The organism is Novosphingobium sp. 1529 (genome assembly GCF_040544855.1).
Classification (GTDB): domain Bacteria; phylum Pseudomonadota; class Alphaproteobacteria; order Sphingomonadales; family Sphingomonadaceae; genus Novosphingobium; species Novosphingobium capsulatum.
In genome coordinates this window covers 454,772-512,212 of the sequence record NZ_JBEPKW010000001.1, presented here as the reverse complement: position 1 = coordinate 512,212, position 57,441 = coordinate 454,772, and the positions used below count along the sequence as shown (strand labels likewise).

Sequence of the window (57,441 nt, the reverse complement as noted above, 5' to 3'; positions counted from 1 at the left end):
CGCGATGACCAGGCCCGGATTGGTGCAGAACTGCCCGGCAAACAGGCTGAGCGAGCCGACATAGGCCTTGCCCAGGTCTTCGGCGCGGGCGGCCAGCGCGGCGGGGAACAGCAGGACCGGATTGATCGACGACATTTCGGCATAGACCGGGATCGGCTCGGGCCGCGCGGCCGCCACGGCCATCAGCGCCAGGCCACCCCGGCGCGAACCGGTAAAGCCCACCGCCTTGATGGCCGGATCGGCCACCAACGCGGTGCCGATGTCGTTGCCCGGCCCCTGGACCAGGCTGAACACACCGCCGGGCAGGCCGCACTGGGCCACGGCCTCGGCAATGGCTTCGCCGGCCAGACGCGAGGTGCCGGGGTGGGCCGGGTGTGCCTTGACCACCACCGGGCAGCCGGCGGCGAGGGCAGAGGCGGTGTCGCCACCGGCAACGCTGAACGCCAGCGGGAAGTTGGATGCGCCGAACACCGCCACGGGGCCAAGCGCAATGGCGCGCGAGGCCAGCGCCGGGCGGGGAAGGGGCTGGCGATCGGGCAGGGCCGGCTCGATCATCGCGCCAGCCCAGGTGCCTTCGCGCACGACCGTGGCAAACAGCCGCAGCTGGCCGGTGGTGCGGCCCAGTTCGCCGGCCAGGCGGCCCTGCGGCAGGCCGGATTCCAGCATGGCGCGGGCGATGATTGCCTCGGCGCGGGCCTCCAGCGCGGTGGCAATCGCTTCCAGGAATACAGCGCGCGCGGCTGGCGTGGTTTCGCGATAGGTATCGAATGCCGCGCCCGCCAGCGCACAGGCCTGCGCGATATCGGCCAGCGGCGTCACGGCAAAATCGCCGTCCAGCGACTGGCCGGTGGCGGCGGCCATGCCGGTGAAGGTTTCGCTGCTGGTGCGGTCTTCGCCGCCGATCAGATAGGCACCGTTCATGGGCGCAAGTTCCTTTGCCGTTGTGCGCAGCACGCCGCGCGGTCTGGCCAAGGCAAATAGGGTGTTCAGTTTGGTTGCGCTACCATCAATATTGCCCGTGGGTGAGAAAGGCCGTGATCCGTGCTTCCTCGTCGGCGATATCCAGGCCGCGCTGTGCCAGCCAGGTATCGTTGAAGCAGGTGGAGGCATAGCGTTCACCGGAATCGCACAGCAGCGTGACGATCGAGCCATGCTGGCCGGCACGGGCCATGTCGCTCGCCAGCCGCGCGCAGGCGATCAGGTTGGTGCCGGTCGATCCACCCACGCGGCGGCCAAGATGGCGCGACAGCGCACGCGCCGCCGCGATCGAGGCGGCGTCTTCGACCACTTCCATCCGGTCGATCACATTGGGCACGAACGAGGGTTCCACGCGCGGGCGACCAATCCCCTCGATCACGCTGCAGGCGCCATCCTTGCGCACGATCGCGCGATCGTGCCAGTGGCGGTGAAATACCGAATGGGCAGGATCGGCCACGCAGATGCGCGTAGCGTGGCGGTGATAGCGCACGAAGCGACCCAACGTGGCCGAGGTGCCGCCCGTGCCGGCACCACACACGATCCAGGTGGGGATCGGCGCCGGCTCGCGGGCCATCTGGGCAAAGATGCTTTCGGCGATGTTGTTGTTGCCGCGCCAGTCCGTCGCGCGTTCGGCAAAGGTGAACTGGTCCATGTAATGGCCACAGCGCTCATCGGCCAGGCGCTGCGCCTCGCCATAGACGGCGGTGGGGTCGGCCACCTTGTGGCACTGGCCGCCCAGTGCCTCGATCGCGGCGATCTTCTCGGCGGCGGTGGTGGCGGGGATCACTGCAACGAACGGCAGGCCCAGCATGCGCGCGAAATAGGCTTCCGATACGGCGGTGGAGCCGGAGGACGCCTCGACTACGGTCGTGCCTTCGCCGATCCAGCCGCTGCACAGGGCATGCAGGAATAGCGAGCGGGCCAGCCGGTGTTTGAGGCTGCCGGTCGGGTGGCTGCTTTCATCCTTGAGGTAAATGGCAACGCCGGGCAGCGCGGGCAGATCGAGCGGGATCAGGTGGGTATCGGCGCTGCGGGCATAGTCCGCCTCGATCCTGGCGATCGCCCAATCGGCCCAGCGGCGCGGCGCCTTGTCCATTCCGACCGTTGCCATCTGCCGTGCGTGCATTGCAAAAACCCCCTGCTCTATATCCGGGCGCAGCATAGCAGCGGGGACAGGGCAGGGGGTTGCAAAGATTGCGGCGCATTGGCGTGCGTGTGCAATCCAGATGCACGATCGTGAAATTTGGCGTACCTCCCTTGCAAGGGAGGTGCTGCCCGATCATTTCGGTTCGACGTGGCCGCCAAAGCCATAGCGCATGGCCGACAAGACCTTGTCGCCAAATGTGGTTTCCATGCGGCTGCGATAGCGGGCAAACAGTGCGGCCGAGAGCACGTAGGCCGGCACCGCTTCTTCCATCGCGGCTTCGACCGTCCAGCGGCCTTCGCCCGAATCCGCCACGTTGCCCGAAAACTGGTCGAGCGCATGGTCGCGCGCGAGGGCGTCTGCCGTCAGATCAAGCAGCCAGGAGGCGACCACGCTGCCGCGCCGCCAGGTTTCGGCGATATCGGGAAGGTTCAGGTCAAAGCGTTCGTCTTCGGGCAGCTTGTCCGAAGCCTTGGCCTTGAGGATGTCGAACCCTTCGGCAAAGGCGGCCATCATGCCGTATTCGATGCCGTTATGGACCATCTTGACGAAATGGCCCGCGCCAGCTGGCCCGGCGTGGAGATACCCCTTTTCCGGGCGCGGATCGGCATCGTCGCCACGGCCTGCCGTGCGCTCGATCGTACCCATGCCCGGGGCCAGCGATTCCAGGATCGGGTCGATCGCGGCGACGGCCTCGGCCGGGCCACCGACCATCATGCTGAAGCCGCGGTCAAAGCCCCAGACCCCGCCAGACGTGCCGACGTCGACATAGGCGATGTCCTTTTCCGCCAACACCTTGGCGCGGCGGATATCGTCCTTGTAGAACGAATTGCCGCCGTCGATCAGGATGTCGCCAGGGGCGGCAAGATCGGCCAGCTGGGCGATGGTGGTTTCGGTGATCTCGCCAGCGGGCAGCATGACCCAGAACACCTTCTGGCCCTCGAACTTGGTGGCGGCATCCTCCAACGAGGTAGCGGCAATCGCGCCGTGCTCGGCCAAGGCCGCGACAGCCTCCTTGGCCACGTCGAACGCAACGATTTCATGGCCGGCGCGCATCAGGCGGCGGGCAATCCCGGCGCCCATGCGGCCCAGGCCGATGATGGCAACACGCATGCAAGCAATCTCCTGTCGAACTTTTCAATCCGGCCGCGAGCCAGCGCCGGTTCCTGGACGGCTCAGCGGCTTTTCGCGATGGCCTCGTGCGCCAGCTTGACGACGTTGTCACGCGTGAAGCCGAACTTTTCCTGAAGTTTGGCGAGCGGGGCCGAGGCGCCGAAGGTGGACATGGTGACCATCGCACCGTCCATGCCGACATAGCGATCCCACCCCAGCGAGCCGGCTTGTTCCACCACCACGCGGGCGCGCACCGCACGCGGAAGCACGCTTTCGCGCCAGGCGGCATCCTGTTTTTCAAAGCGATACCAGCTGGGCATGGAGACCACACGGGCGCGCACGCCCTCATCGCACAGGCTGCGCCAGGCCTCTACCGCCAGCGGCAGTTCGGAACCCGTGCCGATCAGGATGACCTCGGGATCGGCATCGCCGGCGCCGGGGCAATCAGCGAGGACATAGGCGCCGCGCGCCACGCCCTCTGCGCTGGTCAGTTCTTCCCGATCGAGCGTGGGGATCGCTTGGCGCGAGAGAATCAGCGCAGTGGGGGTGTGCGTGCTTTCCAGCGCCAGGCGCCAGGCCACGGCCACTTCGTTGGCATCGCCCGGGCGAATGGTATCGAGGCCGGGAATGGCGCGCAGCGTGGCCAGGTGCTCGATCGGCTGGTGCGTGGGGCCATCCTCGCCCACGCCGATGGAATCGTGCGTGAAGACAAACACCGTGGGCACTTCCATGATCGCGGCAAGGCGAATGGGCGCGCGCATATAGTCGGCAAAGACCAGGAACGTGGCGGTGTAGGGCCGCAGGTATGACAGCGCCATGCCGTTGGCGATCGCGCCCATGGCATGTTCGCGCACGCCGAAATGCAGGTTGCGGCCAGCGCGATCTTCGGGAGAGAACGAGGGCGCGCCCGTGATCTCGGTCTTGGTGGAGGGTGACAGATCCGCCGCGCCGCCGATCAGCGCGGGCACATGCGGCGCCAGGGCATTGAGCACTTTGCCACCCGCCTCGCGCGAGGCCATGCCCTTGGCATCTGCGGGGAAGCTGGGCAGCGCATCCTGCCAGCCTTCGGGCAGGCGTCCGCCGCGTAGCAGGTCCAGCTCCTTGGCCAGGGCGGGATAGACCGCGCGATAGCGTTCGACCATCCCCTCCCACGCCTCGCGCAAGGGTCGGCCACGCGCGTCGATCGCGCCGGAAAACGCTTCCTTCACGCCATCGGGCACGTAGAACGCCTTGTCCTGAGGCCAGCCATAAGCGGCCTTGGTGGCGCGCACGCCGTCTTCGCCCAGCGGTTCGCCATGGGCCTTGGCGCTGCCGGCGCGGGGGCTGCCCCAACCGATCACCGAGCGGACGATGATCAGCGTCGGGCGGTCGGTGGTTTCGCGAAAACGTGCGAACGCCGCGTGCAGGGCGGGCAGATCGTTGGCATCATCGACATGCAGCACCTGCCACCCGTAGGCGGCAAAGCGGGCGCCGACATCCTCGGTAAAGGCGATCTGGGTCGACCCTTCGATCGAGATGGTGTTGCTGTCATAGATCCAGCACAGGTTTGAGAGGCGCAGATGCCCGGCGAGCGATGCCGCTTCGCCCGAAACCCCCTCCATCATGTCGCCATCGCCGCACAGGGCATAGACGTTGTGATCGAACAGCGGGAATTCATCGCGGTTGAAATGCGCGGCCAGGCTCTGTTCGGCCATCGCCATGCCAACAGAATTGGCCACGCCCTGGCCCAGCGGGCCGGTGGTGGTCTCCACCCCGGTGGTCATGCGGTATTCGGGGTGGCCAGGGGTCTTGCTGTCCAACTGGCGGAACTGCTCGATATCGGCCAGGCTGACGGCGGGCTTGCCGGTCTTGGCGCCATCGGCGTCGATCTCTTCCACGCCGGCCAGATGCAGTACGGCATAGAGCAGCATCGAGGCGTGGCCAACCGACAGCACGAAGCGATCGCGGTTGGGCCAATCGGGGCAGGCCGGATCGGTGCGCAGCACATCGCGCCACAGGGCATAGGCCACCGGCGCTAGCGCCATCGGCGTGCCGGGATGGCCCGAATTGGCCTTTTGCACGGCGTCCATCGCCAGGGTGCGGATCGTGTCGATCGCCAGGCGATCGTCGTGCGACTGCATGTCGGCCGCCGGGGGGTGAAAGGTTGGGGCGCTGTCTGTCATCAAAGGATGTCCCGATAGGGCGGCCTGCGGCGCGCGGGGTATGAGGCAAGCAACGACCAAGGGCGTGCCCGGTTTCGCGGGCGTGGTGGGCCAACTGTGTTTTTTGCCTTTTTGTGCAGGAGCCTGTGCCGCGCTGCGGCGTTTGTTGCGGCATGGCGCTTGCCGACAAGAAGGATGCCGTGATGCCCCCTGCCGATCGACCCAACGACAGCCTGAGCGATGAAGATGCCTTGCGCGCGCGGGTTGATGCGGCGGTGCTGCCGCCGCCGATCGTTGGGTTCTGGCAGCGTGCGCATGTCCAGCTAAAACCCGATGCCACGCGCACCGTGCTGCGGCCGTTTGATCTGGCCTATCCCGAAGGCTTTGGCAAAGAGCCGGGTGACCGCGTGCGCGCCATCGTTGATCGCATTGCCGGGCTTGACGATGACGCGGTGACCCAGGCGCTGGCCTATATGAAGGAGCTGCTTGACGCCCGGCATCGCGACGTGCTGGCAACGCTGGAGCGGCGGGTGAGCGAGATCACCGCCATCGCCCCGCAGACCGCGCAACTGGGCATCGGTCAGCGCCTGCTGGTGGGCGGCATGTTCCTCCAGGAATATGCGTTCGAGGCGGCGGCCCTGTTCAACCCCACGATCGTGCCGGCCCCCGATCAGAGCGACGCGCCGCCCGGCGGCATGCGCTTTATCTGCGCGCTGCGTGGCATTGGGGAGGGGCACGTATCCTCGATCACCTTCCGCACCGGCTGCTGGGATGGCACTGCCGGGGTGACGATCGATCCGCCAGCGCCACTGGCCGCCTCGCCACGCATTGATGCGCAGGACGAAGACGGCACCGCACTGCGCCTGCATTTCGATAGCGCGCAAGACGTGTCGGAAGCCGTGCTCTTTCCGATGACGGCGGCGCAGGCGCGCGGGCTGGAAGACCTGCGCCTGGTGCAGTTCAGGCAGGACGATGGCACGGCCTGCTATCACGGTACGTTCACCGCGTTTGACGGGGTGACCGGGCGCACGCAGATGCTCTCGACCAGCGATTTTCGCCGGTTCGACATCCGCACCCTGACCGGACGCGTGGCGTTGAACAAGGGCATGGCGCTGTTCCCCCGCCAGGTGGGCGGGCGCTATGCCATGATCGGGCGGCAGGACAACGAAAACATCTGGCTGATGCGATCAGACAGCCTGTGGCACTGGGACGAGGCGGAGCGGATCGTCTGCCCGCGCCATGTCTGGGAATTCGTGCAGATGGGCAATTGCGGCCCGCCGATCGAGATCGACGAGGGCTGGCTGCTGATGACTCATGGTGTGGGGCCGGTACGCAACTACACCATCGGCGCGGTGCTGCTCGATCGTGATGACCCATCGCGCGTGCTGGGCCGGGCGCGGCTGCCGCTGCTGCGCCCTGGCCCGGAACAGCGCGACGGCTATGTGCCCAACGTGGTCTATAGCTGCGGCAGCCTGGTGCTCGGCCGCCGCCTGCTGGTGCCCTATGGCATTGCCGACAACTTCGCGAGCTTTGTCAGTTGCGATCTCGATCCACTGCTGGTGGAGATGGATTGACCTATATCGTATTGCGATATAAATGCCGGCGCCGAGGAGAACGCCATGGCAGATCACACATCATCCCGCGAATGGGCCGCGCCGGGCTGGCGCAAGGCCGATCACAGCGCCGATATGCGCATGGTGGTGCTGGCGGCGATGGCCATGGTCGTGGGCACCGGCGGCGCGCTGGGTGCCTGGGCGCTGATGCGGTTGATCGCCATCGCCACCAACCTGTTCTGGTTTGGCCGGCTGTCCACGGCGCCGGTCGTTCCCGGTGACGCCCATCTGGGCGTGTTGATCGTGGCAGTGCCGGTGGTGGGCAGCCTGATCGTCGGCGTGATGGCGCGCTATGGCTCTGACAAGATCAGGGGCCACGGCATTCCCGAGGCGATCGAGACGATCCTCTATGGCGAAAGCCGGCTCTCGCTCAAAGTCGCGTTGCTCAAGCCATTATCGTCCGCCATCTCGATCGGCAGCGGTGGCCCGTTTGGCGCGGAGGGGCCGATCATCATGACCGGCGGCGCGATCGGTTCGCTGTTTGCGCAGTGCTTTCATCTCAGCGCGGCCGAGCGCAAGACACTGCTGGTGGCGGGCGCTGCGGCCGGGATGACCGCGATTTTTGCCACTCCGCTCGCTGCCGTGCTGCTGGCGGTGGAAGTGCTGCTGTTCGAATGGAAGCCGCGCAGCTTCGTGCCGGTGGTGATGGCCGCGCTGGTGGCCCATGCCTGGCGGCCGCTGCTGCTGGGCGCGGGGCCGATGTTTGCCCTGGCGGCTGGCGTGGCCCCGGTACCGGGCGTGGTGGGCCTGGCCGGTGCCCTGGCGCTGGGCGTGGTTGTCGGGCTGGAAGCGGCGGCGCTGTCGTGGCTGCTTTATCGCGTGGAAGACCTGTTCCACCGCCTGCCGCTGCACTGGATGTGGTGGCCGGCGCTTGGCGCGGTGGCCGTGGGCCTGGGTGGCCTCGCTGATGCGCGCGTGCTGGGTGCGGGCTATGGTACGATCCAGGCGCTGCTGGATGGCGCCTTGCCGGTGCGGGTGGTGATGACGCTGTTGTTGCTGAAAGCCACGGTGTGGCTGGTGGCGCTGGGATCGGGCACATCGGGCGGTGTGCTGGCGCCGCTGCTGATCCTGGGCGGCGCGGCCGGCTTTTTGGCGGGCCAGGTGCTGCCCGGTGGGGCGGCGGCCTGGGCGCTGCTGGGCATGGCCGCGATCATGAGCGGCGCGATGCGCGCGCCCTTGACCGGCGCCCTGTTTGCCGCAGAACTGACCGGGCGGTTCGACCTGCTGCCCGCCGCTTTGCTGGCCGCAGGGGCCGCCTATGGCGCCAGCGTGTTGATCATGCGGCGCTCCATCCTGACGGAAAAGATCGCGCGCCGTGGCCGGCATATCCTGCAGGAATACACCGTCGATCCGCTCGATCTGGTTCAGGCCGGGCAGATCATGGCCCAAGGCGTCGATACCCTGCCCGGCACGATGACGATCGCGCAGGCGACGCAATTCCTGTCGGGCCCGGCGCGCTATCGCAGCTATCCGGTGGTCGATGCTGGCGGGGTGCTGCTCGGCATGGTGTCGCGCGCCGATGCGCTGCGCTGGCAGGGCGACCTGGCCCTGGCCGAGGTGCGCCTGGCCGATGCCGTGTCTGACGCCGGGCAGGTGGTGGTGCATGCCGATACGCCGGCGGGCGCGGTGGCCGATCTGATCCTGGAAAGCGGCGAGGGCCGCCTGCCGGTGGTGGAACCGGGCAGCGGCCGCGTAATCGGGCTTGTCACGCGGCACGATCTGCTCAAGGCACGCGGCCGCGCGCAGCAGGCCGAAACCGGCCGCAGCCGCTTTGCCGCCATGCCTGCCTGAAGAGACACGCCGCCAATGACCGAGCCTGATCCTATGCCAGCGCCCTTGGGCGACGAAGACTATGCGGCGCTGGCCGATTTTCGCTTTGCGCTGCGCCAGTTTCACGCCTTTAGCGAGGCGCACGCCCAGGCCGCCGGCCTCACCCCGCAACAGCACCAGGCGTTGCTGGCCATTCGCGCCGGGCAGGCCGGCACGGTAACCGTGGGCCATGTGGCCGAGCGGCTGATCCTCAAGCCCCACAGCGTCACGGGCCTGATCGATCGCCTGGTCGCGCTGGGCCTGGTAGAGCGGCGGCCGGCTCCAAACGATCGCCGCCAGGCGCTGCTGGCGTTGACGCCGCAGGCCGATGCGGCGCTGGCGGCGCTTTCGGCGGTGCACCGTGAAGAGATCAGGCGCTTGCGGCCCATGCTGACGGCGCTGTTGGCGCGCGTTGACCGCATCGGCGGCGCGGCGCAGGAGGGATAAGGGACAATGCACGGGGGAGACTACGGGGCGTGAGCACAAGCGCGCGTTGGCATGGTGCCTTTGGCTGGGCGGGGGTGCAGCCGCGCCCGGCGGCCTGGCGGCTGGTTCATGCCTTTATCGGTGCCGTGTTCGGCATTTTCATCACGGGCTTTGTCATGCATCGCTGGGCCGCCGGGCAGGCGGTATCGGTGCCGCTGCTGGTGGCGCCGATGGGCGCTTCGGCCGTGCTGCTGTTCGGCGTGCCGGCCAGCCCGCTGGCGCAGCCCTGGGCGATCATCGGCGGCAACACGGTTTCGGCGCTGTGCGGCATCTTCTGGGCGCGATCTTTAGGCGATCCGACGCTGGCAGCCGGCCTGGCGGTGGCGAGCGCCATTGTGATGATGAGCCTGCTGCGCTGCCTGCATCCGCCCGGCGGCGCCGTGGCGCTGACGGCGGTGATCGGTGGCCCGGTGATCGCGGCGGCAGGCTGGCATTTCGCGCTGATGCCAGTGGCCATCAACTGCCTGCTGCTGGTGGCGGCTGGCTGGCTTTATAATCTCGCCACCAGGGGCAATTATCCCCACCATGTTCGCGCCGTGGCAGACCCTGCTACTGCGCCGGCCGCCGGCTACACCATGGCGGACGTGGAAGCGGTGCTGGCGCAATACGATGAACTGCTCGACGTCAGCAGCGAAGACCTCGACGCGCTGTTTCGCCAGGTGGAGGGGCGCGCCTATCGCCGCCTGCACGGGGTTATCCGCTGCGAACAGATCATGCGGGCTGACGCCACCACGATCGCCCCCGACGCGCTGTTGGATGTGGCGGCGCGCACGCTGGCTGCCCATGGCGAAAGCCTGCCGGTGGTGCGGGCCGACGGCCATGTTGCCGGCCTGTTGCGCGCCGACCAACTGGCTGTGGCCGCCGCCAGCGCTGGGCAGGATGCAACGGTTGCGTCTGTGATGGACGCAGCCCCGTGCCTGGCTAGCCCGGATCGCGCGATCGATGAACTGCTGCCGATCCTGTCGGGCGGCTTGCACCGCGAAGCCGTGGTGGTGGACGGGCAAGGCCGCTTCCTCGGCCTGATTGCCCAAACCGACCTGCTTGCCGCCCTGTGGCGCGGGCACATTGCCGAGGAAATCGCGCGGCATGCGGGATAGGGCGTTGCAGCGATGATCCAAAGGTTCAAGCGGGACCCCGGATCAAGTCCGGGGTGACGGTAAGTTCATAGATTACCTATATTTCCTCGTCACCCCGGACTTGATCCGGGGGCCAGCTGTTTTGTCGGCGCATCCCGTCAGGCGAACCCCTACCGCGCGGCGGCCTGGCGCAGCCACGCGTTGACTCGCGCCACGTCGGCGGGAAGGGGGCGGGACAGCGGCTCTACCAGATGGTATCCACGCGGGCTTGATAGCGGTCGCTCGGTCAGGCGCACCAGGTTGCCGGCGCGCACCAGATCGTCGATCAGCGGGGACCAGCCCAGCGCCACGCCCTGGCCGAGCATCACGGCCTGCAACACGATCTGATAGTTGTTGAACGCCAGTTCCTGCTTGGTGGCGGGCGGTGGCACGCCCATGCCGGCAAACCAGTCTGCCCAGTCGAACCAGCGGGTTGGCCCCGCGCCGCGCAGATGCAGCAGGCGCATGCCGGCCAGTTCTGCCGGGGGCAGCGGGGCTGTGCGCGTGCCGAGATAGCTCGGCGCGCAGACCGGAAAGACCTCTTCGGCAAACAGGCGATGGGCGCGGCAACCGGGCCATTGGCCATTGCCGAACAGCACGGCAAGGTCGAACTCGGTGCCCAGCGCGTCGCTTGTGCCCTGCCAGGTGATCAGGCGGATTTCCACTTCGGGCATCAGGTCGCTCAACTCGCCGATGCGCGGCATCAGCCACCATGCGGCAAAGCCGAAATCGGTGAGGATCGTGACAGTGCGGGTGCCCTTGTGCCGCCGCGCGCTGGCCACGCCGCTGGCCAGGGACTGCAGCCCTTCTTCCACGCGCGGCAGCAGCCGCTCTCCCGCCTGCGTCAGTTCCACGCCGCGATGGTGGCGGGCAAACAGGGTCACGCCCAGTTCTGCCTCAAGATGGCCGATATGCTGGCTGATCGCGGCCTGGGTCATCGCCAGTTCGCGTGCCGCGCCCGAAAAGGTGCCGCGCCGGGCCGCGGCCTCGAACACCAAAAGGCCGCGCAGAGGCAGGCGTGCATAGGTTCCAGGCGCAAGCTCCACTTATGCCCCCTTAAGCAGACAACGGCTTCACCGCTGCTCTGCCTTGGTTCTAGCTTATGCCTTGCGATTTGCCAGAAGGGATTGATGGGGATGACCGAGGCGCCGAATTTTCTGTTCCTCATGGCCGACCAGATGATGGCCGATGCCTTGCCGTTCATGGGGCAATGGCCGGTCCATGCGCCAAGGCTGGCGGCGCTGGCAGAACGTGGCGTGGTCTTTGCCAATGCCTATTGCCCCAGCCCGCTGTGCGCGCCCTCGCGCTTTTCGCTGATGGCCAGCCAGTTGCCCTCGCGCATCGGTGCCTATGACAATGCCGCCGAATTTGCCGCCGATACGCCCACGATGGCGCATTATCTGCGCGCCGGCGGGTGGCACACGATCCTGGCGGGCAAGATGCATTTCGTTGGCCCCGACCAGTTGCACGGGTTTGAAGAACGGCTGACCACCGACATCTATCCCGCCGATTTCGGCTGGACGCCCGACTGGTCGCGCCCCGATCATCGGCCAACCTGGTATCACTCGATGGATTCGGTCGTCACTGCCGGGCCGACGGTGCGCACCAACCAGATCGATTTCGACGAGGAAGTGGTTTTCACCACGCGGCGCAAGCTGTTCGACATTGCGCGCGATCCGGTGAAGCGGCCGTTTTTCCTGGTCGCCTCGCTCACCCATCCGCACGATCCCTTTGCCATCCAGCGCCGCTATTGGGACCTCTATGACGGCGTCGAAATCCCCATGCCGCGCATCGGGCGCGATGACGTGGTTGATGATCCCCATGCGCAGCGGCTGCGCCATGTGTGCGGCACCGACCTGATGCCGGTGACCGAGGAACAGGTGCGGGCCGCGCGGCGCGCCTATTTTGGCGCGATCAGCTTTGTCGACGAACAGTTCGGCCTGATCCTCGATACGCTGGAAGAAACCGGCCTGGCTGAAAACACCGTGGTGGTGGTGAGCGGCGACCATGGCGAGATGCTGGGCGAGCGCGGGCTGTGGTACAAGATGAACTTCTTCGAAAACGCCGCGCGGGTGCCGCTGCTGGTCCATGCCCCGGCCCGCTTTGCCGCGCGGCGGGTCGAGGCGGCGGTATCCACGCTCGATATCCTGCCCACGCTGCTCGATCTGGCAGGATTGCCGCCCGCCGATGCGGCCCCGATCGACGGGCACAGCCTGGTGCCGCACCTGCGCGATGAAGACGGCCACGACCTGGCGCTGGGCGAATACCTGGGCGAAGGGGCGATCGCGCCAGTGGTGATGATCCGGCGCGGAGACTGGAAGTTCGTGCACTGCCCGACCGATCCTGACCAGCTTTACAACCTGGCCGACGATCCTGACGAGACCTGCAACCTTGCCGCTGAGCCGGCCCAGGCCGATCGCGTGGCGGCCTTGCGCGCGGAAGTGGCCGAGCGCTGGAACCTGCCGCTGATCGAAACGCAGGTGCTGGCCAGCCAGAAACGCCGCCATCTGGTGGCGCGGGCCAATGCGGCCGGGGCCTTGACCCATTGGGACCACCAGGTGCCGCGCGATGCCTCGCGCGAGTATATCCGCGCGCATATGGATCTGGAATTGCTGGAAGCGGTTGCGCGCTTCCCGCGCGTGCGCTTCGATTGATCGCCTGGCAGGCCAGCGCATCGCGCACATACGGGGGGAGGCGGCAATGGGGGTAGCGATGGCAGGATCGGCCGATGCGGCCCCTGGCACTGTGGCGGCGGGATCTGGGGGCCCGCGCCCGGCGCTCTCGCTCGCGGCGATCGGTGCGGGCACGGCCGCGGCGCATATCGGCAACAATTTCACCACCTTCCTGGTGGGCGGGTTGATCGATGCCTATGGCTTTACCGCCGGGGCGATGGGCCTGTTCGCGATGCTGGAAACGCTGGCCTATGGCGCGGCGATGCTGGGCGTGGCGCGTTGGGGCAACCGGCTGGCGCCGCGTTGGTTGGCGCTGGGCAGCACGGTGCTGGTGGTGGCGGCCCAGGCGCTTTCCGGGCTGGCCGGATTGCTGCCGCTGCTGCTGGCCGGGCGGCTGGCCACCGGCTTTGGCTTTGGCGTGATGAACGGGGCGGTCAACCTTGCCGCCGGGCGCACCGCGCATCCGGCGCGGGCCATTTCGGTGGGGATCGCCTGCCAGACCGTGCTGTTTGCCCTGGTCAACATTGCCTTGCCGCAAGTGGCGGCGCGCCATGGCCTGATGGCGATGTTTGGCGCGCTGGCTGGTCTGTCCTTGCTGCTCGGCCTGGGCACGCTGGCGCTGCCGGCCACGGCCCTGCCCAAGCCTGCCGGCGCGAGGGCGCAGCGGCCGATCAGCCCGGCGGGATGGCGCCTGTTGCTGGCCATGGGCCTGTTTGCCGGGGGCAGCCTGTCGATCTGGCCGTTCATGGAACGCGCCGCCCACGCCATTGGCCTGCCCGCCACCACGTTTGGCTGGTTTCAATCGCTCGCCACGATCACCAGCGCCCTGGGCAATGCAGCGCTGGCCGTGGCGATCACCCGCCTGCCGCGCCGCGCGCTATTGGGCGGTGGGCTGATTGCCTGTGCGCTGTCGTGCGCGCTGTTGACCACGGCGGGCATTGCCTGGGTCTTTGCCGTGGCGCTGGTGGTGTTCAATGCCAGCTGGTTCATCGCCTATCCGATGTTGCTGGGCCTGGCCTATGACCAGGAACCCGATGGCCGGCTGGCGGTGATGATGACGGCCACCTGGCTGCTGGCGCAATCGGTCGGCGCGCTGGGGGCGGGCCTGCTGGCCGATGCCACGGGATCGTTTGCCGGGGTTGGGCTGGTGGGGTTTGCCGGTTGCGCGCTGGCGCTGGGCCTGGCCATGCCGCTGGCGCGCGCCCGGCCGCACTGTCCCTGAGATGGTCTGCGCCCTTGACAGTGTGGCTGGGGCGCTCTCTGTGCTGGGGGAATGACCGCCGCTGCCGATCCTTCGCCGCCCGCCCTGCCGATGCACGAGCGCATCCGCCAGGAAATCGAGGGCCGCATCCTGGCCGGTGACCTGCGCCCGGGCGAACGCATCCCCTCGGAACTGGAACTGATGGCGCACTATGGCTGCGCGCGGATGACGGTGAACAAGGCGCTGTCACGTCTGGCGGAAAGCGGGTTGCTCGATCGGCGCAAGCGTGCCGGCACATTCGTGGCGCGGCCGCGCACGGTTTCCATGGTGCTGGATATTCCCGATCTGGCGCAGGAAGTGCAGGGGCGCGGGCAGGCCTATGGCTTTCGCCTGCTGTCGCGCAGCCTGGGCGATACCGCCAGCGATGCGGAAGCGGCGGCCGAACTCGGCCCGGTCGGCCCGATCCTGCGGCTGTCGGGCCTGCACCTGGCCGATGGCGCGCCGCTGGCATTGGAAGAGCGCGTGATCAACCTGGCGCTGGTTCCCGGCATGGCCGAGGTGGATTTCACCACCGATCCCCCTGGCGGCTGGCTGTTGCGGCACATTCCCTGGACCGAGGCGGAAAACCGCATCGGCGCGGTGTCGGCCAGCCGCGACCAGGCGCGCGCCCTGGGCGTTGCTGCGGGTGCCGCCTGCCTGGTGGTGGCGCGGCACACCTGGCGCGGGGCCGATAGCGTCACGTTCGTGCGTCAGACATTCGTGGCCGGCGCCTATGAACTCGTGGCGCGGTTCGGCCCGACCCGATAAGCCGTGATCTTGCGCTGATCCTGCAGATGCTGCACGATCAGCGCATGGATAGGATCGATCACCGCATTCTTGCGCATCTTCAGGCCGATGCCTCGGCCAGCCATGCCGATCTGGCAGAGGCGGTGCACCTTTCGCCCTCGCAATGTTCGCGCCGCATCGCCCGCCTCCGCGAAACCGGGATAATCCGGGGGCAGGTAGCCCTGCTCGACGAAGCGGCGCTGGGCCTGGGGGTCGAGGCCTATGTCACCGTGACCATGGCGTCCTATGCGCGCGAGGTGGTGGGCGGCTTTCACGAGCGAATTGCCGGCCTGCCCGCCGTGGTCGATTGCTGCGCCCTGACCGGGGACGCGGACTATCTGCTGCGCATCGTGGCGCACGATTTGGCCGCCTTCACGACCCTGCTCAACGAAGAGATCCTGGGCCATGGCGATGTGGCTAACTTGCGCTCGTCCATCGTGCTCGACCGGATCAAGCGGACCACCGCGCTGCCATTGCCTGCGCCGCATGGTTGACGCGTTCAAGGGCTCCGTTATGCGCTGATCACGCAGGCATAGGCGGTTTTACGTCCAACTTCGCGCGGACCGTGCATCGCCTTTGGGCTAGAATGTCTCCAAACACGGTGGCTGCCGCGCCGGCACGCCCCTGCTGGTGGAGAGACACGCGCCATGGCCGCATCGACCGATCTGTTTGAAAACCCCCTGGGCCTCGACGGGTTCGAATTCATCGAATTTGCCAGCGCCGATCGCGGCAGCCTGGGCCCGGTGTTCACCGCCATGGGCTTTACCCACATCGCTAACCACCGCAGCAAGGATGTGGAACTGTGGCGGCAGGGCGGGATCAACCTGATCGCCAACTATGAAAAGCGCAGCCCGGCTGCCTATTTTGCGGCCGAGCATGGCCCCTCGGCCTGCGGCATGGGCTGGCGTGTGCGCGATGCGGCCAAGGCCTATGCCGCCGCGCTGGAACGCGGGGCAGAGCCGGTCGACGTGAAGACCGGCCCGATGGAACTGCGCATTCCCGCCATTCGCGGCATCGGCGGATCGATCATCTACCTGGTCGATCGCTATCACGGCGGGCAGTTCGGTGACCTGTCGATCTATGACATCGATTTCGTCTATCTGCCGGGGGTGGATCGCCAGCCGGTGGGCGCGGGTTTCCACACGATCGATCACCTCACGCACAATGTCTATGGCGGGCGCATGGCGCACTGGGCCAGCTTCTACGAGCGCGTGTTCGGTTTCCGCGAGATCCGCTATTTCGATATCAAGGGCGAATACACCGGCCTCACCAGCCGGGCGATGACCGCGCCCGATGGCAAGATCCGCATCCCCCTCAACGAGGAATCGCAAAAGGGTGGCGGCCAGATCGAAGAGTTCCTGCGCGCCTACAATGGCGAAGGCATCCAGCACATCGCCTTTGCCTGCGACGACCTGATCGCCGGCTGGGACACGCTCAAGGCCAGCGGCACCCCTTTCATGACGCCGCCCCCCGCCACCTATTACGAGATGCTGGAAGAGCGCCTGCCCGGCCATGGTGAGCCGGTGGCCGAACTGCAGAAGCGTGGCATCCTGCTCGATGGTTCGACCGTGCAGGGCGATCCGCGCCTGCTGCTGCAGATCTTTTCGGAAACGCAGATCGGCCCGGTGTTCTTTGAATTCATCCAGCGCAAGAAGGACGAGGGCTTTGGTGAGGGCAATTTCACCGCCCTGTTCGAAAGCATGGAGCGCGACCAGCTGCGCCGAGGTGTGCTCAAGGTGGGGGAGGATGCGTGATGGACGCGATGTCAACCGCTGCGCCTGACAGCACGGCGCTGAACACGCAGCCCCCACTGCTCGGCGGGGTGCATCACGTTGCGTATCGTTGCCGCGATGCCAAGGAAACAGTGGAGTGGTACGGCCGCGTGCTGGGCATGGCCTATACCACGGCCTTTGCCGAGGATCATGTGCCGTCGACCGGCGCGTTCGATCCCTACATGCACGTGTTCCTCGATGCCGGCGCGGGCAATGTGCTGGCTTTCTTCGAACTGCCCAACCAGCCCGAGATGGGCCGCGATCCGGCAACGCCGGCCTGGGTGCAGCATCTGGCGTTCAAGGTGGCTGATGAAGCCACGCTGCTGCGCGCCAAGGCCCATATCGAGGCGCAGGGCATCGACGTGCTTGGCCCCACCTGGCACGGCCTGTTCAAGTCGATCTATTTCTTCGACCCCAATGGCCATCGCCTGGAACTGGCCTGCGATATCGGCACGGCCGAACAGGTGGAGATGGCCCGCGCCGTGGCGCCGGCCATGCTGGAGGAATGGGCGCAGACCCGCCGCGCCCCGCGCCACGCCGCCTGGCTGCACGCGCAGCCGGACGAGGGCAACCAGGCATGATCGACCACACCCACGATCCCCGCGCACAAAGCTGGGTGGACGGCGCCGCCGGCCATCCCGATTTCCCGGTGCAGAACCTGCCGCTGGGCGTGTTCTCGCACAAGAATGGCGACACGGCCCCGCGCATCGCCACCGCGATCGGTGATCATGTCGTCGATCTGGCGGGCCTTGCCGCCGATGGCGCGCTGCCGGCAGGCCTGGCCACGGCGCTGGCGCAACCCACGCTCAACGCCCTGTTCCGTCTGGCCGAGGCAGACCGCGTGGCGCTGCGTCATGCGCTGTTCGCGCTGCTGTCGAGCGAGCGTTGCCGCCTGAAAGTGACGCCGCATCTCTATCCGGCGGCCGATGTCGTGCTGCATCTGCCGTTCGCGATTGGCGATTACACCGATTTCTATGTCGGCATCCATCACGCCACGGCCATCGGCAAGCTGTTCCGCCCCGACAATCCCTTGCTGCCCAACTACAAGCATGTGCCGATCGGCTATCACGGCCGGGCGTCTTCGGTGCGGGTTTCGGGCACGCAGGTGGTGCGGCCATGGGGCCAGCTCAAGGCGCCCGATGCCGATGCGCCCGTCCATGCCCCGTGTCGGCGCCTGGACCACGAGCTGGAACTGGGCCTGTGGATCGCGGGCGACAATGATCTGGGCGCGCCGGTGCCGATCGGCACAGCGTGGGAGCGGATCGGCGGCGTCTGCCTGCTCAACGATTGGTCGGCGCGCGATATCCAGGCCTGGGAATACCAGCCGCTGGGGCCGTTTTTGGCCAAGAACTTTGCCACCACGGTCTCGCCCTGGGTGATCACTGCCCAGGCACTGGCCCCGTTCCGCACCACGCCACAGCCGCGGCCGGCAGGCGATCCGCAGCCCATGCCCTATCTGCGCGAGGAGGGCGAAGGCGCCCTGGCGATCACCCTGGAAACCACGCTGCACACCGCCGCCATGCGCGCGGCCGGGCTGCCGCCGCACCGGCTCAGCCACGGCAACAGCCACGCGGCGATGTATTGGACGCCGGCGCAGATCGTGGCGCACCATGCCTCGAACGGTTGCGATCTGCATGCCGGCGATCTGCTCGGCACGGGCACGCTGTCTGGCCCCACGCCCGAAAGCGCGGGCAGCTTGATGGAACTGAGCCAGGGCGGCAAGGCGCCGCTGCCCCTGCCGGGCGGGGAAAGTCGCACTTTCCTGGAAGACGGCGACGAACTGGCGCTCCATGCCCGGGCAGAGCGGGATGGTTTTGCCACGATCGGGTTTGGCCCTTGCGTGGGGCAGATCATGCCGGCGCGCCAGCCGTGGGCCTGACGCTTCACGGCTATTGGCGTTCCGGCGCGGCCTGGCGGGTACGCCTTGCGCTGGCGCTCAAGGGGCTGGAGCATGCCACCTGCGCGCACGACTTGCGCACCGGTGCGCAGCGGGCCGATGGCTATCGGCAGCTCAATCCGCAGGGCCTGGTGCCCGCGCTCGATTGTGGCGAGGCCGGCGTAGCGCCGCTGACGCAGTCGCTGGCGATCATCGAATGGCTGGAGGAAACCCACCCGGCGCCCGCGCTGTTACCGGCCGATGCGCTGGGCCGCGCGCGGGTGCGGGCGATGGCCCAGATCATTGCCTGCGACGTGCACCCGCTGGGCAACTTGCGCGTGTTGCAGGCTCTCAAGGGTGATATCGGCGCCAGCGAAGACCAGGTGCAGGCCTGGCTGGCGCGCTGGATGGGCAATGGCTTCGCCGCGCTGGAGGCCATGGTCACGCGCTGGGGCGCCGGCTTTGCCTATGGCGATGCGCCGGGTCTGGTCGAATGTTGCCTGGTGCCGCAGCTTTACGCCGCGCGCCGCTTTGGCGTGTCGCTCGATGCCTTTCCCCGCCTGGTGGCGATCGATGCGCGCTGTGCCGCGCTGCCCGCCTTTGCCGCGGCGCATCCTTGCGTACAGGAAGACGCCGATCAGGCGTGATCGGCGGGTGATGCGCCCGGTGCCTCGGCCACGACCGGCGGAAACGGAAAGCGCCCGTCCTGCACCACCTGTTCCAGCGCGCTGGCGTTGAGGATCAGGCCGCTATCGGTAACGATGCGGAAGCTTTTGCGCGTGTCGATGTTCCAGCGCAGCATCAGGCGGACGATCTTGGCCAGCGGTTCGGGCCGCACACTTTCCACTTTAATGAAGGGCTTGGGCTCGGCCTCACTGTGTGTGGCAGACCATTCAAGCCAGGCACGCTGCGTCCAGTCGATGGTCATGACCGCCCCCCATTATTGCGGTGCAAATGAAACTAAATGCACAGCAAAAGTTGTGGTCCCGTGTCAAACCTTAGACATTTCGGCAGATATTGCAATCGGCCGTCCCGCAAACCCGGCTTGGATTGTAATATTGCGCTGCGCTGCAACAATAATAGCGGCGGTGCGCAAGGGCTTGAACACCTGGTCTTTCCGTGAAAAGAACAAGTTCGATGCCCTAACGATTGTGATGATCACGACGCAGGCGGGAGAGGACGATGATGGTCAAGCAGAGCAAGCGCCGCCGCGTGGTGCAGGCAGCCATTCCCGGAGCAGTGCTGGTTGGCTTGCTCGCCGTGCCCGGCCTGGCGCAGGCGCGCGGGGCAACATCGGTTCCACCGGCATCTGGGTCGGGCCTGGCGCAGCGTTGCCCGCTGATGGCGGGTATGCGCTTTGCTCCGGCCGATGGCGGGCGCCCGGTGCAGATCATGGCCGCGCAGGTCGTGCCGCCAAGCGCGGCAGGGCAGGGTGCACAGGGAGAGGCGCAGCCGGCGTTGCCTGCCTATTGCAAGGTAAGCGGGGTCATCGATCCGCGCAAAGGGGCCGATGGCCGCGCCTATGGCATCCGCTTTGAAGTGAACCTGCCGCTGGCGTGGAACGGCCGCTTTCTGTTGCAGGGCGGCGGTGGCCTCAATGGCTCGGTCCGCCCGGCGGTGGGGGGCGCTGCGGCAGGCGCGGTTCCGGCCCTGGCGCGGGGCTTTGCCGTTGCCAGCCACGATAGCGGGCACCAGGGCGCGGTGTTCGACGCCTCGTTTCGCACCGACCAGCGCGCGACGCTCGATTTTGCCCAGGCGGCGGTTCCGGCGGTGGCGCAATTGGGCAAGGCGATTGCCACGCGGTTCTATGGCCGCGCGCCGGCGCACAGCTATATGGCGGGCTGCTCCACCGGCGGGCGCGAGACGATGTTGGCGATGGAGCGCTATCCCGCGCTGTTCGATGGGCTGGTGATCGGCGCGCCGGCAATGCGCACCGGCTTTTCCAACCTGGGCACCACCTACGCCAAGGTCATGTTCAACCAGGCCGCGCCGCGCGATGGGCAGGGGCTGCCGCTGCCGGACAAGGCCTTTTCCGCCGCCGACCGCCAGACCATCCGCGCCGGTCTGCTGGCACAGTGCGATGGCCTGGATGGTCGGGTGGATGGCATGATCATGGCCGTGGCGCAGTGCCATTTTCGCCCGGCCGCGTTGCAGTGCCACGCCGACAAGCAGGATGGCTGCCTCAGCGCGCCGCAGGTGGAGGCGCTGGACCGCGCCTTTGCCGGCCCGCGCGATGCGGCCGGCCGCGCGCTCTATGCGCCGGTGCCCTTTGACACCGGCGTGGTCGATACGTCAGCGCCGGTATCGGGCTATATCGCCGATGGCCGCACCGACATCCTCGGCCCGCCCAACCGCGATCTCACGGTAGATCTGGATGCGCGCGCCGCCGCGATCCGCGCCGATTGGATGCAGGCACTGACCGACACCGACGGCTGGACCGATCTCGGCTCGTTCCTGGGCCACCAGGGCAAAGTGCTGTTCTATCATGGGGTCAGCGATCCGTGGTTTTCGGCGCTCGACACGCTGGATTACTGGAAGCGCGCGGGCAAGACCAACGGCGCGGCCTGGGCGCAGTCCAGCCGGTTCTACATGGTGCCGGGCATGGCCCATTGCCAAGGCGGCGATGCGTTTGACCGCTTCGACCTGCTTGGCGCGGTGGTCGATTGGGTGGAGCGCGGCGAGGCGCCCGCAGCCGTCGTCGCCACGCGCAGCCAGGGCATCGCGGCACGGCCGCTATGCCCTTGGCCGGGGTATGCCCGCTACAACGGCGGCGATCCCGATCGCGCCGAAAGCTATTCCTGCGCCGAAGCGCCCGTGGCAGGAGCAGCGGCGGCAGCGGGAGGCTGATCGCTCCACCGCCCGCCCACGGCCTGGGCCAGGGCGATGGCGGCAGTCTGGCGATCGATCACCGACTGGATTTCGGTCTGTCGCGCCGACAGCGCTGCGGTTTGCGCGGTGATGACCGAGGTGTAATCGACGATGCCGTTGCGATACTGGTTGTTGGCAATGGTTTCGGCCTGGCTCGCCGAAACGGTCGCCTCTGCCCGGCGCTGCGCCACTTGCGCCAGCACGCGTGTTCCGGCCAGGTTGTCTTCCACCTGCTGGAACGCGGCCAGCACCGTCTGGCGATAGGTTGCCACAGTCTGATCATACTGCGCGCGGGCCTGGACCACGGCGCCATGCCGCGCCCCGAAATCGAGCAGCGTCATTGCCCCGCTCAAGCCCAGCGACCACAGGCTGGTGGCGGCGCGGAACAGCTGGCTGATCACGCTGCTGTTGGTGCCCACGCTGCTGGACAGCGTGACTTGCGGGAAATAGGCCGCCTTCTGGATGCCGACATTGGCATTGGCGGCCGCCACGCGGCGTTCGGCGGCGGCAATGTCGGGGCGGCGCTGCAGCAGGGCGGCCGGCACCTGGGCCGGGATTTCCGGCACGACCGGCTGCCAGTCGACTGCCGGAAGGGCAAAGGTCGACGGGTTTTCGCCCACCAGCACGGCAATCGCGTGTTCGAGCACGGCGCGCTGGCGATCGAGATCGGCGCGGGTGGCCTGCGCGTTGCTCAGCGTGGTCTGCGCCTCGAACACGTCGGCGTGGGACACTGTGCCGGCCTTGTACTTGTTGGTGGTGATGGCCAGGGCGCGGGTATAATCGGCCACGGTGCGATCGAGCAGCACGCGCTGCGCATCGATGCCACGCAACTGGACATAGTTGGTGGCGAGTTCCCCTTGCGCAGACAGCGTGGCATTGGCCAGATCGCCTTCGCTTGCCTGGGCGCTGGCCTTGGCCTGGTTCACCGTGTTGCCCAGCCGCCCCCACAGATCAGGCTCCCAACTCGCACCGATCGAGAGGGAATAGCGCGAGACGGTGGCGCCGGTGGTGGTGGTCGAAACCCCAGTGCCACCGGTCACGTTCTGGCCGGCGAAATCCTGCGAGCGGGTGCCGCTGGCAGACGCGGTAAGCGAGGGGAACAGCGCCGAACGCTGCACCTGCACCAGCGCCCGTGCTGCCTGGTAGGCAGCGCGATAGCTGGCCACGTTCTGGTTGGTGACCGCTACCTTCTGTTCCAGGCTATCGAGCACGGGATCGCGGAACAGATCCCACCACGCCCCGCGCGCCACCGCATCCGAGGGCGTAGCCACGGCCCAGCCGGGCTCTTCCTTGAACTGTGGCGGGATCGCCACCGTGGCGGGCGGGCGATAGGCTGGCGCCATCGAGCAGCCGGCCAGGACCAGCGGCAGCGCCATGCCGGGAATGACGAGCGCGGAAAAGCGGGAGAGGGGCGCGCGCATCAGGCGGGTACTCCTTGGATCGGGGCCGGCGGGGCCGCGCGGCGTGGACGGCGGCGGCGGAAGCGGTCGAGCGCGAGATAGACCACCGGCGTGGTCATCAAGGTCAGCACCTGGCTGGCGACCAGGCCGCCGAAAATGGCGATGCCGAGCGGGCGGCGCAGTTCGGCGCCATCACCAAAGCCGATGGCCAGCGGCAACGCGCCCAGCGCGGCGGCCATCGTGGTCATCAGGATCGGGCGGAAGCGCTTGAGGCAGGCCTCGCGCACGGCCTCTACCGGGGAAAGACCTTCGTTCCGCTCTGCCTCCAGCGCGAAATCGATGATCATGATCGCGTTCTTCTTCACGATACCGATCAGCAGGATGATGCCGATCAGGGCAATGATGTCGAACTGGCCGCCGCTGGCGATCAGGGCGATCATCGCGCCAACCCCGGCCGAGGGGATGGTGGACAGCGCGGTGAGCGGGTGGATCGCGCTTTCATAGAGGATGCCGAGCACGATGTAGATCGCCACCAGCGCCGCCAGGATCAGCAGCGGCATGCTGGCGGTGGACTGGGCAAAGACCTTGGCCGTGCCACCGAATTCGCCGTGGACCGTGGCGGGCAAGGCCAGGCTCGCCTGCACCTGCGCGATCAGTTGCGAGGCCTGGCCCAGCGACACGCCCTGTGGCAGGTTGAACGAGATCGTCGCCGAAGGCTCGCCATCAGAGTGGCTGACCTGCGCGTCGGTCGATCCCGTGCTCCACCGTGCGATCGCCGAAAGCGGCGTCATCGTGCGGGCCGTGGTGCTGACCGCGCTGCCGCTGGCAACCAATGCGCCGCCGGCCGCCGCGCCGCCCGATCCGGTGAGATTGGCCGCGGAACTGGCCGAACTGATCGCGCCGGCCACCGGCAGGTAGATGTTGTTGAGCGCCTCGGGCGAGCCGTTGAACTGGCGATCGGCCTCCATCACCACGTGATACTGGTTGAGGCCGGAATAGATGTTGGCAACCTGGCGCTGGCCAAAGGCATCGTAGAGCGTGGCATCGACCGTCTGCATCGGGATGCCCAGCCGCGCGGCGGCATCGCGGTCCACCTCGACAAAGGCGTCGGCGCCGGCATCCTGCTGGTCGATATCGACGTCGGTGATGAGGTCCGGATGCGTCTTGAGCGCATCGACCAGCTTTTGCCCGGCGGCCTGCAACACGGCGGCGTGATCGGCCTTGAGCACGTATTGATAGGTGCTGTTGGTCTGCCGCCCACCGGCCTGGAGGTCCTGCACCGGATTGAGGAACAGGCTGACCCCGCGCACGCGCGCCAGCTTGGGCCGCAGACGCCCGATCACCTCGTTGACCGGCGGGCGTTGCGAGCGGTCTTTGAGCGTGGCGAACAGGAAGCCACCACCCGCGCGCGAACCGCCGGCAAACGAGACCACGGTATCGACCGCGGGATCGGATTTGACGATCCGGGTAATGCGCGTGAGCTTGTCCTGCAGGTCTGAGAACGAGATCGACTGGTCGGCGCGTACGCCGCCCATCAGGCCGCCGGTATCCTGCTGCGGGAAGAAGCCCTTGGGCGCGATGGCGATCAGCCAGACATTGAGCGCCACGGTCAGCACCAGGACCAGCATGACCAGCCCACGATGCGCCAGCGCCCAATCGAGGTTGCGGGCATAGCGCGCTTCGGACCATTCAACCCAGCGCTTGGCCGTGCGCATCACCCGGCTGTCGCTTTCGCGGCCATCGAGCAGGCGCGCGGCAAGCATCGGCGTGGTGGTGAGCGACACGACCAGGCTGATCGCCACGGCAACCGACATGGTCAGGGCAAATTCGCGGAACAGGCGGCCGACCAGGCCACCCATGAAAATCAGCGGCACGAACACCGCCACCAGGCTGACCGAGATGGACAGCACGGTAAAGCCCACCTCGCGCGCACCCTTGAGCGCGGCGGATAGCGGCGACATGCCATGTTCCACATGGCGGCTGATGTTCTCCACCACCACGATGGCATCGTCGACCACGAAGCCTGTCGCCACGGTCAAGGCCATGAGCGAGAGATTGTCGAGCGAGAAGCCCGCCAGGTACATGACGCCCAGCGTGCCGAGCAGCGAGGCAATCACCGCCGCGGCCGGGATCAGCGTGGCGCGCCACGATTGCAGGAACAGGCCCACCACCAGCACCACCAGCAGCGTGGCGATCAGCAGCGTCACTTCCACCTCGTGCAGGGAGGCGCGGATCGTGCGGGTGCGGTCCGATCCGATCGACAGGTGGATATCGGGCGGCAGGGCGGCCTGCAGCGCCGGCAGTTGCGCCTTGAGCGCATCGACCGTTTCCACGATGTTGGCGCCGGGCTGGCGGCTGATCAGGATCGGCACGGCGCGCTTGCCGTTGAACAGGCCGATCGTCCGAATGTCTTCCGGGCCATCGGTGACAGTGGCGATGTCAGACAGGCGCACGGCGGCGCCATTGCGCCAGGCGATCACGGTATCGCGGTAATCGGCGGCGTGGCGGCCGGCCTGGTTGGAATAGACCTGGAAACTGCCGTTGCCGGTATCGAGCACGCCACGCGGACGGTTGGCGCTTTCCGACTGGAGCGCGGTGCGCACGTCTTCGAGCGCGATACCGGCCCGCGACAGGGCCAGCGGGTTTACCTCGATCCGCACCGAGGGCAGCGCCGCGCCGCCCAGCTCGACATTGCCCACGCCCTGCACTTGGAGCAGCTTTTGCTGCACCACGTTGGACACCGCATCATAGATTTCGGACGGGCTGCGGGTATCGGAAGTGAGCGCGAGGATCAGCACCGGCGCTTCGGCCGGGTTGGCCTTGCGATAGCTGGGATTGCTTTTGAGCGTGGCCGGCAGATCGGCGCGCGAGGCGTTGATCGCGGCCTGCACATCGCGCGCGGCGCCGTCGATATTGCGCGACAGATCAAACTGCAGGGTGATCTGGGTTGACCCCACGCCCGATCGCGAGGTCATTTCGCTGACCCCGGCAATGGTCCCCAGATGCCGCTCCAACGGGGCGGCGACGCTTGCCGCCATCGTCGAAGGGCTGGCGCCAGGCAGGTTGGCCTGGACCATGATCGTGGGGAAATCGACCGCCGGCAGCGGCGCCACCGGCAGGTTGAAGAACGCCGCCACGCCCGCCAGCATCAACCCGATGGTGAGCAGGAGGGTGCCGACCGGGCGCCGGATGAAAGGCGCGGAAACGTTCATGCGCGGCCCGGTTCCTGGGTGCTCGGTTCCTGGGACGGCGTTGCGGCCCCGCGCGCGGTTTCGCGCCGCTCGCGCCAGCGTTCAAGGCCCAGGAAAATCACCGGCGTGGTGAACAGCGTCAGCACCTGGCTGAAGATCAGGCCGCCGGCGATGGCGATGCCCAGCGGCTGGCGCAATTCGTGCCCCATGCCGCCGCCAAAGATCAGCGGCAATGCGGCAAACAGCGCGGCGAACGTGGTCATCATGATCGGGCGGAAGCGCAGCAGCGCGGCCTGGCGGATGGCGTGCGACGGATCGGCGCCTTCCTCGCGCATCGCCTCGAGCGCGAAGTCGATCATCATGATCGCGTTCTTCTTGACGATGCCGATCAGCAGCACGATGCCGATGATGCCGATCACGCCCAGCCCCGATCCAGTCAGCCACAGGCCGAGCAGCGCGCCGATCCCGGCCGATGGCAGCGTCGAAAGGATCGTGATCGGGTGGACGAAGCTTTCATAGAGCACGCCCAGCACGATGTAGACCACCACGATCGCGGCCAGGATCAGCCACAACTCGTTCGAGAGCGACGATTTGAAGGCCGAGGCAGCGCCGGCAAAATTGGTCGATACCGCGGCGGGCATGCCAATGGTCTGCTCGGCATGTTCGATCACCGAGACCGCCTTGCCCAGCGACACGCCCGGCGCCAGATCGAACCCGATCGTGGCCGAGGGGAACTGCGCCTCGCGCGAGACGACGAGCGCGGTGGGCCCGGTCGTGATCGTGGCGATGGTCGAAAGCGGCACGGTGGTGCCGCCCGGCAGCGGAATGCGCAGGTCACCCAGCGCCTGCGGGCTGGTGACCGAGCCAGGCTGCGCTTCCAGGATCACGCGGTTCTGGCTCGACTGGGTGTAGATGGTCGAAACGATGCGCTGGCCAAAGGCATCGTAGAGCGCGTTGTCGATCGTCAGCACCGAGAGGCCCAGACGCCCGGCGATATCGCGGTTGATATTCACCGTCACTGCCTGGCCGCCGCCCATCACGTTGGACGTGACGTTTTGCAGATGCGCGTCGTCCTTGAGCGCCGCCGCCAGCTTTTCGCCCCACTGGTTGACCACTGCTTCGTCCGCGCCTTGCAGCGAGAAGCGATAGGCATTGACCCCGGTGGAGGTGTCGATGGTGAGATCCTGCACCGGGCGGAAGTAGGTCTTGATCCCCACGATCCCACTGGTCGCCTGGGTCAGGCTGTCGATCACATGGGCAAGATTGCCGCGATCGCCCTCGCTCTTGAGGTTGACGACCATGCGCCCCTGCGAAAGCGTGGGGTTCTGCCCATCGACCCCGACCGAGGAACTGAGGCTGTCGACCGCCGGATCGGCCAGCAGCGCCTGCGCCACCTGGCTTTGCAGCTGGGTCATGCGGGTATAGCCGATGTCCTGCCCGGCCACGGTCGTCACTGCGATCTGGCCGGTATCCTGTTCGGGAAAGAGGTCCTTGGGGATGATCCAGAACAGCAGCGCCGTCACCGCAAGCGTGCCGGCAAACACCGCCATGGTCAGCCCGCTGCGCGCCATGACCCAATCGAGCGCGGTCATGTAGCGGGCGGCGAGGCGGTCGAACCAGTTGCGGGTGGCCTGCGTCACGCGATACTGGCGCTCTTCATGCTCGGGCTTGAGCCAGCGCGCCGACAGCATTGGCACGAGCGTGAGCGCGACGAGTGCCGAGATCAGGATCGTCACCGCCAGGGTCACGGCAAATTCGCGGAACAGGCGGCCAACCACGTCGCCCATGAACAGCAGCGGGATCAATACGGCGATCAGTGAGACGGTCAGCGAGATGATCGTAAAGCCGATCTCGCTTGCCCCTTTGAGCGCAGCCTCGAATGGGCGCATCCCGTCTTCGATATGGCGCGCGATGTTTTCCAGCACGACGATGGCATCGTCAACCACGAACCCCGAGGCGATGGTCAGCGACATCAGCGTGAGGTTGTTGATCGAGAAATCGAGGAAATACATCGCTGCAAACGAGCCGACCAGCGAGAGCGGCACAGCAATGCTAGCCACCACCGTGGCGCGCAGCGACCCCAGGAACAGGAAGATCACCAGCGTGACGAGCACCACGGCCAGGACAAGTTCCGTGCGCACATCGGACACCGAGGCGCGGATGCCAGCGGTGCGGTCGGTCAGCACGGTCACGTGCACGTCGGCCGGCAACTGCGCCTCAAGCTCGGGCAGGGATGCCTTGATCGCGTCGACCGTGCCGATCACGTTGGCACCGGGCTGGCGCTGCACATCGAGCACGACCGCCGGCTGGCCATTCATCCACGAGGCGATGCGCGTGTTTTCCGTGGCCTGGACCACTTGCGCCACATCCGACAGCCGCACCGGCGCGCCATTGGCAAAGGCGACGACCAGGTTGCGATAGCTGGCGGCATCGCCCAACTGGTCGTTGGCGTCGATCGTCCAGCTTTTGGTCGGGCCGTCAAAGCTGCCCTTGGCGGCGTTGGCATTGGCATTGGCAATCGCGCTGCGGATCGATTCCAGCGACAGGCCGCGCGCGGCCAGCGCGGGCACATTGGCCTGGATGCGCACGGCGGGGCGCTGCCCGCCCGACATGGACACCAGGCCCACGCCCGAAACCTGGGCGATCTTGTTGCTGAACTGGCGTTCGACAATGCCTTGCACTTCGCCCAGCGGCCGGCTTTTCGAGGTGATGCCCAGCGTCAGGATCGGCGCATCGGCCGGGTTGACCTTGGCATAGATCGGCGGCGCGGGAAGATCGGTGGGCAGCAGCGTATTGGCTGCGTTGATGGCCGCCTGTACTTCCTGCTCGGCGATATCGAGCGACAGATCGAGGCGGAACTGCATGGTGATCACCGATGCCCCGGCCGAAGAGGCCGAGGTCATCCGTGTCAGCCCGGGCATCTGCCCGAACTGGCGCTCCAGCGGTGACGTGACGGTCAGCGCCATCACATCGGGGCTGGCGCCGGGATAGAGCGTGGTGACCTGGATCGTCGGATAGTCGACCTCGGGCAGGGCCGAGAGCGGCAGCATGCGATAGGCCACCAGGCCCGCCAGCAGGATCGCCACCATCAACAGCGTGGTCGCCACCGGGCGCAGGATGAACAGCCGGGATGGCCCGCCGGGTTGGGCAGGGGCCTGCTCAGGCAGATCGGACGTGCTCATCCCGCGTTTCCGGCATTGGCGCCGCGGCGGTGATGGCCATTGCCACCTTGGCCGCCTGCGCCGCCATTACCTTGGCCACCGCCGCGCTTGCCACCCTTGTTGATGCTGGCGCCGTCTTCCAGGCCATCAGCGCCTTCGATCACCACCTGGGTGCCGGCCGTCAGGCCCGAAAGGATCGCCAGCTTGTCACCAGAAGAGGGACCGGTCTTGACCACGGTGAGCTTGACCGTGTTGTCGGGCTTTACCACGAAGACGAAATCGCCCTGGCTGCCGTGGCGCACCGCGCTGACCGGTACGGTCACCACGTCATGCAGCGTCTGAACCAGCATCGACACGTTGACGAAGGCGCCGGGGAACAAAACATTGCCGGCATTGGCAAAGCGGGCCTTGGCCTTGACCGTGCCGGTGGTGGCATCGACCTGGTTGTCGAACGTCAGGAAGCGGCCGGTGGCCAGGCGATTGCCGTTATTCTGATCGTTGGCGTCAACCGGCAGGCCACTGCCTGCGCCGGCGGTCTGCCCGATGGCGGAAAGTTGCGCCTGGGGCAGGGCAAAGCTCACGTCGATCGGATCGACCTGGGTGATGATCACCACACCGTTGGTGTCCGATGGCGTCAGGTAGTTGCCGATATCGACCTGGCGAATGCCGACGCGGCCCGAAATCGGCGCCTTGATCGCGGTGTAGTCCAGGTTGAGCGCGGCCGTGCCGATGGCGGCGCGATCGGCTGCCACGGTGCCGACCAGTTGCCCCACCGTGGCGCGCTGGGTATCGACCTGCTGGCTGGCGATCGAGTCCTGCTTGAGCAGGGTCTGATAGCGATTGAGATCGAGCCGTGCCGACGTCAGCTGTGCCTCGTCACGCGCCAGATTGGCGCGGGCCTGTTCCAGCGCCAGGCGATAGGGGCGGGGATCGATCTGGGCGAGCACCTGGCCCTGGCGGACCATCTGCCCTTCCTGGAACATGATCTTGAACAGCACGCCTGACAGCTGCGTGCGCACCGTGGCGGTAACCAGCGGCTGCACCGTTCCCAGCGCGGCCACCGTCACCGGCATGTCGGCCTTGGTCGCCGGCGCGATGTTCACCGCTGCCGGCGGACGCCCGCCGCGCTTGTCTCCGCCGCTCTTGGCCACCCATCGAGCACCCAGGGCAACCACCACGAACACGGCAATGATCGCCAGGGCGATCAGAAGCGTGCGCTTGCGGCTGCTGCGGGGGGGATGTTCGGACGTTACGTGATCCGGAGAAACAGGTGTACTCGCTTCGTCAGCGTTCATCTAGCAAACCCTTGCATGCCCTGCGACTCGATAGTCCCGGATCGAGTTCTCGCGTTCTTCCGCCATGGCCCCGCGCGGTGCAAGCTGTCTTGTTTCCCAAGTTGTATCAGATTGCCCCGGCGATCTTACTTTCGGTTCTGGGCGGAACGCGCGGCGATTTCGCAGCCAAGTCGGGATCGCCCGCAAAGGTTCCCGGCGCAAAGCGATTCATGTGCAAATAACGCGGAGAAAAGCCGGAGAGCTGGGCCAGCCGATCCGGATCGGGCAGGGTGATATGGCGCCCGTGCCAATGCAGCAGGCCGCGCCCGCGCAGATCCTGCACCACGCGGTTGACGTGAACCGATGTCATGCCGGTGGCTTCGGCCAGGGTCACCTGGGTGAGCGGGGTGGCAAAGCGCCCGTCTGCTGCCAGGCCCAGGGCTGCCAGCCGATAGTGCAACTCGCATAGCAAGGCGCCGATCCGTGCCAGGGCCGGGCGCGCGGCAAGGTTGAGTGTCCATTCGCGCTGCATGCCCAGCATGGCGCAGGCATCAAACGCCATGGCCTGGCGCAGGCAGTGCGAGCGCAGGCAGGCGCGATCGAACACTTCGGGCGCAATCAGCGCGCAGTGCATGTCATTGAGCGCGCCGATCGAATGGTCCATTGCCTCGGCCGCCAAGGCATCGGGATTGCACAAGTCTCCCGGCAGCAGGAACGCCACGACCTGGCGCCGGCCATCCTCCAGCAGTTTGTAGCGACAGCCCCAGCCATCGATGACCAGCTTGACGAAATGGATCGGCTCGCCTTCGCGGATCAGGTCGGCTCCAGCCGGAACCAGCCGCCCTTCGCTGCGCAACAGGCCGTCGATCTGCGTCCGGGCCTGAAGGTCCAGTTCGACGTAGCGCGCAAATTTGGCCTGAAGGGGATTCATGCTGGCCTGTTCTGCAATCGGCCGGGGAACACCTTCCCCGATGCCTATCGCAACACCCCATCGCCCCAGTGGTTCCCCATCTCATCACAGGTTGTGATGCGTGCCCTATGGGCGTGCTGCGGGGTTTTAATGGCCTGCCCGCAAAAGGATATCTACCCATGGCCGATCGTTCTGCACCCCAGCCCGCCATCCCCCCGCGCACGGTGCGCGGCGCCCATTGCCCATTCCGATCAGCGTTCCGGCCAACAATCCTCGCATGAGGAAGAACGCGACAACCCCGGCCAGCTTACCGGCGGCACCGGCGGGGTAGGCGCGCCGCCGCCGACCGAGGTGCCGATCGATGAACCGGTGCCCGATCCCATCCCGCTGCCACCGGGCAGCCATGGCAAGGAAGGAATCGACGGGCCGGAAAGCGCGGCATAGGCGTCTCTGCATCCGAAGCCGACGCGGCGGAAACGGCCCGGGAAGGCTTTCCCGGGCCGCGTTCAACCGACGTTGCTCGTTCGCGCTCAGCGCCCGCGTGAGCTGTCTGGCGCCTGGGCTTCCTGCCCGCCGATCTGGGCCAGCATGTCGGCATGGCGGCCTACCACTGGCGCGATGGCGTTGGCGGCCGCTCGCAAGGCCGGTTTGTCGCCCTTGTCGGCATAGGCGCGATGCAGCGCCAGTGCCGCCGTGTGGGCATCGCGTTGCGCAGCCAGGTACACGTTCTGCGCTGTCTCCCCCTGCGCCTGGCGCAACCCGTCGAGCGCGGCCGCCTGGGTGTAATCGAGCGCCGGTGCCGGCATGGCCAAGCCATCCTGGCGCGCCGCCTGGGAGAGCCGCGCGGTGGAATGCGTATGGTCGGCAATCATCATCCGGGCAAAGCTTGCCACCTTGGCGCTGGGGGACTTGGCCAGGATCAGGCGGGAGGATTCGATCTCGAACCGGTCGCCCGCGGCGGCCTTGGCCAGGTAGGTCGGCGCGTCAAGCGGCGCCATGGTGTCGGCAGGCGATGGGGGTGCCGTCGGCTGGGTTGGGGCCAGGCCCTGCGCCGTAGCAAGCGAGGGCAGCAGCATGGCACAGGCAGCCACCGGCGCGAATGGAAATCTGGGCATGATACTCTCTCCTTTGGGGCAGTCTCGCTGATCCGGCCGTCAATGCCGGCTGGGCGAGGGCGGCACGCGAATGGCTTGCGGGCTGACGCTGCCGGGCAAAAGGCGCGGCCGCAGATCCGGGTCGGGCAGCCGTTCCTGCCAGGGATGCAGCGGCACGGGCGTGGTCGGGCGGTGCGTAGTCGGGCGGGGCGTCGTCGGGCGGGGCAGGGCGGGCATGGCAACCGCGCAGGTGGGCTGGGGCTGGGTCATCTTGGAACTCCTGGGAGGATGTACCAACAAGCCCTGACCGTAATGGTATGTTGCTCGCCCCCAACATGGGTAAGTGCAATCGCGCCGCCGCCGGCGTCGCCGATCAGCGCCGCACTGTGGCGCGGGCGCGCAGCGCGATGCGGCACGTCAGGCCGCTGGGCGCGAAATCGCGTTCCAGTGTCCAGTGCTGCTGGCGCGCGAACATCCGCGTGCCCAGGCCCTGGCGACTGGGCGGCAGCACCGGCGGCCCGCCATTCTCGCGCCACAGCAGCACGCCATCGGCGCTCCAGCCGATGCTCACCCGCCCACGCGGATCAGACAGCGCGCCGTGCTTGAGCGCATTGGTGCACAATTCATGCAGCACCAGCAGCAGATGATACGCGGGCTCGCGCTCGATCAGGAAGGGCGGGCCTTCGATGTGGAACGCATCGTCCTTGTGAAACGGGGCGATCGCGGTGCGCACCAGTTGCGCCAGGTTCAGCCCCGCGCCATCGGCAGGTTGCCGCGCCTCGGTCACGCTGCGACGCTGTGCGCCGTTGGTGTTTCCCGGTGGGCTATCGAGCAGGCGGTTGGCATTGGCCAGCGCCTGCACCCGGGCCAAAAGATCCTGGCGGAACCGTTCGGTATCATCGCCGGCGTGCGATACGCGGATCAGCGCCTGGACCACGCCAAGCGCGTTCTGCACGCGATGATACATCTCGCGTGCGACGATATCCTGTTCGCGCGCCAGGGCATCGAGCTGGCGCACCGTGCGGCGGAGCGTGTCGCCCACGGCAATCAGCGCCAGGTTGGCCAGCGCGATCAGCAGCGCCAGCGTCAGGCGGTGGGGATCGAGCAGGGATGGGCTGCCGCCACGGAACACCCATTCCACCAGTAGCGTGGTGGTGATCGCCACGACCAGCGCGGCGCGCCAGCCCATGAACACCGCCGCCAGCAGCACGAACGGAAAGAACGGCGCAAACGGCACTGCCTCGCCTGCCTGCCCCAATGCCCAGCGCAAGGTAGCAGGCACGGCGATCGCCACGGCAATGCCTGACAGCCTTTGCCATGGGGTGAGATCGAGCAAAATGGTGCGGCGAACCGCTTCGATCCGCGTCACCGGCGCGCCTTGTCAGGAAAGCCGCGGCGCTTGTTAGACAGGCACAAGACCGGCCCCGTGAAGGGGCCGGTCCGTCTGGAAGCAAGTGGCATCAGTGGCGGCCTTCCCACCCCCTGCGCGATGCTTCCGAATGGCCGCGGGAATCGCCGAACCAGCCGCCGTGGCCGCGATCGCGGTCATCATCATCGTGGCTCATGCGGCGCGAGCGGCCCCGATCGTCGTCATGGTCGTCGCGGCCCCGGCTGCTGCGGCGCCCGTCGTCATCGTCGTGGCGGCCGCCGCGCGACGCGCTGCCGCGATCGTCCCAGCCCTTGCGCGAGGCTTCGGAATGACCACGCGGATCGCCATACCAGCCGCTGCCTTCGTGGTCGGAATTTTCCCAGCCCCGGCGCGAGGCTTCGGAATGGCCACGGGAATCGCCATACCAGCCGCTGCCGTCATGTTCAGACCGTTCCCAGCCCCGGCGCGAAGCCTCCGAATGGCCCTGGGAGTCGCCGAACCAGCCGCCGTGTCCGCGCCCGCCGCGATCATTGGCCCGGTCATCGTCGCGGTCATCGCGGCCCCGGCTGCTGGCGCCCCGGCTGCGATAGTCGCGATCGTCATCGTCATGGCCCCGGCTCGAGCGGCCGCGATCATCGCTCATAAAGCGGCCTTCGTCGTCACGTGGGCGATCCTGGCTGCCGCGTCCGCCGCGACGGTCATCTTCTTCGCTGCGGCGGCCGCCCTGACCTGCGAACCGGCCACGCTCGTCTCGGCCACTCCGACCATAATCGCCGTTGTCGCGTCCTTGATAACTTGCCATGGTTCTCTCCTGGGTATTGTGGGCATTTGCCCTGGGAAAGGCGCCGAATGAAACCGGTGCCTGGGGCGGAAGCCGATCCTCGGCCTCCAGTTCGCTGCGCAGTTCTTTCAGCTGCGCTGCAAGTTCGGGAGTATCGACGCCGGATTCGCGCGCCTGGGCGAAAATGCCGTCGTCGCCTTCCTCTTCCTTGACATGATGCCGGATCTGCTCAGCCAGCACCGTGAACTTGGCGTCGCGGAACGGATCGCCGCGGGCGCTGCGTGCCAGGTCGGCGATCAGCACCTTGGCGCTGTCGTGTTCCACCTGTGCTTCGTCGAGATCGTCGTCTTCATCGGCTGCGGCGCGGCAGGCGGGATAGAAGACTTCCTCTTCCAGCATGGTGTGCAGGGTAAGCGCCTGGCACACCTCGGTAACGATCGCGTCCTTGCGGCTGCCGCTGGCGCTCTCGAACTCCTTGAACAGCTTTTCGACCTGGCGATGGTCTTTCTGGAGCATGCGGATCGCCTCGCCATCGGCCCTGCTCGAATTGGAGCCCTTGTCGGCGCTCTTGTCGGCATGGGCGGTCTTGCTGGTGGTCGCGGCGCTGCCCTGCGATGCGGCGCGCTGTCCGCGTCGTCCGCTTACCGCCTTGCCCCCTGCCTTTGCCGTATCGGTCTTGGCGGCGTGGGTCTTGTCTGCTTCGGACGATGATGCGGCAGCCTGGCCAGAGGTGGCCTGCCCGGTCTGCGCCGGCTGCGTTGCAGGGGAAGGGGTGCTGTTGCTGGCCATCGGGCCGATCTCCTTCGCGTGGGGTTGGGGCACTGCCGAAGGGCAAGCCCGGCAGGGCGGCTGGCGCCCGTTGCGGAAGGAGAAGCGTGCGAGCGGGGCACAATGTCCGCGCGGCTATCCCATGTGTGCAATTTGCAATCTGTCTCTTGGGGCAAGATGCGGTTGGTCTGCCCGGTGCCACGGCTGGTCGATGGGAACGGCCAAAGCAAACTTATGTGAATTGTCCGGAATGGATGGAACCTAGATTTTCCGCTGATTCGCCAAAGGCATCACGCCGCAAATCAGGGGAAAGGATATGACGCAGGATATGACCCGCGCGCCAAGCCAGGTGTGCACATACCGTCGCCACGAATTTCTGGCCCGCGCGGACGAACGCAAGGATTACGTGCTGCGCATCGAGGAAGGCTGGGCGGCGCAATACCGCCTGTTGCCCGATGGCCGGCGCCAGATCATCACGCTGTTTCTTCCCGGCGACTATTGCGAGCCGCAATGGCTGTTGCAAGGCCGCGCCACCTTGCCGATCGTGGCGTTGACGCGGGTGCGTGCGCGCATGCTACCGCACAGCCGCATCCAGGCCCGCGCGCCGCACGAGGAAGACAGCATGATCCGCGTGCTCGACGCCATGCTGGCCTTGCTGCGCAACCGCGAAAAGTGGATTTTCAACCTGGGCCGGATGACCGCGACCGAGCGGCTGTGCAACCTGCTGTGCGAGCTGCACAGCCGGCTGGCCGCACGCAACCGCGTGGTGCAGGATCGCTGCGCCATGCCGCTGACCCAGTATGACTTTGCCGATATCGTCGGTATTTCCCCGGTCCACGTTAACCGCGTGTTGCAGACCCTGCGCGGCGAGGGGTTGGTCGATCTCAAGGGGCGGTGGATGCAGGTGCGCGATCTGGTTGCGCTCAAGCGACTGGGTGAAGTGCCGCTCGACCCTGAACCGCGCGTGCCCCGCGCGGCCTGAGGCCGGACGGCCTGGCTGGAACGGGGGCGCCGTTCCAGCCAGGCCACGCACATTGCCACGCTGGCTGGTCAGCCGTTGACCACGGTGCCGCCATTGGGGTGAAGCACCTGCCCGCTCATATAGCTGCCATCGGCACAGGCCAGGAACAGGAACGCCGGCGCCACTTCGTTGGGTTCGCCCGGCCGGCCCATCGGCGTATCCTCGCCAAAGTGGCGCACCTTGTCCGGATCAGCACCGCCCTGGGGATTGAGCGGGGTCCAGATCGGGCCGGGTGCCACGGCATTCACGCGAATGCCCTTGTCCACTAGGTTCTGGCTGAGCGAGCGGGTAAACGCCGTGATCGCGCCCTTGGTGGCGCTATAGTCGAGCAACTGGGGCGCGCCCTTGTACATCGTCACGCTGGTGCAATTGATGATCGCGCTGCCGGCGCCAAGCTGGCCCACTGCGGCCTGGACCATGTGGAACATGCCAAAGATATTGGTGCGGAACGTGGCATCCAGCTGTTCCGGGGTGATATCGCGAATGTCCTTTGCCGGGTGCTGTTCACCGGCATTGTTGACCAGCACGTCCAGCCGGCCAAAGCGATCGATGACCGCGTCCACCGCATGCTGGCAGAACGCGGGATCGCCCACGTCGCCCTGCAGGGTGATCGCTCTTGCGCCTTCCTGTGCGACGATCTTGGCAGTGTCCTGGGCGTCCTTGCTGTCCTGGCGATAGACGATCGCCACGTTGGCCCCCTCGCGGGCAAACAGCGCGGCCACCGCGCGGCCAATGCCGCTGTCGCCACCGGTAACGATCGCCACCTTGCCAGCCAGGCGTCCCGAGCCGGGATAGACCGGCTGCCATTTCGGTTCGCGGTTCAGCGCCTGCTCCTGCCCCTGGCGATCGGGCGCGGCGGCGGTGCCGGCCTGGGCATCGGCGGCATTGGCTTCGTGTTCGGGCGGGGTCTCGCCCAGCTTGCCCAGGCTGGCGGGGTGCGACGTGGTCATGAAAGATGGTCCTTGCAGGGGGATAAGGCGCACGCGAGGCGCACGCGGGATGCCTTAAAAACCCCGAAAACAAGAAAAGGTGGCAAGGCTTTACATATGTGAAGAAGGGCATGTGACAGTCATTTCATAAGGCTGCCGACGGCGCGGAAGGCGCGCCCCAGGTTTGAGGATGCGATGTTGCCGCGCCACTGCGATGCCCGTTCTGGCGTGTACCCCTGCTTCGCTTGCGCCATGTCTCTCGTGACTGCCGCCGTGACTGCTGCCGAAACGCGCATCACCGCCTTCGATCTGCCTTGAGCCTACCTTTGATGCCGCTCAATGCCCTGGCCCGGCGCCTGTCATGCTGCTTTCCGCTGGACGAGAACGACGTGCGCGCGGTGGAACGGCTCTGCGCCGTCCCGCGTCGGCGCGTAGCAGCGCGCCGCGAGTTCCTGCGCGAGGGGGACCGGCCCGGCCACGTGCACGTGCTGCTGGAAGGGTGGGCGTGCCACCAGGTGATGCTGCCCGATGGCCGCCGCCAGATCACCGCATTCCATCTGCCCGGCGATATCCTGTGGCAACCGCTGGGTGAGGCGCGCATGGACTTTTCGATCCTGGCACTGACCCCGGCGATCATCGCACCAATCCCGACCAGCGCGTTGGAGGCGGTGGCCAAGGCCCACCCCGCCATTGCCACGGCGCTGGCCTTGCAAAACCGCGTGGCAGAGGCGGTTTTGCGGCGGTGGCTGGTCAACGTGGGGCAGCGCGCCGCGTTCGAGCGGATCGGCCACCTGTTCTGCGAATTGCATCACCGCCTGCATGCCATCGGTTTGGCCCAGGGCAACGGTTTTGCCTTTCCGGTCACGCAAGTGGAACTGGCCGAGGCGACCGGGTTGACCCCGGTGCACGTCAATCGCGTGTTGCGCGACATGCGGCGGCAAGGCCTGATCGATCTGGAAAACCGCGTGCTGCGCATCCTGCAATTGCGGGCCTTGGCACAGCATGCGCTGTTTTACCCAGCCTATCTTGAGCCGCACGGCCACCACAGCGCCGCGCCGAGCCCATGAAAAAGGCCGGCCTTGCCAAAGGGCAGGGCCGGCTTTCCCGCGCGAACCTGGGCGGTATGACGCGATCAGTAGGGGTAGGACACGCCGTAGTGCGAATGGACCCGGCGGCCATAGTCCATGTCATGGACCGGTTCTTCGGTGGCCTGGTAGTGCGGGGCGGATTCCAGGGTTTCGCGGCTCAGGTTGACGACGTAGCCGCCCTGGCCGCTATCATAGTTCAGCGTGTTCCAGGGCAGCGGGTAATAATCGCTGCCAAAGCCCAGAATACCGCCGAATTGCAGCACGGCATACTCGACGGTGCCGGTGCGCTTGTTGACCATGAAGTTGTGGATCGAGCCGAGACGCTCGCCATCGGGGTTATAGACGGCCGTGCCGTCCACCTTGTTTGAGGCGATCAGGCGGGTGGTTTCATCGGTGGCAATGCTGTCAGACATGGCGCTCTCCTGCATAGAGGTTTACGCCATCAACTGCCCGGCCGATACGATGGGGCCGGTGCGAGGGGCAGGCCGTGCCCCCCTTGCGCCGGGCAGAGCGGCATACTGATCCATGCAAGGATGCAGCGTCAGGCGGCGCGGCAGGCGCGCAAAAAGAATGGGCGGCCATCACCAAGGATGCCCGCCCATTATGGTTGAAAAGGGGGAAAGCGTGCTCAGACCGCGATGGCGGCGAGCAGCTTTTCACCATAGCGTTCGTCGGCCGGATCGAACCCGGCAAAGACCTTGGCCGGCTCGGACGTCAGGATCACATCGCGCAGGCCCGAGAGGCGGAACGTGCCGAGCTTTTCCTCGGCCGGGGCCACGCCGTCGCGATCGTGCACCACGGCATCGATGTGCGGCGCGCCGTGGCGTTCGAACAGGGCATGCGGCGCCAGTGTCACGTTGCCGCGATTATAGACCGCGCGGACGCACAGCTTGTTGGCGATGGCAAAGCCCAGCATGTGCACCGACTGCTCGATATCGGGCGCGCTATCCGCCGTTTCGGGGGTTCCCGAGGAATTCTGATTCTGCTGCATCGCAACACACTAGGATAATCGCGGGTTCAGGGCAATCGTGTGAACGGTTGCGCAGGGCGCGCCACAAATTCCAAAACGAAACAGGCGCAGGGCAACGCGCATATTTTGCTCTTGCAATTGATATCCATTATCAATAAACCGATCGAGCAACGGGCATGACCCTCTGCCCGCTTGCGGATGGCTGGCTGCCGTCCTGATCTCCCTGAACTTTTGGCGGGGCGCCGCACTTCGCCCCGCCAACTTTTCAGATATCGCTCAGCATGCGGCGGGGAGGGAGGCTTGCACCACCTGCTGGTCAATCGCGCCAAACGGGGTGCTGCCATCGGCGGCGCGCGCTTCCATCCGCACGCGATCACCGATCGCCATGAAGGCGGTGGCTGGCTTGCCAGCGGCGATGATCTCGATCGCGCGGCGTTCGGAAATGCAGCTCGATCCCACCGTGGCATATTCCGGGTTCGATACCGTGCCCGATCCGATCACCGTGCCGGCGACCAGATCGCGCGTCCGGGCGGCATGGGCCACCAGTTCGGCAAAACTGAAATCCATGGCGCGGCCATTGGCGTGACCGAACGGTGCTCCGTTCCAATCCACCACCAGGTCCAGCGCGACGCGATTGTCATGCCAGCCTTGACCCAGCGCGGCCGGCGGCACGGCAAAGGGCGCCATGCTGCACGCCGGCTTGGCCTGGACCCAGCCGAACCCGGTCTTCATCTCGATCGGGGCCAGCGTGCGCAACGACCAGTCATTGATCTGCACCACCAGCTTGATGTGTGCGGCGGCGTCGCGCGCGCTGGTGCCCATCGGCACCGCGTCCACGATCACGCCAAATTCGCCTTCGAAATCGATGCCATGGGCAGGATCGGCAAAGGGCACCGGATCAGTCGGGCCATAGAAACGGTCCGACAGGCCCTGGTACATCAGGGGCAGATCGGTTTCGATCGGCGGCATGTTGAAGGCCACCTGCATCAGGTCACCATGCGTGCCAAAGGCCGAACCATCGAGCCATTGCCAGCTGCGCGGCAGCGGCGCGGCGAGTTGCGCGGGATCGAGCGGCAGACCGGCGCCATCGGCCAGCTCGCTGGCGAGCGCGGCCAGCGTGGCTTCCGCGCTGCCCCAGTTCTCGATCGCGGTCAGCAGGTTGGGCAGGGCAGGGCCGGCAGGCAGATAGCGGGCGGCAGCGGCGCAGACGACCACCAGCTGCCCATCGGGCGTGCCATTGCGCAAGGTTGCCAGGCGCATCGCGGTCACTCCTCGATGATCGCGACGGCGCGGGTCCATCCGGCCGATGCGCCCTGGATCTTGTGCGGGAAACAGCTGACAATGAACCCGTGCGGCGGCAGGCTTTCCAGGTTGTGCAGCTTTTCCAGGTGGCAATAGCCGATGTCGCGCCCCGCCTTGTGGCCTTCCCAGATCAGCGAGGTATCGCCGGTTTCCTTGACCTTTTCCGCAGTATAGCTGAACGGCGCGTCCCAGCTCCAGGCGTCGGTGCCGGTCACCTTCACGCCGCGCCTGGTCAGGTACATCGTCGCCTCATAGCCCATGCCGCAGCCCACGTTGACGAAATCCGGGCGCCCCAGGGCGCCACCGGCGGCCGTGTTGACCAGCACGATGTCGAGCGGCTGCAGATCGTGGCCGATGCGGGCGAGTTCGTCTTCCACGTCTTGCGCGGTGACCACATAGCCATCGGGAAAGTGCCGGAAATCCAGCTTGACCCCGGGTTGGAAGCACCATTCGAGCGGCACTTCATCGATGGTGATGGCGCGCTTGCCGCCGTCCATGGTGGGGTGGAAATGCCACGGCGCATCAAGATGCGTGCCGTTGTGCGTGGTGAGCTTGACCCATTCCGCTGCGGCAAAGCCCGCGCCATCGATGGTATCTTCCTGCGTCACGCCGGGAAAGAAATGGCCCAGTTCGCCCACGGTGTCGGGGTGGGTCTGATAGGTGATCTCGGGGCGCATGAACGGTGGGTCGCTGACCACGTCGTTGCACAGGGTGATCGACAGGTCGATGAAACGGCGGGCCATCGGGGGGATCCTCTCTTGGCGATGCCGGCGGCAAGCACGAAGGTGCGCGCCGCCGGCATCTTGGTCTTGTCAGGCGTAGCGTATCAGGCGGTATGACCGCCCAGGGTTTCGGCAAACCAATCGGCCAGCAGATCGCGGCCATACGACATGTTGTCGGCCCCGACATGCTCCACGCCACCTTCGCGCGGGGTGAAGATCACCTTTTCGCGGCGCGGCGAATTGACCAGCTGGTCATAGAGATCATCGGCATAGGCCACGCTGATCTGGCGATCGTTGGCCCCGTGGGTGACCAGGAAAGGCACCGTGATGCGATCCATGTGGCCGTTGAGGTTCATCGCTTCGGACTTGGCGAGGAAATCGTCCTGGTCCTTGGCGCCGAATGCCCAGTGCACGTGTGCCCAATAGTGTGGCACGGGGTTTTCGCCCTCGCGTGCCATGCGCTTGTCCTGCACTTCGCGCCAGTTGTGGTTGGCACCCCACACCGCGCCCGAGGCAAAGCGCGGTTCATAGGCAACCGCGCGCGGGGCAAAGTGCCCGCCCAGCGAAATGCCGGTCATGCCGATCGCCTTGGGATCGACTTCGGGCTGCTGTTCCAGCCAGTCCACCGCCCGCGAAGCCCAGCTTTCCGAATGCGGATCGACCGGCAGGTCTTGCAGGCGCAGCGTTTCGCCCGAGCCGGGCTGGTCGACGCAAAGCGTGGAAATGCCGCGGCGTGCCAGTTCGGTCGGCAGATTGGTCCAGTAGAGCAGTTCCTTGCAGCTATCGAGGCCGTTGCAGAACACCACTACCGGCTTTGCCCCTTCGCCCGGCGCGCGGGTGAACAGGGCCGGCATCGTGCCGTTTTCCAGCGGGATTTCCACGCGTTCGCGGTTGATCTTGCCCAGCTGGGTCGACTTGTCGAACGCCGCGCGCGCCTTGGCATAGGTTTCCTTGCGCCCCGGCGCGCCATGGCCCTGCATGCGCTCTGCGGTGAACAGATAGAGCGAGGCGCGTTCCAGCTTGGTCGAGGCCGAGAGCATGCGACCCTTGGCTTCGTCCTCGCCAGCCAGTTCCAGCAGCTTGTCGCCCATGGCGACCCAGGCCTTCATGAACTGCGGCGTGCCGGCGTCGGCACCGTTGGCCGCCGCGTCCTTGATCGGCTGGCACATGTCGACGATTTCGCCGATGCGGCCACCCGATTCCATCGCGATGGCAACCGACAGGTTCCAGATGTAGTTCGGAAAGTATTCAAACAGCGCCATGACGATCAAACCCCGGCCGGCTGGAACAGGCGCGCGTCGGGCGCCGGATGCGGCATGGTCTGCGGGCCGCCCACGCCAATGCCCCACTGGTCCATGATCGAGGGCGCCGGCACATGGACCTGGGCCTCGTGCGTTTCGAAATCGACCTGGTCCAGGTCTGCGGTGTATTCCACGGCAAAGCCGGCGGGCGTGGTGAAATAGCTGAAGGTGTTGTTGCCGGCGGTGTGGCGGCCCGGGCCCCAGCGCAGATCGGTGCCGCGCTTCTTGAGGCGGCTGGCGCCGCGCATCATGTCGTCCACCGAGAGCATGTCATAGGCCACGTGGTTAAGGCAGGGCGGCCCAGGCAGGATGGCAACGCGGTGGTGGGCTTCGTTGCAGCGCAGGAAGCACATGAAATCGCCCAGCCAGTCAGAGACCTTGAAGCCTAGCACATCGGTAAAGAACTTGACCATCGCCTGGTGATCGGGCGAGTGCATGACGATGTGGCTGATCTTGACCGGCACGCCTTCCCAATGCGCGAGCGTGCGCTTGTCGCCACGGGCGACATCGGCCGAAATCTCGAACGGCAGGCCATCGGGCGAGAAGAAGCGGAAGCCATAGCCGCCACCCGGCGCATCCATCGTGGCAGGGGCATGGATCACCTTGCAGCCGGCAGCGATGATCTTGTCGTGCAGCGCGTCCACATCGGCCGGGGTGTCGGCGGCAAAGGCGATCACTTCGACGTGGTTCACCTCGGCCTTGTGCAGGCGCACGACGTGGTGTTCGTCATGGCCCTGGGCCTTGAACCACACCATGTCATCGGTGGCGGCCACTTCGTCCAGGCCCCAGTCATCGGCGTAAAAGGCGCGTTCGGCGTCATAGTTTTCGACGCCATATCCGACATAGCGGATTTCGGTCACTCGGCTCATCGCTTGGCAATCCTTGGCAAGAAGGCAAAAAAGATCAGATCGGTTGGGCGACCATGGCAAACATCTCAGCCGTGGCCTTGTGGTTGTCGATCGGCGGGCCCTTGCCCAACTGGCCCATGCAGATGGCGAGCGAGCTTTCGACGATATAGCGGCAGCGTTCATAGCGCCGGGCGCGATAGGCGCTGAACGCCTCTTCCACGCTGTCGGCCGCGGTCAGTTCCTCGGCCAGCACCAGGGCATCCTCGATCGCCATACCGGCACCCTGGCCCAGGTGCGGGGTCGTGGCGTGGACGGCATCGCCCAGCAGAACCACGTGGCCCTTGTGCCAGGGGCCATGGATCATCATGCCTTCCAGCGGACGATAGACCACGCCGTCATCATCGGTGATCTGGCTGGCGAGGGCCTGGATCTGCGGCGCGGCGCCAACCAGCTTGCCGCGCATCGCAGCGGCCAGCCCCTCGCGCGGATAGCGCGGGTTGTCCGGCTCGGGCGTGGTGACGTACATGTAGATCGTGTCGCGCGATACCGGCACCAGGCCAATGCCGATGCGGCCGTTGTAGACGTGCAGCGCATCGAGATCGGCCGGGCGGGGGAAGTTGTAGCGCCACACCGCCTGGCCCGTGAACTGCGGCTTTTCCGCATCGGGCAGGATCATCTGGCGGGTCTGCGAATAGACGCCGTCGGCGCCGATCACCACGGCATAGCGCGCGGTGCTGCCGTCGGACAGCGTCACGTCCACGCCATCATCGGCTTCGTCCAGCGCGGTGACCGTCAGGCCCAGGCGGATGTCGGCGCCCAGTTCGCGGGCGCTGTCGCCCAGCACCTTCTGCAGCGCGCGGCGGCCAATGCCCACGTTCGACGGGCGTCCTTCGACCAGCGACGGGGTGGGCACGCGCGCCACGCGGGTGCCATCGGGCACATAGATTTCCACCGCGTCAAATCCGCAGGCGGCATCGAGGAAGGCATCGAGCACGCCCAGCTGTTCCATCGCCCGCACCACGTTGGACTGCTGGATGATGCCCACGCCATAGACCGACCAGGTCGGGTCTTTTTCAATCACGGTGACACGGTGGCCGGCGCGGCGCAGCGCGATGGCGGCGGAAAGGCCGCCGATTCCGGCGCCCACCACAAGCACGGGCAAGTCTTGCACGTCAGGTCTCTCCCCAAGGGCTGGTTATGACCTGCATCCTAGGGGTGAATACGAATTTGGATACTAGATTGTTTTGATCGTCATCCATCCATGGAATGGATCAACTGCGATAGGCCACTTCGCGCAGGCGGGCCATCAGCCAGCGCAGCCCCTCGTCGCTGCTGCGCGTGCGGTGATATTGCACCATTTCGCGCATCGGCTGAAACGCGAACGGCAGCGGCGCCATCGCCAGCGGAAAGGCCGCGATCAGGCGGCGGGCCAGCCGCTCCTGAATAACCGCCAGGCGCTGCGTGTCCATCAATACCCACGGGATCGTGCTGAACGAAGGCACCTCGATCTCGATCCGGCGTTCCAGTCCCATCTGGTTGAGCTGGCGATCGGCAAAGGCATGATCGCGCAAGGCGCCGATCCGCACCGATACATGGCCGGCGGTCAGAAATGCCTCCAGGCTGGGGCCGCCATCGGCAAAGGCGGCGTTGTGGCTGGAGCCGATCACCACGTGGCGTTCCTCGCACAGCAATTCGCTGGGATGGTCCGACAGGATGAATTGCTCCGGCGCGATCAGCAGGTCGGCGCGTCCCTCGCGCAGTTCGGTATGGGCAGCGTCGCTGGGCAGCACCAGTTCGATGCGCAGGCCAGGCGCCAGGCGCGGCAAGGCCTGCAGCAGGGGGGCAAGCACGGCGGTGACGACATAATCCGACGCCACAAGGCGGAACGTGCGCTGCGTGGTCGCCGGATCAAACCGGTTGGAGGCCGCCAGCATCGCCTCGACCGAGCGCAGAGTATCGCGCACCTGTGGCACCAGCGCCTCGGCAAAGGCGGTTGGGTACATGCGCTTGCCCTGAACCACCAGCAGCTCGTCGGCAAAGTATTCGCGCAGGCGGGTCAGCGCCGCGCTCATCGCCGGCTGGCTCAGGTTCATCTGCCGTGCGGCGGCCGAAACGCTGCGGCTTTCCAGCAGCACGTCGAATGCGGCCAGAAGGTTGAGATCGAGACCTTTGAAGCGCATCTGCCATTCGTCGATAGTTTGAGGGAAGATCGATCCATAGCGTGGATCGATTGCCCTGTCTGCGTTGTGCGCGCTGTTTTCACCGCGTGAAACGCTGGCTGCCGCTGGCCGTGGCGCGCGGGCGGGGCGGGGGATACACCCTAAAGGGCAAGGCACGCGCAGGCACAAACGCGCGGCCCGGCAGACAAGAGGGGATGATGACAAGGTCCATGCTGATCATGCTGGCGGCTGCCCTGCCGCTGCCGGCGACGCCCGCGCTTGCCCAGCAAGGAGGCGCTCCGGCTGTGGCTCTACCCGTGCGCCAGGCACTGGGTAAAGTCTTGCCCCAGCGTAGCCCGGAACAGGTCTATGCCAAGGTTTGCGGCTATTGCCATGGCCGCAACGTGGGCCCGATCATCCTGGGGCGTGGCCTGCCGGCCGAGGCTGTCCGCTATATCGTGCGCCATGGGCAAAACGCGATGCCGGCGTTCCGCCCCACCGAAATTACCCCCGCCGAACTCGATGCCCTGTCGCAATGGGTTTCGCAAAGCCCGGCCCGCAAGGAGGAGCACGGACAATGAGCCTGGATCTCGATCGCCGTGGCCTGCTGGGCGCCGGCCTGGTCGGTGCTGCCAGCATCGGCCTGGGCACCGGGGCCAGTGCCGCCAGCCCGTCACCGCTCGCCCCGGGACGCAGCATGGCGGACTTTACCGGCGCGATGAAGGCCTTTCGCGGAGTCGTCGGGGCAGAATGGGTGTTCGGCGATGAAGACGCCGTGGCCCCCTATGAAAAGGCCTATATCCCCGATCCGGCCCACCGCTACAAACCGGTGGGTGCGGTCTGCCCGCAATCGCTGGAAGAAGTGCAGGCGATCGTGCGCATCGCCAACCAGTATCGCCAGCCGCTGTGGACCGTCTCGACCGGCAAGAACATGGGCTATGGCATGACGTCTCCGGCCACGCCGGGGCAGGTTGTGCTCGATCTCAAGCGGATGAACCGCATTCTGGAGGTTGATGCCGAGCTTGGCACCTGCCTGCTGGAGCCGGGCGTCACATATCAGCAGCTCAAGGACTATCTCGACGAGAACAAGATCCCGCTGTGGATCGATGTGCCCACGGTCGGTCCGATCGCCTCGCCGGTAGGCAATACGCTCGATCGCGGGGTGGGATACACGCCCTATGGCGAACACTTCATGTTCCAGTGCGGCATGGAAGTGGTGTTGCCCAGTGGCGAGGTGATGCGCACCGGCATGGGCAGCATCAAGGGCAGCACGGCCTGGCAGGCGTTCAAGTGGGGCTATGGCCCCTATCTCGACGGGCTGTTCACCCAATCCAACTTTGGCATCGTTACCAAGATGGGCATGTGGCTGATGCCCAGGCCGCCGGTCTACAAGCCGTTCATGGTGCGCCATGGCGACATGGCCGACGTGCCCCGCATCATCGAGGCGATGCGCCCGCTGCGCGTGTCGAACCTGGTGGCCAACTGCAACCTGATGATGAGCGCAAGCTACCAGCTCGCCATGTTCAAGCGGCGCAACGAGATCGTGCCCGATGGCGCCCCGCTCGACGATGACAGCGTCAAGAAAGCGGCCAAGGCCAACGGGCTGGGCATGTGGAACACCTATTTCGCGCTCTATGGCACCGACCAGACGATCGCGGGGGTAGAGCCGATCATCCGCGCCAGCCTCACTGCCAGCGGCGGCGAAGTGCTGACGGCGGCCGAAATGGGCGACAACCCCTGGTTCCACCACCACCAGACCCTGATGCAAGGTGGCCTCAACCTCGACGAGATCGGCCTGTTGCGCTGGCGCGGATCGGGTGGGGGCCTGGCCTGGTTTGCGCCAGTGGCCGCAGCGCGCGGGGTGGAGGCACAACGGCAGACGGCGCTGGCGCGCGAAATCGTGTCGCGCCACGGCTTCGACTATACCGCCGCCTACGCGATCGGCTGGCGCGACCTGCACCACATCATCGCCCTGCTGTTCGACAAGGCCGATGCGGCCGAGCACCAGCGCGCCGATGACTGCTACAAGGAATTGGTGGTGCGCTTTGGCGCACAGGGCTGGGCCAGTTATCGCACCGGGGTCAATTCGATGGACCTGGTGGCGCAGCAATATGGCGAGGTGAACCGCCGCTTCAACGCAACGCTCAAGCACGCGATCGATCCCAACGGGATTCTCGCGCCTGGCAAATCGGGGATCATCTGATGCGTTTTACCGGAAAGACCGTGGTGATCACCGGCGGCGCCACTGGCATCGGCGCGGCCACCGCCGCCGCCTTTGCCCGCGAAGGGGCCGCCGTGGTGATCGGCGACTGGAACGAGGATGCGGCCCGGATCGCGCAAGCCATCGTCGATGCCGGTGGCCGCGCCACCTTCCGCAAGGCTGACGTGCGCAATGCGCGTGTCCATGCCGATCTCGTGGCCTTGGCGCTCGATACCTATGGTTCGCTCGACATGGCGTTCAACAACGCCGGCGTGCTGCCGCCGCCGCTGCCCTTCCATGAAGTGCCGCCCGAAAACCTCGACCTGATCTTTGATGTCGATATCAAGGGCGTATTCTATGCCATGCAGGCGCAGATCCGCCATTTCCTCAGCATCGGCGGTGGGGCGATCGTCAACACCGCCTCGGTCGCCGGGCTCGTCGCCGATCCCAACATGGCGCACTATGTTGCCGCCAAGCACGCGGTGGTGGGCCTGACCAAGGCGGCGGCGGTGGAATATTCGGCGCGCCATATCCGCATCAACGCCATCGCGCCCGGTTTCATCGCCACACCGATGACGCAGGCCTGGCTCGATAGCGACGATTTCAGGCAGGCGTTCTTTGCCCACAACGTATCGGGCCGGGCCGGCGCGCCCGAGGAAGTGGCCGGCACCGTGCTGCACCTGTGTTCCGATGCCGCCAGCTTCTGCAACGGCGCGCTGTTCGTGATCGATGGCGGGCAGACGGCGCATTGAAAAACGTCCGCGCGTGGAAGGAGACCTCTATCATGAAGATGCCTATGTTCATGTTGGCCGCAGCGCTGCTGGGCGCGACACCGGCCCTGGCCCAATCAGCGGAAAAACCGCTGCAATACGAGGTCATTCCCACCGGCCCGATCAGCATGTTTGCCAATGTCACTCTGATCAAGGGAGACAAGAACGCGGTCTTGGTCGATGTGCCGTTTGCCCGGTCCGATGCCTATCGCGTCGCTGCTGCCGTGCTTGATAGCGGCAAGCATCTGCAGACCATCGTGATCACGCACGATCATCCCGATCACTTCTTCGGGCTGGATGTGCTGGCCGATGCCTTTCCCGATGCGCAGATCGTGGCCAATCCGGTGGCGGCGCGCGATATGGCCCGGTCCATCCCGATCAAGTTCAAGCGCTGGAGCGGGCAACTGGGCACCAACGCGCCCCATCGCGCCGTGCAACCGTTGGCGATGACCGGCGACAGCATCGACCTGGACGGGCACCGGCTGCAGGTGCTGGGGCCGATGCAGGGCGATCATGTTGATTCGACCGTGGTGTGGGATGCCCAGGCGCGCACCCTGGTGGCGGGAGACGTGCTCTACAATGGCGTGCACGTGTGGCTGGGTGAACATACGCCGGCGCGCTATGCGGCCTGGCTCGCCACGCTCGACCGCCTTGATGCGCTGCATCCGGTGACGGTGATTGCCGGGCATCGCCACCCCGGCGCGGCCAACGACAATGGCGCGATCGGCTGGACGCGCGACTATATCAAGACGTTCGTGGCCGCGCGTGCCGCCAGCCATTCGTCGGCAGAGATCGCTGCGGCAATGAACAAGGCCTATCCCGACGCGACCGAGGTCTATGGCGGGTTCCTGCTCGGCACGTCGAGCAAGGTGGGTGCAGGGGAAATTCCGCCGTGGGATGAGTGACGGGGGCGGCGGAGCGTAGGGCCCCGGATCATGTCCGGGGCCCTATTTATCCCGATCTGCCCAGCCTGATCAGGCCAGCGCCGCGGCGATATAGCCGTCGATGCACTGGTCCAGCACTGGCAGCGGCATTGCGCCGGGCAGCAGGCCGGCATCGTGGAATGTGCGGATATCGAACTTGCTGCCCAGCGCCGCGCGCGCCTTGGTACGCAGGCGCAGCCAGTCGAGCTTGCCCAGCATGTAGCTGCACGCCTGGCCAGGCCACACGCAATAGCGCTCGACTTCGGTGATCGCCATGGTTTCGGGATCGCCGATCGTGTCGGTATAGAACTTCACCGCCTGTTCGCGGCTCCAGCCCTTGGCGTGCATGCCGCTGTCCACCACCAGGCGCACGGCGCGGAAGATGCTGTCGTGCAGCTGGCCGACATGGCCGAGCGGGTCGTTTTCATAAACGCCCATTTCTACCGCCAGCTGTTCGGCATAGAGCGCCCAGCCTTCGCCATAGCCGGAAAAGAACTGGATCTTGCGCAGCGTCGGCAGGCCGGCTTCCTGGGCCAGCGAGAGCTGCAGATGGTGGCCCGGCACGCCTTCGTGATAGGTCAGCGTGGGCAGCGTCCAGCTCGGTACTTCGGCGGTGTCGCGCAGGTTGATGTAATAGGCGCCCGGGCGCGTCCCGTCGAGCGAGCCATTCTGGTAATAGCCGCCCGGCGCGCCAGCCTCGGTGGCCTTGGGCACGCGGCGGATGTCCAGCTTGGTCTTGGGCAGGGTGCCGAAATACTGCGGCAGGCGCGCTTCCATCGCCTCGACCTGGCGGTTGAGGTCGGCCAGCAGCTTGTCCTTGCCTTCGTCGGTATTGGGATAGCGGAACTTGGGATCGTCATAGAGCGCGCGCAGGCGCTGGCCCACGGTGCCCTGGGTATAGCCCTGGCTCTTGAGGATGGCATCGGCCTGCGCGCTTTGCTGCGCGATCAGTTCCAGGCCGGTGCGGTGGATTTCCTCCGGCGCCATGTCGCTGGTGGTATAGCTCTGCAGCGACAGGCGATAGAGTTCCTCGCCCTTGGGCAAGCGGGCAACGCCCGCGGTGTGCACCGCCTTGGGCTGCAGGCTTTCCATCAGCGCGATCTGGCGATCGAGCGCGGGCTGCACGCGCTTGGCCACGATGGCTTCGGCGCGGGCCTGCCACTGGCCGGGGATGTGCTGCTCCGCCGTGCGGTGGACGATCGACGACACCATGTTGGACTGCGCCGCCGGCACGTCGCGCAGCGCCTTGAGCTGGGTGAGCGCCTTGGCCAGGATGAAATCGGGCGGCACCACGCCGGCGGCCACGTCGTGGCGCACGGCGGCGCTGTCCTGGTCGATCGCGGTGGCAAAGGCATCCAGCCGCGAAAGATAGGCATCGGCATCGGCCGCATTGGCGATCGTGTGCTGGCTATCGAGGAAATCGGGGATCTGCTGATAGCAGCCGGTCAACTGCGTGACGACATAAGGCGAACCGACCGTGGCAAACGTGCGGTTCATCGTATCGTTGAGCTGGGTGGAATAGAGGATGCTGGCATAGTTCCAGCGGTTGTTGCCGGTCAGCTTGGCGGCATCGATCTTGCGCAGGGCGGCCAGATCGCGCGCGGTGCGGGCCTTGGCATCTTCCCACGCGTGGAGCGAGCGATCATCGAGGCGCGCCTTGGCGCCAGCGTGGGCGCCGCTGTCCACGCCCAGGCCGGTGGCCATTTCGGGCGAATGCGCCAGCTGATCGGCCAGCATGCTGTCGAACAGGGCATTGAGCCGCCGGTCTTCGCCGGAACTGGAAGCCGCATCGTTGGCAGGCATGGTGGAAGCGGTGGTTGCGGCGCGGGCAGTGCCCAGGCTCGACAGGGCGGCCAGCCCGGCGCTGGCGGCGCCGGCCTTGAGGATGTGGCGGCGGTTCATCGGCAAGTCCGTTACAAAGTGGCTGCCGCGCCCGTATTGAGGGGGGCGCCGGGCGCGGCAGCGGGGGGGAAGGGCTGCCACAGCAATGGCAACCACCTTCGCGCGATAGCGGATGGTTGCGGTTGAAAGCAAAGACGCTGGTCGATCCCAGCATGTCGTTGGCCGATCGCAAACGGGATATCGCCCTGGTTGCGATCGGCCAACGATGGGTCTCGCGATCAGGCGACCTGGGCGTTGCGGGCGCGCTGCCGGCACAGGAAATGGGCGCTGACGCAGGCGGCAAAGACCGCCAGGCTCAGCGCAACCTGCAGGCGTTGATCGGGCATCATCGCCATCATCACCAACACGGCGATAATCCCGCCCACTGCCGTCCACGAAATCACAGGAAACGCCCAGACCTTGACGGTCAGGTGCTCTCCCGCAGCATCAAGCCGGCGGCGCAGGGCGATCTGGCTCAGGGAAATCAGCAGATAGACGCACAGGATCGTCGCGCCCGACGATTGCAGCAGGAAGGTGAACAGCGCATCGGGCGAAAATACCGAAGACAGCACCACGGCAAAGCCGGCGACGCCCGAAACGATGATGCCCAGCGCCGGGACACGCCGCGGCGAAACCCGCCCGAACGCTGCCGGGGCATCGCCACGCTGCGCCATTTCAAACAGCATGCGCGAGGTTACGTAGATCGCCGAATTGAGGCAGGAGACGATCGCGGTAAAGATCACCGCACCGATCACCGCTTCCGCGCCGGGCACCTTGATGATCGACAGCGCCGCCACGAACGGTGACTTGCCCGAAATCACGTCGGCCCAGGGCAGGATCGCCAGGATCACCGCGATCGAGCCGATGTAGAAGAACATGATGCGCAAGGTGACGGTGCGCGCCGCGCGCACGATGTTGCGCGCCGGGTCTTCGGTTTCCACGGCGGCGATGGTCGCCACTTCCGAACCCATCATCGAAAAGATCACCACCGGAATGGCGGTGAACGCCGCGCCCAGCCCCATGGGAAAGGCGCCGCCATGGCTGGCAAAGCCGGCCGTCAGCCGTGCCAGGCCTGGTCCGAAGCCGAAGATATAAGCAAGGCCGAGGGCCATGAACCCGATGATCGTGATGACCTTGAGCGAGGCAAACCAGAACTCGAACTCGCCATAGGTCTTGACCGAGAACAGGTTGACCAGCGTCATCGCGGCGATCAGCAGCGCGGCCAGCGCCCACATCGGCAGGGGAATGAACGGCATCAGCATGTTGGCGCCGGCAATCGCCTCCACCGCGATGGTGATCACCCAGAAATAGTAATAGAGCCAGGCCGTGGTGAACCCGGCCCAGGGGCCAAGGCCCAGCGCGGCATAGCCCGTGAACGAGCCTACGCCCGGGCGCGCCATGGCCATCTCGCCCAGCATGCGCATGATCACGAAGACCAGCGCGCCGCACAGCGCATAGGTCAGCAGCACGGCCGGCCCGGCAATGTGGATCGCGGCGCTCGATCCCACGAAGATCCCGGCGCCGATGATGCCCCCGATCGAAATCATGGCGACATGGCGCGGCTTCAACGAATGGGCCAGCGCTTCGCCGGGGGGAGATGCAGACATGGTCAGTGGCTCGCTTTCTTGGCAGACTGTTGCGCCTGGTAGCCCTGGCGCTGCTGGTCGATCAGATAGGCATGGATGGCCTCGACATCGGCCTTTGTCACCACATCATCGAACCGGGCCATACCCATCGGCGCCAGCGCGCCTTTCAGGACGATATCGTTGAAGCTGGCATGCACTTCGGGCGGCAGGCGCGATAGATCGGGCGTGACACCGGGCGTGCCCAGCACGTGGCAGCGCGAACAGTTCTCGGTGAACTTGTCCTCGCCCCGGGCGATCAGCGCCGGGCTGGCCTTGAGCGGCGGCGGCGGCAGATAGGGCGGAACCTCGCGCTTGTCGGGCATCAGCACCGCGCTACCGCCCAGCTTGAACACCAGGATGCGGTTGGCATTGCGGTTGGCATAGGCCGCGCTCGATGGTGGGATCGGGAACGTGATGCCCGATCCGCCATAGCCGGCCTGGACCGCCACATATTGCACGCCGCCGATCTTGTAGGTCATCGGCGCGGCCATGATGTGGCTGCCGGTCTGGATGGTCTTGATCGGCGCGCCGGTGCGCGCGTTATAGATCCACAAGCTGCCATCGCCGCGTCCCTGGAACACCAGGTTGCCCGCCGTGCTCAGCACCCCACCGTCATAGCCGCGCACCCCTTGCGAGGTAACGCGTTCCCACACCACCTTCCTGGCCACCGGATCCCACGCGCGCAGCACCTCGCGCACCAGCTTCACGCCAGGGCGCTCTTTCTGCAGATCGTCCTTGGCCGGCAGCGGCCCGAACACGCGCTTGAGCGCGGCGGGGTCATAGAGATCGTCGGGGAAAATCCCGTCCGACGAGAAGAAACCTTCGAGATGGGTGAGCGAGCCGCCGTTGGCCTTCATGTTGAGCAGCACGTTGCCGGCATCGATCGCGGGAATATAGACGAGCCCGGTCTGCGGGCTGAACGACATCGGGTTCCAGGTGTGCCCGCCGGCCCACGAAGGATAGACGTTCTTCGGGCTTTTCGAATAGTCGGCATGCTCGGTAACCAGCGGCCGCCCGGTGGCAAGGTCCACGCCCTTGGCCCAGTTCACATAGGTGAACGGATCAGCCGACAGAAGTTTGCCCGTTTTCAGGTCCAGCGTGTAGAAAAAGCCGTTCTTGCAGGCCTGCATCACCACGCGGCGGGGCTGGCCGGCGATGGTCAGGTTGGCAAAGACGAACTTCTGGACCGCATCATAGTCCCATTCGTCACCCGGCGTCGTCTGGTAGTACCAGTTCATCCGCCCGCTCTGGGCATTGACCGCGATGATCGAGGCGTTGAACAGATCATCATGCCGCACCCCGTCGGCCGAACGCAGATAGGGCGAGGCGTTGCCGGTGCCGAACACGATCTGGTCGGTTTCCGGATCGTAGGACAGCCCGTCCCACACCGTGCCGCCGTTCTGGGTGCGGCCATCGCGGTTGGGCCCCCACGATTTGGCCGCCATGGCCAGTTCGGGATGCTCGAACGGCTGCCCGGGTGCGGGCGGCACGGTGAAGAAGCGCCATTTGAACGCACCGGTCTTGATATCCCAGGCCGAGATATAGCCGCGCAGGTCGCCATCGCCGATATCGGCCCCGGCATTGCCGATCACCACGGCATCCTTGGTCAGGATCACCGCGCCGGTAGAGGCATAGGGCTGCTTGTGGTTGATGATGGTATCGGCAATCCAGCGGGCCTTGCCGGTCTTGGCATCGATCGCGTGCAGCCGCCCGTCTTCCGACGCGACAAAGACCGTGCCATCGCGATAGGCGACCCCACGGTTGACCACGTCGCAGCAGGCATTGCGGCCCCACTGCCCATCCACTTCGGGATCGTATTGCCAGAGCAGCGCGCCAGTGGCGGCGTCGAGGGCATAAACATTGCCCCACACCCCAGAGGTATACATCACCCCGCCGACCACCAGGGGCGTGGCCTCCTGCCCGCGTTCGGTGCCCATGTCGTAAGACCAGGCATAGCCCAGCGAGGCGGCGTTGGTTTCGTTGATATCGGTAAGCGCGGAATACCAGGTGCCCGCCGTATCACCCCCGGTCAGCGGCCATTCGGCCCCGGCCATCGGCGCTGCGGCGCGGTCTGCCCCCGTATTCGGCGTATCAGCCCGGGCGCTGGTGCAGGCGTTGAGCATCAGGGTACCGCCGCCCATGGCGGCAGAGGCAAGCAGGATCAGGACAGCCTGGCGCAGGGTCTTCATGGGCCTCACTTTCCGGTGGGGCAGGGAACTTGGCAAGATAGATCACAGTCTATCCACAGCTGCAATCGCCTCGCCGCCCCACGTGGCCCGGATGCGCCATGGCCGTCATCATGTCTTGTCGGAAACCCGGGCCGAACCCGTCACAGGTTCGGCCCGGGCATGGGTCAGTTGCCGAAGTTGATCCGGGCGGTCAGGCCCCAGGTGCGCGGCTTGCCATAGACGCTCAGCGCATCGCCCCAATAGAGCGAGCCGTCGAAGGCGTAGGAGCGATAGACCCGGTTGAACAGGTTGTTGACGAAGAACGCCAGCTCCAGCTTGCCGCCCGCCGGGATCACGCCGATGCGGGCATTTTCCACGTGATAGGCGCCTTCGCGCTCGTCTGGCGCGCAGAGCACCGAGAAGCAGAACTTGCCCGTATAGAGCGCGTCACCCTGCAGCGAGATGCGCGCGCCGCCCATGCCGAATTCATAGCGGACCAGGGCGTTGCCGGAAAAGCCCGGCGCCTGCGGCAGATCGTGGTTCACGAGCGTGACGCCATCAGGCAGCAGCACGTTCTTGACCTTGCTGTCTTGCACCGCGGCCGAGGCCTGGAGCGTGAAGCCTTCGATCGGGTGGGCCGTCAGTTCGGCTTCCACGCCCTTGATCGTGGCCGGCAGGTTGCGCACCAGCTGCGTATAACCGACCTGAACATAGGCCTGGTAGTTCTTGTAATCATAGTAGAACGCCGCAAGGTTGAACTGGATGTTGCGGCCGATCTTGGTCTTGAGGCCCACTTCATAGTCGTTGAGCGTCTCGGGCCGGTAGGGGATGTTGTTGAGCGTATCGATCAGGGCCTGGCCGGGGAACGGTGTGCCGGTGGAGAAGGTGAACCCGCCCGACTTGGAGCCACGGTTGTAGCTGGCATAGAGCAGCGTATCGGGGCCGGGCTTGTAATCCAGCTCGGCGCGCGCGGTCACCCCGTCATAGGTGGGTGAGGCGGCCGCTGGCGTGACCGTGATGCCGCTGGCTTGGGCCGCGCCGGTGGGATCGAAGAAGTTGATGCCGCTGGGGCCCCAGTTGACAGTAAGGCCCGAAATCGCCTCTGCCGCGCGATACCAGGCCAGCTTGCTGTCGCGCCAGTAGCGGGCGCCCAAGATCAGCTTCCAGTGATCGTCGAACTTGTATTCGTCCTGCGCAAAGACCGCGAAGGACTTGGTGCGCTGGTAGAACTGCACGGTGGGATCGTATTGGTCGAACGGCGTGGCATACTTGGCGCCATAGTTGCCGGTCAGCAGCATGCCGAACGCGCCCATGGTCAGGTAGTTGTTGCCGAAATGGGTGGCGGCGCGCAGTTCCTGCGTGATCTGCTGGGTTCGGGCGCGCTGATAGAAGATCGTGCCCGAGGCATAGCAGGTGACGCTGGGCGCGCTGGCGCAGGGGCCAGTGGTGAACGGCGGCAGTGCAGCCCCTTCCACATAGGGCAGGCCCGGCACGCCATCATCGCTCTCGATATAGAACTTGGCGAGGTTCTGGTAATCGGTAATCGACGTGACGTCGAACGCGCCCAGCTTGGCTTCCAGGCGCAGCGTGGCGGCAAACTGCTTGCGGTTCACATAGTTTTCGCCCGCGCTGTAGGTCTGCCACGGGTTGCCGCCCTGGGTGGCGGTGATCGCCGGGTTGGCATAGCCATTGGCGACCGAGCCGGGCACGCCGCCATTGTACGACGTGCCGCCATAGTTGTTCCAATAGTCGCAGACCTGGTTGGCGGCCAGGAATTCGCCCTGGAACTGCGCATTGGGGCAAGCCGGGGTCAGGGTATAGACGCCAGCCTGGCGTTCGTGATCGGCCTGGGTATAGCGCACCGTCAGGCGGGCGCGGAAATCGCTGGTCGGGTCCCACTGCAGTATGCCGCGCGTGGCCCAATGGTTGTTGGCGCCCAGATTGGCCCCGCCGGGCAGCAGGTTCTTGATATA

The 57,441-nt window shown here is 66.3% G+C and carries 48 protein-coding genes (2 of these 48 only partly in view); 20 read left to right on the top strand and 28 right to left on the bottom strand.

The window, feature by feature from the left end:
* From ABIC78_RS02315 to tkt, 4 genes are all read right to left on the bottom strand, one after another.
* A protein-coding gene (locus ABIC78_RS02315; RefSeq protein WP_374709427.1) for an aldehyde dehydrogenase (NADP(+)) crosses the window boundary here: on the bottom strand, positions 1 to 921 show its 5' portion. 633 nt of this gene lie to the left of the window's left edge; 921 of the gene's 1,554 nt are visible here — the first part of the coding sequence; the start codon lies at positions 919 to 921; its stop codon lies off the left edge, out of view.
* Between the two features lie 85 nt (positions 922 to 1,006).
* Positions 1,007 to 2,089: a PLP-dependent cysteine synthase family protein gene (locus ABIC78_RS02310; RefSeq protein ID WP_354487583.1), complete on the bottom strand. Its 1,083-nt coding sequence runs from the start codon at positions 2,087 to 2,089 to the stop codon at positions 1,007 to 1,009.
* Positions 2,090 to 2,257: 168 nt separating this feature from the next.
* Complete coding sequence (gnd, locus tag ABIC78_RS02305) at positions 2,258 to 3,244, bottom strand: phosphogluconate dehydrogenase (NAD(+)-dependent, decarboxylating) (protein ID WP_502915634.1); 987 nt, start codon at positions 3,242 to 3,244, stop codon at positions 2,258 to 2,260.
* A gap of 53 nt (positions 3,245 to 3,297) precedes the next feature.
* Positions 3,298 to 5,397, bottom strand: coding sequence for a transketolase (tkt, locus tag ABIC78_RS02300; protein WP_354487579.1), 2,100 nt, complete (start codon positions 5,395 to 5,397; stop codon positions 3,298 to 3,300).
* Positions 5,398 to 5,549: 152 nt separating this feature from the next.
* Here tkt and ABIC78_RS02295 point away from each other — a divergent pair, with 152 nt between their 5' ends.
* The 4 genes from ABIC78_RS02295 to ABIC78_RS02280 are packed head-to-tail and all read left to right on the top strand — an operon-like array spanning position 5,550 to position 10,381.
* On the top strand, positions 5,550 to 6,950 hold the full coding sequence (locus ABIC78_RS02295; protein ID WP_354487578.1) for a glycoside hydrolase family 130 protein: 1,401 nt from the start codon (positions 5,550 to 5,552) through the stop codon (positions 6,948 to 6,950).
* Positions 6,951 to 6,995: 45 nt separating this feature from the next.
* The gene (locus ABIC78_RS02290) at positions 6,996 to 8,780 is read left to right on the top strand and encodes a chloride channel protein (RefSeq protein WP_354487576.1); all 1,785 of its coding nucleotides are present in this window, start codon (positions 6,996 to 6,998) and stop codon (positions 8,778 to 8,780) included.
* Between the two features lie 15 nt (positions 8,781 to 8,795).
* Positions 8,796 to 9,245, top strand: a complete 450-nt coding sequence (locus tag ABIC78_RS02285; RefSeq protein WP_245652530.1) for a MarR family winged helix-turn-helix transcriptional regulator — start codon at positions 8,796 to 8,798, stop codon at positions 9,243 to 9,245.
* A 29-nt stretch (positions 9,246 to 9,274) separates the two neighbouring features.
* Entirely contained in the window at positions 9,275 to 10,381 is a 1,107-nt protein-coding gene (locus ABIC78_RS02280) for an HPP family protein (protein ID WP_245652529.1), read from the top strand.
* 149 nt (positions 10,382 to 10,530) lie between these two features.
* On the opposite strand, the gene ABIC78_RS02275 is transcribed toward ABIC78_RS02280, so the two are convergent.
* Entirely contained in the window at positions 10,531 to 11,445 is a 915-nt protein-coding gene (locus tag ABIC78_RS02275) for a choline sulfate utilization transcriptional regulator (protein WP_022678150.1), read from the bottom strand.
* A gap of 90 nt (positions 11,446 to 11,535) precedes the next feature.
* Between ABIC78_RS02275 and betC the strand changes: the two genes are divergently transcribed.
* The 8 genes from betC to maiA all read left to right on the top strand — a co-directional run bounded on the left by betC (position 11,536) and on the right by maiA (position 19,392).
* Positions 11,536 to 13,053: a choline-sulfatase gene (gene betC, locus ABIC78_RS02270; protein ID WP_354487573.1), complete on the top strand. Its 1,518-nt coding sequence runs from the start codon at positions 11,536 to 11,538 to the stop codon at positions 13,051 to 13,053.
* 58 nt (positions 13,054 to 13,111) lie between these two features.
* Positions 13,112 to 14,293 (top strand): MFS transporter, encoded by a 1,182-nt coding sequence (locus ABIC78_RS02265; protein ID WP_171798310.1) that lies wholly within the window; start codon positions 13,112 to 13,114, stop codon positions 14,291 to 14,293.
* A gap of 51 nt (positions 14,294 to 14,344) precedes the next feature.
* A complete protein-coding gene (gene hutC / locus ABIC78_RS02260) occupies positions 14,345 to 15,079 on the top strand; it encodes a histidine utilization transcriptional repressor HutC (RefSeq protein ID WP_022677598.1) in 735 nt (244 codons plus the stop codon).
* A gap of 44 nt (positions 15,080 to 15,123) precedes the next feature.
* Positions 15,124 to 15,591 carry an Lrp/AsnC family transcriptional regulator gene (locus tag ABIC78_RS02255; RefSeq protein ID WP_354487570.1) on the top strand — a complete coding sequence of 156 codons (468 nt, stop codon included), beginning with the start codon at positions 15,124 to 15,126 and terminating at the stop codon, positions 15,589 to 15,591.
* 153 nt (positions 15,592 to 15,744) lie between these two features.
* Positions 15,745 to 16,851, top strand: a complete 1,107-nt coding sequence (gene hppD / locus ABIC78_RS02250; RefSeq protein WP_022677600.1) for a 4-hydroxyphenylpyruvate dioxygenase — start codon at positions 15,745 to 15,747, stop codon at positions 16,849 to 16,851.
* 8 nt (positions 16,852 to 16,859) lie between these two features.
* Positions 16,860 to 17,450 (top strand): VOC family protein, encoded by a 591-nt coding sequence (locus tag ABIC78_RS02245; RefSeq protein WP_051146431.1) that lies wholly within the window; start codon positions 16,860 to 16,862, stop codon positions 17,448 to 17,450.
* Positions 17,447 to 18,748: a fumarylacetoacetase gene (gene fahA / locus ABIC78_RS02240; protein WP_354487567.1), complete on the top strand. Its 1,302-nt coding sequence runs from the start codon at positions 17,447 to 17,449 to the stop codon at positions 18,746 to 18,748. Before ABIC78_RS02245 ends, fahA begins: the two co-directional genes overlap by 4 nt.
* Positions 18,745 to 19,392 (top strand): maleylacetoacetate isomerase, encoded by a 648-nt coding sequence (maiA, locus tag ABIC78_RS02235; RefSeq protein WP_354488116.1) that lies wholly within the window; start codon positions 18,745 to 18,747, stop codon positions 19,390 to 19,392. The genes fahA and maiA overlap by 4 nt, the downstream gene beginning before the upstream one ends.
* Here the strand turns inward: maiA and ABIC78_RS02230 are convergent.
* Positions 19,383 to 19,673 carry a hypothetical protein gene (locus tag ABIC78_RS02230; protein ID WP_107716563.1) on the bottom strand — a complete coding sequence of 97 codons (291 nt, stop codon included), beginning with the start codon at positions 19,671 to 19,673 and terminating at the stop codon, positions 19,383 to 19,385. The genes maiA and ABIC78_RS02230 overlap by 10 nt on opposite strands.
* A gap of 254 nt (positions 19,674 to 19,927) precedes the next feature.
* Between ABIC78_RS02230 and ABIC78_RS02225 the strand changes: the two genes are divergently transcribed.
* A complete protein-coding gene (locus ABIC78_RS02225; protein ID WP_354487565.1) occupies positions 19,928 to 21,592 on the top strand; it encodes a tannase/feruloyl esterase family alpha/beta hydrolase in 1,665 nt (554 codons plus the stop codon).
* Here the strand turns inward: ABIC78_RS02225 and ABIC78_RS02220 are convergent.
* From ABIC78_RS02220 to ABIC78_RS02200, 5 genes are all read right to left on the bottom strand, one after another.
* Positions 21,538 to 23,034, bottom strand: coding sequence for an efflux transporter outer membrane subunit (locus ABIC78_RS02220; RefSeq protein WP_354487563.1), 1,497 nt, complete (start codon positions 23,032 to 23,034; stop codon positions 21,538 to 21,540). The two genes, ABIC78_RS02225 and ABIC78_RS02220, sit on opposite strands and share 55 nt — an antisense overlap.
* Positions 23,034 to 26,225 carry an efflux RND transporter permease subunit gene (locus tag ABIC78_RS02215; protein WP_054130360.1) on the bottom strand — a complete coding sequence of 1,064 codons (3,192 nt, stop codon included), beginning with the start codon at positions 26,223 to 26,225 and terminating at the stop codon, positions 23,034 to 23,036. The genes ABIC78_RS02220 and ABIC78_RS02215 overlap by 1 nt, the downstream gene beginning before the upstream one ends.
* Positions 26,222 to 29,386: an efflux RND transporter permease subunit gene (locus ABIC78_RS02210; RefSeq protein ID WP_107716562.1), complete on the bottom strand. Its 3,165-nt coding sequence runs from the start codon at positions 29,384 to 29,386 to the stop codon at positions 26,222 to 26,224. The genes ABIC78_RS02215 and ABIC78_RS02210 overlap by 4 nt, the downstream gene beginning before the upstream one ends.
* A complete protein-coding gene (locus ABIC78_RS02205) occupies positions 29,383 to 30,660 on the bottom strand; it encodes an efflux RND transporter periplasmic adaptor subunit (RefSeq protein WP_022675192.1) in 1,278 nt (425 codons plus the stop codon). Before ABIC78_RS02205 ends, ABIC78_RS02210 begins: the two co-directional genes overlap by 4 nt.
* 106 nt (positions 30,661 to 30,766) lie before the next feature.
* Entirely contained in the window at positions 30,767 to 31,570 is an 804-nt protein-coding gene (locus ABIC78_RS02200; RefSeq protein ID WP_022675193.1) for a Crp/Fnr family transcriptional regulator, read from the bottom strand.
* Positions 31,571 to 31,699: 129 nt separating this feature from the next.
* On the opposite strand from ABIC78_RS02200, the gene ABIC78_RS02195 reads away from it, so the two are divergent.
* Positions 31,700 to 31,993: a hypothetical protein gene (locus ABIC78_RS02195; protein ID WP_354487560.1), complete on the top strand. Its 294-nt coding sequence runs from the start codon at positions 31,700 to 31,702 to the stop codon at positions 31,991 to 31,993.
* An 86-nt stretch (positions 31,994 to 32,079) separates the two neighbouring features.
* Here the strand turns inward: ABIC78_RS02195 and ABIC78_RS02190 are convergent, their stop codons facing one another.
* The 4 genes from ABIC78_RS02190 to ABIC78_RS02175 all read right to left on the bottom strand — a co-directional run bounded on the left by ABIC78_RS02190 (position 32,080) and on the right by ABIC78_RS02175 (position 35,582).
* The gene (locus ABIC78_RS02190) at positions 32,080 to 32,664 is read right to left on the bottom strand and encodes a DUF4142 domain-containing protein (RefSeq protein WP_354487558.1); all 585 of its coding nucleotides are present in this window, start codon (positions 32,662 to 32,664) and stop codon (positions 32,080 to 32,082) included.
* A gap of 39 nt (positions 32,665 to 32,703) precedes the next feature.
* Positions 32,704 to 32,913, bottom strand: a complete 210-nt coding sequence (locus tag ABIC78_RS02185) for a hypothetical protein (RefSeq protein WP_354487556.1) — start codon at positions 32,911 to 32,913, stop codon at positions 32,704 to 32,706.
* Positions 32,914 to 33,016: 103 nt separating this feature from the next.
* Positions 33,017 to 34,012, bottom strand: a complete 996-nt coding sequence (locus ABIC78_RS02180; protein WP_354487554.1) for a sensor histidine kinase — start codon at positions 34,010 to 34,012, stop codon at positions 33,017 to 33,019.
* 91 nt (positions 34,013 to 34,103) lie between these two features.
* Entirely contained in the window at positions 34,104 to 35,582 is a 1,479-nt protein-coding gene (locus ABIC78_RS02175) for a hemerythrin domain-containing protein (protein ID WP_237740973.1), read from the bottom strand.
* Between the two features lie 307 nt (positions 35,583 to 35,889).
* On the opposite strand from ABIC78_RS02175, the gene ABIC78_RS02170 reads away from it, so the two are divergent.
* Positions 35,890 to 36,543 (top strand): Crp/Fnr family transcriptional regulator, encoded by a 654-nt coding sequence (locus tag ABIC78_RS02170; RefSeq protein ID WP_158441934.1) that lies wholly within the window; start codon positions 35,890 to 35,892, stop codon positions 36,541 to 36,543.
* A 68-nt stretch (positions 36,544 to 36,611) separates the two neighbouring features.
* On the opposite strand, the gene ABIC78_RS02165 is transcribed toward ABIC78_RS02170, so the two are convergent.
* Complete coding sequence (locus ABIC78_RS02165; protein ID WP_354487552.1) at positions 36,612 to 37,532, bottom strand: SDR family oxidoreductase; 921 nt, start codon at positions 37,530 to 37,532, stop codon at positions 36,612 to 36,614.
* Between the two features lie 293 nt (positions 37,533 to 37,825).
* On the opposite strand from ABIC78_RS02165, the gene ABIC78_RS02160 reads away from it, so the two are divergent.
* Positions 37,826 to 38,578: a Crp/Fnr family transcriptional regulator gene (locus tag ABIC78_RS02160; RefSeq protein ID WP_354487550.1), complete on the top strand. Its 753-nt coding sequence runs from the start codon at positions 37,826 to 37,828 to the stop codon at positions 38,576 to 38,578.
* Between the two features lie 65 nt (positions 38,579 to 38,643).
* On the opposite strand, the gene ABIC78_RS02155 is transcribed toward ABIC78_RS02160, so the two are convergent.
* From ABIC78_RS02155 to ABIC78_RS02120, 8 genes are all read right to left on the bottom strand, one after another.
* Positions 38,644 to 39,012, bottom strand: a complete 369-nt coding sequence (locus tag ABIC78_RS02155; RefSeq protein ID WP_354487548.1) for a PRC-barrel domain-containing protein — start codon at positions 39,010 to 39,012, stop codon at positions 38,644 to 38,646.
* Between the two features lie 215 nt (positions 39,013 to 39,227).
* Positions 39,228 to 39,590, bottom strand: a complete 363-nt coding sequence (locus ABIC78_RS02150; protein ID WP_022675202.1) for a WYL domain-containing protein — start codon at positions 39,588 to 39,590, stop codon at positions 39,228 to 39,230.
* 255 nt (positions 39,591 to 39,845) lie between these two features.
* Entirely contained in the window at positions 39,846 to 40,829 is a 984-nt protein-coding gene (locus ABIC78_RS02145; protein ID WP_354487545.1) for a fumarylacetoacetate hydrolase family protein, read from the bottom strand.
* Between the two features lie 5 nt (positions 40,830 to 40,834).
* Positions 40,835 to 41,614: a cyclase family protein gene (locus ABIC78_RS02140; RefSeq protein WP_171794591.1), complete on the bottom strand. Its 780-nt coding sequence runs from the start codon at positions 41,612 to 41,614 to the stop codon at positions 40,835 to 40,837.
* 83 nt (positions 41,615 to 41,697) lie between these two features.
* On the bottom strand, positions 41,698 to 42,855 hold the full coding sequence (locus tag ABIC78_RS02135; protein ID WP_171795882.1) for an alpha/beta hydrolase family protein: 1,158 nt from the start codon (positions 42,853 to 42,855) through the stop codon (positions 41,698 to 41,700).
* Between the two features lie 5 nt (positions 42,856 to 42,860).
* Positions 42,861 to 43,763 carry a VOC family protein gene (locus ABIC78_RS02130; RefSeq protein ID WP_022675207.1) on the bottom strand — a complete coding sequence of 301 codons (903 nt, stop codon included), beginning with the start codon at positions 43,761 to 43,763 and terminating at the stop codon, positions 42,861 to 42,863.
* Positions 43,764 to 43,797: 34 nt separating this feature from the next.
* Complete coding sequence (locus ABIC78_RS02125; RefSeq protein ID WP_054130351.1) at positions 43,798 to 44,913, bottom strand: FAD-dependent oxidoreductase; 1,116 nt, start codon at positions 44,911 to 44,913, stop codon at positions 43,798 to 43,800.
* A 100-nt stretch (positions 44,914 to 45,013) separates the two neighbouring features.
* Entirely contained in the window at positions 45,014 to 45,922 is a 909-nt protein-coding gene (locus tag ABIC78_RS02120) for a LysR family transcriptional regulator (RefSeq protein WP_062785705.1), read from the bottom strand.
* Positions 45,923 to 46,119: 197 nt separating this feature from the next.
* On the opposite strand from ABIC78_RS02120, the gene ABIC78_RS02115 reads away from it, so the two are divergent.
* The 4 genes from ABIC78_RS02115 to ABIC78_RS02100 are packed head-to-tail and all read left to right on the top strand — an operon-like array spanning position 46,120 to position 49,776.
* Positions 46,120 to 46,482: a c-type cytochrome gene (locus ABIC78_RS02115; protein WP_245652528.1), complete on the top strand. Its 363-nt coding sequence runs from the start codon at positions 46,120 to 46,122 to the stop codon at positions 46,480 to 46,482.
* The gene (locus ABIC78_RS02110; RefSeq protein WP_354487541.1) at positions 46,479 to 48,104 is read left to right on the top strand and encodes an FAD-binding oxidoreductase; all 1,626 of its coding nucleotides are present in this window, start codon (positions 46,479 to 46,481) and stop codon (positions 48,102 to 48,104) included. The genes ABIC78_RS02115 and ABIC78_RS02110 overlap by 4 nt, the downstream gene beginning before the upstream one ends.
* A complete protein-coding gene (locus ABIC78_RS02105) occupies positions 48,104 to 48,853 on the top strand; it encodes an SDR family NAD(P)-dependent oxidoreductase (RefSeq protein WP_168353308.1) in 750 nt (249 codons plus the stop codon). The genes ABIC78_RS02110 and ABIC78_RS02105 overlap by 1 nt, the downstream gene beginning before the upstream one ends.
* A gap of 32 nt (positions 48,854 to 48,885) precedes the next feature.
* Positions 48,886 to 49,776, top strand: coding sequence for an MBL fold metallo-hydrolase (locus ABIC78_RS02100; protein WP_171793448.1), 891 nt, complete (start codon positions 48,886 to 48,888; stop codon positions 49,774 to 49,776).
* Between the two features lie 69 nt (positions 49,777 to 49,845).
* On the opposite strand, the gene ABIC78_RS02095 is transcribed toward ABIC78_RS02100, so the two are convergent.
* The 4 genes from ABIC78_RS02095 to ABIC78_RS02080 all read right to left on the bottom strand — a co-directional run.
* Positions 49,846 to 51,696, bottom strand: a complete 1,851-nt coding sequence (locus ABIC78_RS02095; protein ID WP_354487538.1) for a DUF885 domain-containing protein — start codon at positions 51,694 to 51,696, stop codon at positions 49,846 to 49,848.
* A 218-nt stretch (positions 51,697 to 51,914) separates the two neighbouring features.
* Complete coding sequence (locus ABIC78_RS02090; RefSeq protein WP_354487536.1) at positions 51,915 to 53,282, bottom strand: amino acid permease; 1,368 nt, start codon at positions 53,280 to 53,282, stop codon at positions 51,915 to 51,917.
* Positions 53,283 to 53,284: 2 nt separating this feature from the next.
* On the bottom strand, positions 53,285 to 55,489 hold the full coding sequence (locus ABIC78_RS02085) for a PQQ-dependent dehydrogenase, methanol/ethanol family (RefSeq protein WP_354487534.1): 2,205 nt from the start codon (positions 55,487 to 55,489) through the stop codon (positions 53,285 to 53,287).
* Positions 55,490 to 55,653: 164 nt separating this feature from the next.
* Positions 55,654 to 57,441, bottom strand: partial view of a TonB-dependent receptor gene (locus tag ABIC78_RS02080; protein WP_354487532.1) — the 3' portion only. Its footprint extends 621 nt past the window's final position; 1,788 of the gene's 2,409 nt are visible here — the last part of the coding sequence; its start codon lies off the right edge, out of view — the gene reads right to left on this strand; its stop codon occupies positions 55,654 to 55,656.

Excerpts from the sequence above, each read along its gene's own strand:
- ABIC78_RS02100 (WP_171793448.1), top strand. The coding sequence starts at position 48,886 with ATGAAGATGCCTATGTTCATGTTGGCCGCAGCGCTGCTGGGCGCGACA.
- ABIC78_RS02190 (WP_354487558.1), bottom strand. The coding sequence starts at position 32,664 with ATGCCCAGATTTCCATTCGCGCCGGTGGCTGCCTGTGCCATGCTGCTG.
- ABIC78_RS02310 (WP_354487583.1), bottom strand. The coding sequence starts at position 2,089 with ATGGCAACGGTCGGAATGGACAAGGCGCCGCGCCGCTGGGCCGATTGG.
- ABIC78_RS02195 (WP_354487560.1), top strand. The coding sequence starts at position 31,700 with ATGGCCTGCCCGCAAAAGGATATCTACCCATGGCCGATCGTTCTGCAC.
- ABIC78_RS02255 (WP_354487570.1), top strand. The coding sequence starts at position 15,124 with ATGGATAGGATCGATCACCGCATTCTTGCGCATCTTCAGGCCGATGCC.
- ABIC78_RS02265 (WP_171798310.1), top strand. The coding sequence starts at position 13,112 with ATGGCAGGATCGGCCGATGCGGCCCCTGGCACTGTGGCGGCGGGATCT.
- ABIC78_RS02095 (WP_354487538.1), bottom strand. The coding sequence starts at position 51,696 with ATGAACCGCCGCCACATCCTCAAGGCCGGCGCCGCCAGCGCCGGGCTG.
- ABIC78_RS02185 (WP_354487556.1), bottom strand. The coding sequence starts at position 32,913 with ATGACCCAGCCCCAGCCCACCTGCGCGGTTGCCATGCCCGCCCTGCCC.
- ABIC78_RS02085 (WP_354487534.1), bottom strand. The coding sequence starts at position 55,489 with ATGAAGACCCTGCGCCAGGCTGTCCTGATCCTGCTTGCCTCTGCCGCC.
- ABIC78_RS02295 (WP_354487578.1), top strand. The coding sequence starts at position 5,550 with ATGGCGCTTGCCGACAAGAAGGATGCCGTGATGCCCCCTGCCGATCGA.
- ABIC78_RS02175 (WP_237740973.1), bottom strand. The coding sequence starts at position 35,582 with ATGGCCAGCAACAGCACCCCTTCCCCTGCAACGCAGCCGGCGCAGACC.
- ABIC78_RS02115 (WP_245652528.1), top strand. The coding sequence starts at position 46,120 with ATGACAAGGTCCATGCTGATCATGCTGGCGGCTGCCCTGCCGCTGCCG.
- ABIC78_RS02215 (WP_054130360.1), bottom strand. The coding sequence starts at position 26,225 with ATGAACGTTTCCGCGCCTTTCATCCGGCGCCCGGTCGGCACCCTCCTG.
- tkt (WP_354487579.1), bottom strand. The coding sequence starts at position 5,397 with ATGACAGACAGCGCCCCAACCTTTCACCCCCCGGCGGCCGACATGCAG.
- ABIC78_RS02150 (WP_022675202.1), bottom strand. The coding sequence starts at position 39,590 with ATGCAGCAGAATCAGAATTCCTCGGGAACCCCCGAAACGGCGGATAGC.
- ABIC78_RS02210 (WP_107716562.1), bottom strand. The coding sequence starts at position 29,386 with ATGAGCACGTCCGATCTGCCTGAGCAGGCCCCTGCCCAACCCGGCGGG.
- ABIC78_RS02285 (WP_245652530.1), top strand. The coding sequence starts at position 8,796 with ATGACCGAGCCTGATCCTATGCCAGCGCCCTTGGGCGACGAAGACTAT.
- ABIC78_RS02140 (WP_171794591.1), bottom strand. The coding sequence starts at position 41,614 with ATGGCCCGCCGTTTCATCGACCTGTCGATCACCCTGTGCAACGACGTG.
- ABIC78_RS02245 (WP_051146431.1), top strand. The coding sequence starts at position 16,860 with ATGTCAACCGCTGCGCCTGACAGCACGGCGCTGAACACGCAGCCCCCA.
- ABIC78_RS02135 (WP_171795882.1), bottom strand. The coding sequence starts at position 42,855 with ATGGCGCTGTTTGAATACTTTCCGAACTACATCTGGAACCTGTCGGTT.
- hutC (WP_022677598.1), top strand. The coding sequence starts at position 14,345 with ATGACCGCCGCTGCCGATCCTTCGCCGCCCGCCCTGCCGATGCACGAG.
- hppD (WP_022677600.1), top strand. The coding sequence starts at position 15,745 with ATGGCCGCATCGACCGATCTGTTTGAAAACCCCCTGGGCCTCGACGGG.
- ABIC78_RS02205 (WP_022675192.1), bottom strand. The coding sequence starts at position 30,660 with ATGAACGCTGACGAAGCGAGTACACCTGTTTCTCCGGATCACGTAACG.
- ABIC78_RS02230 (WP_107716563.1), bottom strand. The coding sequence starts at position 19,673 with ATGACCATCGACTGGACGCAGCGTGCCTGGCTTGAATGGTCTGCCACA.
- ABIC78_RS02155 (WP_354487548.1), bottom strand. The coding sequence starts at position 39,012 with ATGTCTGACAGCATTGCCACCGATGAAACCACCCGCCTGATCGCCTCA.
- ABIC78_RS02090 (WP_354487536.1), bottom strand. The coding sequence starts at position 53,282 with ATGTCTGCATCTCCCCCCGGCGAAGCGCTGGCCCATTCGTTGAAGCCG.
- ABIC78_RS02220 (WP_354487563.1), bottom strand. The coding sequence starts at position 23,034 with ATGCGCGCGCCCCTCTCCCGCTTTTCCGCGCTCGTCATTCCCGGCATG.
- ABIC78_RS02145 (WP_354487545.1), bottom strand. The coding sequence starts at position 40,829 with ATGCGCCTGGCAACCTTGCGCAATGGCACGCCCGATGGGCAGCTGGTG.
- ABIC78_RS02165 (WP_354487552.1), bottom strand. The coding sequence starts at position 37,532 with ATGACCACGTCGCACCCCGCCAGCCTGGGCAAGCTGGGCGAGACCCCG.
- ABIC78_RS02225 (WP_354487565.1), top strand. The coding sequence starts at position 19,928 with ATGATGGTCAAGCAGAGCAAGCGCCGCCGCGTGGTGCAGGCAGCCATT.
- ABIC78_RS02290 (WP_354487576.1), top strand. The coding sequence starts at position 6,996 with ATGGCAGATCACACATCATCCCGCGAATGGGCCGCGCCGGGCTGGCGC.
- betC (WP_354487573.1), top strand. The coding sequence starts at position 11,536 with ATGACCGAGGCGCCGAATTTTCTGTTCCTCATGGCCGACCAGATGATG.
- ABIC78_RS02110 (WP_354487541.1), top strand. The coding sequence starts at position 46,479 with ATGAGCCTGGATCTCGATCGCCGTGGCCTGCTGGGCGCCGGCCTGGTC.
- ABIC78_RS02105 (WP_168353308.1), top strand. The coding sequence starts at position 48,104 with ATGCGTTTTACCGGAAAGACCGTGGTGATCACCGGCGGCGCCACTGGC.
- ABIC78_RS02170 (WP_158441934.1), top strand. The coding sequence starts at position 35,890 with ATGACCCGCGCGCCAAGCCAGGTGTGCACATACCGTCGCCACGAATTT.
- ABIC78_RS02200 (WP_022675193.1), bottom strand. The coding sequence starts at position 31,570 with ATGAATCCCCTTCAGGCCAAATTTGCGCGCTACGTCGAACTGGACCTT.
- fahA (WP_354487567.1), top strand. The coding sequence starts at position 17,447 with ATGATCGACCACACCCACGATCCCCGCGCACAAAGCTGGGTGGACGGC.
- ABIC78_RS02130 (WP_022675207.1), bottom strand. The coding sequence starts at position 43,763 with ATGAGCCGAGTGACCGAAATCCGCTATGTCGGATATGGCGTCGAAAAC.
- ABIC78_RS02120 (WP_062785705.1), bottom strand. The coding sequence starts at position 45,922 with ATGCGCTTCAAAGGTCTCGATCTCAACCTTCTGGCCGCATTCGACGTG.